Raw genomic sequence first — 57346 nt, 5'->3', positions numbered from 1 at the left:
GCCTAGAGCGCAAATCCCCAACTACCAGCCTACAGCCAGCCTTACCCAACACTGCCACCACGAAATTAGCATCATACTACGTTTGTTTGATATACTGACGAAAAAGGAGAGGTTATTACATATGACAGTTATTTATTATGGTTACCCTAAATGCGGTACGTGCCGCAAAGCCAAGAAGTGGCTGGAGAACGAAGGGATTTCATTTGAAGAGTATAATATCGCGGAGCAGCCTCCAAATGAAGAGACGCTGCGGACAATGATTGCAAACTCGGGCCTCGAAATGAAAAAATTCTTCAACACCAGCGGAATGAAATACAGAGAGCTTCAGTTAAAGGACAGACTGCCTTCGATGTCAGACGATGAAAAGATTGCTTTGCTTGCTTCAGACGGCATGCTCATCAAGCGACCGCTCGTTACAGACGGAGATCATGTCACAGTCGGCTTTAATGAAAATACTTTTACAGAAACATGGTCAAAGTAAAACGGGAATCTTGTCTTTCATTCGGAACTATGGCAAACTAACTATAGATAAACTATTATAATCGTTGGAGGTTAAGACATGAGCACACCAAAAGAATTACGTTATTCAGAAGAGCACGAGTGGGTAAAAGAAGAAGACGGTAAATACCGTATCGGGATCACACATTTCGCACAGTCTGAGCTGGGAGATATCGTTTTCGTTGAACTGCCTTCAGTCGGCGATGAAGTGAAGTCAGACGAGCCTTTCGGAAGCGTTGAATCAGTAAAAACTGTTTCTGAATTGTACGCTCCTTTAACAGGTAAAGTTGTAGAAGTGAACGAAGATCTTGAAGACAGCCCTGAACTTGTAAACGAATCTCCATATGAAGGTGCTTGGATGATCGTTGTTGAGATTGCAGATAAAGCTGAACTTGATGAGTTAATGACAGCTGAGCAGTACGATGAAATGACAGCTGGCGAATAAGAAAACGAAAAGCGCCGGGAAGTTCCGGTGCTTTTTTTACACTATGAGGAGGAAACTGGATGCATCCGAAAGTACTCATTGTGGAAGGCAGTTCCGATCGCAGAAGGCTTATGCCGATGCTGGCGGAACCGGTAGAAATCATTTGTACGAACGGCACGATCAGTTCCTATCATATAGAAGAACTTCTGGAGCCATATGAAGAGCAGGATCTTTTCATTTTTGTGGATGCGGACGCCTCGGGTGATTCCATCCGCAAATTGTTCGTGCAACTTTATCCGGAAGCAAGGCACTTATTTACAGACCGGCTGTATCGGGAAGTAGCGACAACACCGCTCAAAGTCTTGGCGGGCATTTTAGTTGCAGCGAATTTCAAGGTACATCCCGTCTACTTGGCAGGAGGAGCAAATGGATAAATGGACAATTGACGATTGGGAACGCGAACGGGCGGCAGAGCAATTGGCCGCTTTTTATCTGTTCACTCCGATGTGCGGAACGTGTGCAGTGGCCTCAAAAATGCTGACAGTAATCGAAGCGATGCGTCCTGAGTTAACGATAGGTAAAGCGGATTTGAATTTTACGGAGCAACTGGCTTATGATTACGAGATTGAAAGCGTACCATGCCTGCTCATCCACCGGCAGGGGAAACCTATTGAAAAGATCTATGCATTCCAATCCGTACCTAACTTATTGGAAAAGTTGACTTGACATTCATCTCGAATATATGGTATAAGTAATACAATCAATTGAATAACGATACTCTTATAAAGAGCGGTGGAGGGAAGTGCCCTATGAAGCCCGGCAACCGTCACAATTGTGAAATGGTGCCAATTCACTCAAAGCGGAATGCTTTGACAGATGAGAGAACGGTAACGTACATAATTTTTCATACGTTCAGCCTTTCTGCTCGTCTGCAGAAGGGTTTTTTATATTCAAAAGCGGAATGCGCCGTTTAGCCTCGACAGGCACTGGAGGGCTTGCCGACAAAGGTGCGGTTTTTGCACCTTTTCGGAAAGACCGAAGTGACCCGAGAGGCTGGCGCATGCAGCTGGATGTTAATCTAAAGCGGAAGATGCCGTTTAGCTCCGACAGGCGTTGAAGGGCTTTCCATAAAGGCGCTCTTTGCCTTTCTGGAAAGATCGAAACGACCCGAGGAGCTGGCATCTGCAGCTGGATGTAATTAAAAGCGGAATGCGCCGTTTAGCTCCGAAAGGCACACATGTATAAAGCACACAAAAGAAAAAACATAATCACGGATTTACTAAAGGCGGTGCAGAAAATGATTCAACTGACAAACGTACATAAGAGATTCCAATTGAACCAAGCGGAAATTGTAGCGGTAGATGACGTGACGCTGGCTATCAAAGAAGGAGAAATTTTTGGCGTCATCGGTTACAGTGGGGCGGGGAAAAGTACATTGATCCGGCTGTTGAACGGTTTGGAACAGCCGACTTCAGGGAGTATTGTAATCAATGATCTGGAAATGACTACACTTAAAGGTGCAGGTCTTCGGAACGCGCGGCAGAAGATCAGTATGATTTTCCAGCATTTCAATTTGCTTTGGTCGCGTACAGTCGAAGACAATATTTCATTTCCGTTGGAGATTGCAGGTGTGAAGAAAGCTGAACGCGACGCGAAAGTGAAAGAACTGATTGATCTGGTTGGATTATCAGGACGGGAGAAAGCTTATCCTTCCCAGTTATCAGGCGGGCAGAAACAGCGTGTCGGCATTGCCAGAGCGCTTGCTAATGACCCTGAAGTTCTGCTGTGTGATGAAGCGACTTCAGCATTGGATCCCGAAACAACAAATGCCATCTTAGATTTGCTGACAGAAATTAATGAACGTCTCGGTTTGACGATTGTGCTCATTACCCATGAAATGCACGTCATCCGGAAGATTTGTCATCGCGTGGCGGTCATGGAAGCGGGAAAAGTGGTGGAAGTCGGCAATGTGCTCGACGTCTTCCAATCACCACAGGCCGAGATTACGAAACGTTTCATTTCTCAAGTTTCAGATAATGCAGATGCAGACGAAGCAATTAAGCATCTGCAGGAAGATACGAACGGCAAGCTCGTAAAGCTGACGTTCATAGGAGAACGGACTGAACAGCCGGTTTTGGCAGAATTAATCCGCAAGTTTGAGATCGACGTAAATATCGTGCAGGGGAACATCTCCGCTTTGCGTGACGGTGCGTACGGAACATTGATGTTACAGCTGATCGGCAATCCGGCAATCATTGATGAAGCAATTTCTTACCTGCACGCCAATGAAGTAAAGACGGAGGTGCTGACAAATGATTGAACAGTGGTTTCCTAACGTGAATTGGGACAAAATGTGGGAGGCAACAGGCGAAACACTGTACATGACAGCATTCTCGACTGTTCTGACATTTATTTTCGGCATCGCTTTGGGTCTTTTGTTATTCCTGACCAGCCGCGGACAATTATGGTCCAACAGATTTACAAATGTGATTACCGCAGCATTCGTCAATATTTTCCGTTCAATCCCATTCATCATTTTGATCATCTTGCTATTCCCGGTGACAAAGCTGTTAATTGGGACACTTCGCGGTCCGAATGCCGCATTGCCTGCATTGATCATCGGTGCCGCACCGTTTTATGCACGTATGGTATTGATCGCTTTGCAAGAAATTGACAGAGGCGTCATAGAGGCAGCCCGTTCAATGGGTGCAAAAACTTCGACAATCATTTTCAAAGTACTGCTGCCTGAATCAATGCCTGCATTGGTGTCGGGTATTACGGTAACATCCATTGCGCTCGTCGGCTATACGGCGATGGCAGGGGCAATTGGAGCGGGAGGTCTTGGTACCCTCGCCTATCTGGAAGGGTTTCAGCGTTCGCGCGGAGATGTCACAATGATGGCTACCATTCTGGTTCTTGTGATCGTATTTATTATTCAGTTCATTGGAGATTTAATCGTTAAACGTTTGGATAAGCGATAAAGGGATTTTCAGGGAGACCTGTTAACCATATAAAAAAAACATTTTGGTAAAGGGGAAATGTGAAAATGAAGAAGTTTTTATTCGGTCTATTCGCAGCTGTGCTTGTATTGGCTTTAGCAGCTTGTGGAACAAAAGACGATGGCAAGAATAGCGGGGATGCAGTAGATGTTGATGCAGATAAGCCGGCAGAGGAAAAAACGACGTTAACGGTAGGTGCATCTAATACACCTCACGCGGAGATTTTGGAAGAAGCAAAACCATTATTAGCTGAAAAAGGATACGATCTAGTAATCGAAAGCTATACAGATTATGTACTTCCTAATAAAGATTTGGATGAAGGTGAGTTGGATGCAAACTACTTCCAACACATTCCGTACCTAGAAAGTCAGATTGCGGATTTTGGCTATGACTTTGTAAATGCAGGATCTATTCACATTGAACCAATCGGTGTGTATTCGAAAAAATATAAGACGCTTGAAGAACTTCCTGAAGGTGCAACAATCCTGATCAGTAACTCGGTAGCGGATCACGGACGCGTGCTTGCGATGTTAGAAGAAAAAGGATTAATCAAGTTGAAAGACGGCGTGGAGAAAGTAAAAGCAGAGCTGGATGATATCGTAGAAAATCCGAAAAACTTGGAATTCGATCCGAATTATGAGCCGGCTCTTATGCCTCAGCTTTATAACAACGACGAAGGTGATGCATTGTTGATCAACTCGAACTTTGCAATCGATGCAGGATTGAATCCGATGGAAGATTCAATCGCATTGGAAGATAAAGAATCACCATACGTAAATATCGTCGCTACGAAAAAAGGCGATGAAGACAGCGATGCAATCAAAGCATTGGTAGAAGTTCTGACATCCCAAGAAATTCAAGATTTCATTGTAGAACAATGGGGCGGCGCGGTCGTTCCTGTAAAATAATGTAGAGTAGGCCGGCAGTGCATTTAGCTGCCGGCTTTTTTACGTCTATAACATTTTGACAATTACAAATTTAGTTCAAATCTATATTCTTACGGTGGTTTGTGGTAAAGTTATTTTGTTTCAGTCATACAGATGTCTATTTGAGGAGGACGTATTGTGAAGTTTAAATTAGGGCTCATTTGGCGAATTTTAATTGCCATTGTGCTGGCGATCGGGCTGGGTATGCTGCTGCCTGCTGTACATGAGGGGTTTGCGCATTGGTTCGTTCGGCTGGCGGCCACATTTAATATGCTGTTTGGAGGGTTTTTAAACTTTATTGTTCCGCTGATCATTATCGCGTTCATTGCGCCAAGTATTGCAAAGCTTGGAAAAGGGTCAGGCAAACTTCTTGGTCTGTCTGCTGCATTTGCATATGGATCTACTATTATTGCGGGACTGCTCGCATATTTTGCGGCGACGACGATTTTACCGAGCTTCATCCACCAATCAACGGATACTTCTATTGCAGAAGGTGCGCGTAAAGCGGGTACAGCGTTCTTTAAGATGGAAATGGATCCGGTCATGGGCATCATGACAGCGCTACTGCTGGCATTCGTTCTGGGAATCGGCATGGCTTCCATTAAAGGCAGAACAATGATGAGCTTCTTTGATGAGTTTAATTTAATTATCGAGAAAGTTATTTCTGTTGTCATTATCCCTTTGCTGCCGTTTCATATTTTTGGTATCTTCCTGAACATGACGTACACAGGTGAAGTGGCCAATGTGCTCTCCGTGTTCGTAGTCGTATTTATTATGATTATCGCATTGCATCTGATTATGCTGACAATCCAGTATACGACAGCAGGTGCACTGAATGGACGTAATCCTTTCAGTCTAATGAAAACTATGCTGCCTGCTTATTTAACGGCAATAGGCACACAGTCTTCCGCTGCTTCGATACCTGTTACGCTGCGGCAGGCCAAGAAAACCGGTGCTTCCGAACGAGTTACGAATTTTGCTATTCCTTTATTCGCGACAATCCATCTATCCGGAAGTACGATTACTATCGTTTCCTGCTCAATCGGCGTCATGCTGATGAACGGATTCGACATTAGTTTCGGCAGTTATCTGCAGTTTATATTCATGCTGGGGGTTACAATGATCGCGGCTCCGGGCGTTCCTGGAGGAGCTGTTGTGGCGGCGACAGGATTGCTTACATCCATGCTGGGCTTTAACGAAGCGATGGTTGCGCTGATGATTGCTCTGTATTTAGCACAGGATAGTTTCGGTACAGCTACCAACGTAACAGGAGACGGTGCACTTGCAATGATCGTGGACCGTTTCACAAAAAAAGTATAAAAGTGGATAAAAAGCCGGCGATTTTTGTCGGCTTTTTTTGTTTAATTCTTATGTACTATTCTTTTGCTGATTCTCATTAGACGGTATTCAATTGAAAAATAGACAGTAGGGAAAACCCTTATCAACAGCGCGGGATCAAGGAACTCTGTCACAATATATAATGGTTCTCAAAGATTTGCAACCGGTTCGAATATGGGGTAAGATTAGAATGATACTAAATAGAGAATGGCTAACCATTCAACGCGACTATACTGGAGGTATTGGAATGGCAACTTTGGAAATTAAAGATCTTCATGTCGAAATTGAAGGCAAGGAAATCTTAAAAGGTGTTACATTAACAATAAATACAAATGAGATTCATGCAATCATGGGTCCCAATGGTACGGGGAAATCCACACTTGCTTCTGCAATCATGGGTCATCCGAAATATGAAGTAACATCCGGATCTGTCACGATTGATGGACAAGATGTTTTAGAAATGGAAGTAGACGAGCGTGCATTGGCTGGTCTGTTCCTTGCAATGCAGTACCCAAGTGAAATCACTGGCGTAACAAACGCAGATTTCCTTCGTTCAGGTATCAATGCACGCCGTGAAGAAGGCGATGAAATCGGTCTGATGAAATTCATCCGTGAACTCGACAGCAAAATGGAGTTCTTGGAAATGGATGAAGATATGGCAACTCGTTATTTAAACGAAGGCTTCTCAGGCGGAGAGAAAAAGCGTAATGAAATCCTTCAGCTTATGATGTTAAAACCAAAATTCGCGATTCTGGACGAGATTGACTCTGGTCTGGATATCGACGCATTAAAAGTTGTTTCTAATGGAATTAACGAAATGCGCGGTGAAGGATTTGGCTGCTTGATCATCACACACTATCAGCGTTTGCTTAACTACATTACACCTGACCACGTACACGTGATGATGCAGGGTAAAGTAGTGAAATCTGGCGGTCCTGAACTGGCAGCTAAACTTGAAAGCCAAGGATATGACTGGATTAAAGAAGAGTTGGGCATTGAAGACGAAACAGTTCATTCAGAAGCATAAGAAAGGGGACGACTAAAAATGACGGTTGAAACAAAATTGGCATTGACCGAACAGGACGTCCGCTCTTATTCCGCAAACGTGGAGGAAGCTGCTTGGATGGCAGATTTTCGTGCAAATGCTCTTGCGAAAGCAGAAGTTCTTGCAATGCCGAAACCAGATAAAACAAAGATTACTAATTGGAATTTCACAGAATTCCCTTCACATACAGTAGAAAGCTCAATTTTTGCGACGCTTGAAGAATTACCGACAGAAGCAAAAGCATTGATTGACCACGAACAGCAAGAAAATATTTACGTGCAGCACAATAATACTCCTTCTTTCACTTCATTATCAGATGATTTGAAGTCACAGGGTGTAATCTTAACGGACATCTTCACTGCTTCACGTGAGCACAGTGACCTGGTGCAGAAGTATTTAATGACGGACGGCGTCAAAGTCGATGAACATAAATTGACTGCTTTGCATGCAGCATTGATCAACGGCGGAGCATTTGTATATGTACCGAAAAATGTAGTGATTGAAGAGCCGCTTCAAGTGCTGTTCATACACGATAATGAAAAAGCTTCATTATTCAACCACGTTTTATTGGTAGCGGAGGCAAACAGCTCTGTGACATATGTAGAGAACTATCTTTCTACAATGGAGCACGGTGAAGGTCAGGCGAACATTGTATCGGAAGTATTTGCTCAGGATAATGCGAAAGTAGTTTATGGTGCAGTGGACGTGTTAGCAGAGGGTTTGACAACATACGTGAACCGCCGTGGCGTTACTGGACCGCATGCACGGATTGAGTGGGCGCTCGGTTTGATGAACGACAGCAACACCATTTCTGAAAATATCACGCACTTAGTCGGAAACGGCTCATCAAGTGATATGAAATCAGTAGTTGTCGGACGTGGAAACCAGAAGCAGAATTTCACATCTGAAATTGTGCACTGGGGACTTGATACAGACGGTTTCATTCTGAAGCACGGTGTGATGAAAGAATCTTCATCTGCAATCTTTAACGGAATCGGCCGTATTGCGAAAGGGGCAACCCGCTCCAACGCAGTCCAAGAGTCAAGAATCCTCATGCTGAGTGAAAGAGGACGCGGAGATGCGAATCCGATTTTGCTTATTGATGAAGATGATGTGACAGCAGGCCACGCAGCATCAGTTGGCCGTGTAGATCCGCTGCAAATGTTCTATCTAATGAGCCGCGGTATTTCAAAAGAACAAGCAGAACGCCTCATCATACATGGCTTTTTAGCGCCGGTGGTCAGCAAATTGCCGATTGAAGGAGTTAGAAAACAATTGACGGAGGTAATCGAAAGGAAAGTGCGCTAATGCTCAATAAAGAGATCCGCAATCATTTCCCGATACTTGATCAAGAAATCAATGGACATCCTCTTGTGTACCTGGACAGCGCAGCTACTTCACAGAAGCCTGTTCAAGTCATTGAGGCACTCGACAACTATTACCGCTGGAATAATTCCAATGTGCATCGCGGAGTGCACACGCTTGGAAATAAAGCAACAGACGGTTATGAAGGTGCTCGGGAAAAAGTCCGTAAATTTATAAATGCAAAGTCAACAGAAGAAATTATTTTCATGCGCGGTACGACGACTGCATTGAATACAGTAGCAGAAAGCTATGGGCATGCAAATGTTTCTGAAGGCGATGAAATTGTCATTACTCATATGGAACATCACTCCAATATCATTCCGTGGCAGCAGCTCGCTAAAGAAACCGGCGCAGTCCTGAAGTATATTGATCTGGAAGAGGACGGCACGCTGTCACTGGATAAAGTGCGAGAGACCATTACAGACCGTACGAAAATTGTGTCGATTATGTATGTCTCAAACGTCCTTGGAACGATGAACCCGATTGAAGAAATTACGGAAATTGCTCATCAGCATGGAGCAATCATGTGTGTGGATGCTGCGCAGGCTGCTCCTCATATGCGAATCGATGTGCAGAAGCTAAATTGTGATTTCCTTGCGTTTTCCGGACATAAAATGTGCGGACCTACAGGAATCGGTGTACTGTACGGCAAGAAAGAATTGCTCAATAACATGGAACCGATTGAATTCGGCGGAGAGATGATCGATTTCGTCGGTCTTTACGAATCAACTTGGAAAGAGCTCCCTTGGAAATTTGAAGGAGGCACGCCTATTATTGCAGGTGCCATCGGTTTAGGCGCAGCCATCGATTATTTAGAAGAAATCGGTCTGGATGCAATCGAACGTCATGAACACGATCTGGCGGGCTATGCAATGGATAAGATGTCTGAAATTAACGGGCTGACGATCTATGGTCCAAGAGATCCCGAAAAACGTGCAGGTTTAGTGACATTTAATTTGGATGATGTACATCCGCACGATGTTGCCACTGTGCTGGACATGAACGGAATTGCTGTCCGTGCCGGCCATCACTGTGCACAGCCATTAATGAAATGGCTTGCGTGTTCAGCGACAGCCCGTGCCAGTTTCTATCTCTATAACACAACAGAAGACGTAGACCGTCTTGTGGAAGGACTTCGCTCAGCAAAGGAGTATTTCAAAGATGTCAACTAATAAACTGGATCAGCTATACCGGTCTGTAATCATGGATCATTATAAAAATCCGAAAAACAAAGGCGTTCTGGAAGGCGGAAATGTCACGATCGATATGAACAATCCGACTTGCGGTGACGTGATTCATCTGACTATGAATGTGGAAGATGATATCGTCAAAGAAGCGAAGTTTGAAGGGGAAGGCTGCTCCATTTCAATGGCGTCAGCTTCCATGATGACTCAGATGATCAAAGGCAAAACGACAGAACAGGCAACGAAACTCGCTCATGCATTTTCAGACATGATGTTAGGCAAAGACTTGGATGATTCTATTGAATTAGATGATTTAGAAGCTCTTTCGGGTGTCGCGCAATTCCCTGCCCGTATTAAGTGTGCAACATTGAGCTGGAAAGCGATGGAAAAGGGAGTCTCCGGCGAGCCGCAGTGACCTTGGCCAAAGTATGAGCAATTATGGGACGGAGGAATAAAAAATGGCGAAACAAATGCCGGAAATCGGCGATTACAAATATGGTTTCCATGACAAAGACGTTTCTGTATTCCGTTCAGAACGCGGTCTGACACGTGAGATAGTAGAAGAGATTTCTAATATGAAGGAAGAACCGCAGTGGATGCTGGATTACCGTTTAAAATCTTTGGAGATTTTCTACAGCAAACCAATGCCGCAGTGGGGCGGAGACTTGAATTCACTGAATTTCGATGAAATCACGTACTACGTAAAACCTTCTGAAGCAACAGAAACTTCTTGGGATGAAGTGCCTGAAGAAATCAAGCGTACGTTTGATAAACTGGGCATTCCGGAAGCAGAACAAAAGTACTTGGCAGGTGTATCTGCACAGTATGAATCAGAAGTGGTTTACCACAATATGAAACAAGAACTTACGGATCTGGGAATTGTCTTTAAAGACACGGATTCTGCACTTCTTGAAAACGAAGAGTTGTTCAAGAAATATTGGGGTACGGTTATTCCGAACTCTGACAATAAATTCTCAGCGCTAAACTCTGCAGTATGGTCGGGTGGATCGTTTATCTATGTGCCGCCCGGCGTGAAAGTAGAAACCCCGCTACAGGCGTATTTCCGTATCAACTCGGAAAACATGGGACAGTTTGAACGTACACTGATCATCGTGGACGAAGGCGCAAGCGTTCATTACGTAGAAGGCTGTACAGCACCTGTCTATACAACAAACTCCCTGCACAGTGCGGTAGTTGAAATCATCATCAAAAAAGATGCATATTGCCGTTACACGACTATCCAGAACTGGGCGAACAACGTCTACAATCTGGTAACAAAGCGTGCGGTGTGTGAAGAAAACGCCACAATGGAATGGATTGACGGCAACATCGGCTCTAAATTGACGATGAAGTATCCGGCTGTTATCTTAAAAGGCGAAGGCGCACGCGGTATGACATTATCGATCGCTCTTGCAGGTAAAGGTCAGCATCAGGATGCCGGTGCGAAAATGATGCACTTGGCTCCAAATACTTCTTCAACAATTGTATCTAAGTCGATTTCTCAGCACGGCGGGAAAGTAACATACCGCGGTATTGTCCACTTCGGACGTAAAGCGGACGGTGCCCGTGCAAATATTGAATGTGATACATTGATCATGGATAAGCAATCCACTTCCGATACAATTCCATACAATGAAATCCTGAACGACAATATTTCATTGGAACACGAAGCAAAAGTATCGAAAGTTTCCGAAGAGCAGCTCTTCTACTTGATGAGCCGCGGTATTCCTGAACTGGAAGCAACGGAAATGATCGTCATGGGCTTCATCGAGCCATTCACAAAAGAACTGCCGATGGAATATGCGGTAGAGATGAACAGATTGATCAAGTTCGAGATGGAAGGTTCCATCGGTTAATATAAAAAATACCCTGCAGCATCCTTAATTGGACGCTGCAGGGATTTTTTGTTTACGGAAATTTCATTGTTCGTTTTTATTTATTGCCACAACCGCAATGGTGCATCGAGAAATACAGATTAATTTTCCTTCTTCGTCGGTAATCTGGATATCCCAAACCATAGATGTACGGCCGCGGTGCAATGGCGTAGCGGTGGCAGTTACCACGCCGTCTTTTTTACCCCGTATATGATTTGCGTTGATTTCCAAACCTACCGGGTAATGTGTTTGAGGATTCAGGTTCAAGGCCGCAGCAAAACTTGCGGCAGTTTCTGCAAGAGCGACAGAAGCCCCTCCATGGAGCAAACCCATTGGCTGATGAGTTTTAGGCCCGACCGGCATCTCGCAAACTACTTTGTCAGGCGTCGCCTCTTTAAATGTGATGTCCAATGCACCAATAAGAGTTTTCTCTAAATTAATTCCATCCACTAAATTAAGTTCATTCATCCGTATCTCTCCCATCTGTATGCTGGGCAACACCCGCATAAAGTTTTTACAGGAATCATAAACTTTGTTATAATCCATGTATATACATATAATAATATATGGTGTGTATAATATGTCAAGAATAACAGAAAATTTAAATAAGTGGATTTTTATAAAGGAGCGGACTTAATGAAACGAGAATTAGACCAGAAACAAGCTGATCATATCATCCAAGTCTGCGCATGCGCCAATCTGCGAACTGTATCTGGATCACTGACACAGCTGTACAATAGACTGCTGAAACCCACGGGATTGAAAATTACTCAATACTATATGCTGGGCAATATTTATACTTCACCTGATATTTCAATCAGCAGGCTTGGAGAGATCATGCTGCTGGATCAGACAACGGTTACGCGTAACCTGAATATTTTAAAGGATTCCGGGCTGGTTGAGATTCATAGGGCTGAGCATGATTCGCGGACGAAGGTAGTATCCATAACAGAATTAGGCTATGAAAAATTAAATAATGCTACGCCTGTCTGGTATGAGGTTCAAGAGCGGATTGAAAGTTCTATTGGCAAAGATGAATATATAGATTTATTAAACAAACTGGGTGAACTGCATGAGGTCATTGATAACTATGACAGCTAGAAGCGGCACAAGATGAATTCTCCTCTTGCTGTTAATCACTCAGTGAAGTCTGACAGGTAAAAGATATAGTGATAAATTGATTGACAAGTCGAATAAATCCAGTAGAATACATGTATATACATGTAATGTAAGTTTGCTTAAACTTCTCTATTTGCTTTTGAGGTTATTTTTTTGTAAATAGATTGAAAGCGCTTACGGAAAAGGGGAGAGTTTATGATGAATTTAGTAGATTTGAAAAAGAGTATGAGTCTTCCGGTGATTGCTTCACCCATGTTCATTATCAGTAATCCGAAGACGGTGATTGAGCAGTGTAAAGCAGGAATTATCGGAGCCATGCCATCTTTGAATGCAAGACCAATTGCACAATTTGAAGAGTGGCTTATCGAAATCACAGAGGAACTGGCAGATTATAATGCGAAAAATCCTGATAAACCGGCAGCGCCATTTGCAATTAACCAAATCGTCCACCGTTCCAATGAAAGACTGCAGGAAGATATGGAGCTTTGTGTGAAATACAAAGTTCCGATCATTATTACCTCACTTGGTGCAAGAGAAGATGTTTATGAAGCAGCGCACAGTTATGGCGGGATCGTGCTTCATGATGTCATCAATAATTTTTTCGCGAAGAAAGCAATTGAAAAAGGAGCAGACGGCCTGATTGCGGTAGCGGCGGGAGCAGGGGGGCACGCAGGTCCGAAAAGTCCATTTGCTCTCATTCAGGAAATCCGTGAATGGTTTGACGGGCCGCTTGCGCTTGGCGGATCTATTGCAACAGGAGGAAGCGTGCTGGCTGCTGAAGCGATGGGCGCAGATTTTGCATACATCGGCTCTCCATTTATTGCGACGGAAGAGGCGAGAGCTGTAGAGGAATATAAACAGGCAATTGTAGACGGAAATTCTGATGATATTGTATACAGTAACTATTTCACCGGAGTACACGGGAATTATTTAGCTCCGTCGATTCGTGCTTCAGGCTTAGATCCTGATAACTTGCCTGAAAGTGATCCGACGAAAATGAACTTTGGCGGGGACGCCGGTCAAAAAGCGTGGAAGGATATTTGGGGATGCGGACAGGGCATTGGCGTAATTGACAAGGTGCAGCCGACAAAGGACTATGTAGCACAGTTAGCAGAGCAGTATAACCAGGCAAAAGACAAACTGGTTGGTGATAGAGTAAACGCAGCAAGCAGATAATGGAGGAGGATATTTATGCAGCACATGTTATTCAGTGATCCAATTACATTAAATGCAGTACGCTATAAAGACAGGGAAGCACTTTCTTATAACGGCTTGCGATTTACTTATCAGGATTTTAACAACAGAATTAATCAACTGGCCCATGCGCTGCAAAGTACCGGGGTGAATAAAGGCGACAAAGTGGCAATCATGCTGATGAATTGCCATCAATTATTCGAACTTATTTTTGCTTGTGCAAAGATCGGCGCTGTTGCTGTACCGGTCAACTCACGGTTTGTCAGTCGTGAAATTCAACATGTTGTGGATGATTCAGAAGCTCTTTTGCTGGTTGTGGACTCTCGCTTTTTGGATGAAGTCTTGCCTTCCAGTGAGCAGTATAAAACTGTTAAACACTTTATTACGGTTGGATCGAGCGACAAGGTGCAATATCCTGAGTATGAGGAATTGATTGCAAATTTCTCTAAAGAAGAACCAGTTCCTTCGTCGCCTCTTACTGAATTAGATACATTAACAATTATGTATACAGGCGGGACGACAGGTTTTCCGAAAGGAGCGGTTCGTTCTCATCGCAGTATGTATTTAGTTACGTTATTATTCAGTATCGAATTTCAGATTGGAAGGCTTGGAAGAGGATTGGCTGCCGGTCCTTTATATGGTGCTGCCGCGTTAAGTATTTCTCTGCCGAATTTATATGTAGGAAACAGTCTTCATATTTTGGAGAAATTTCATCCTGTAGAGGTGTTACAAGCGATTGATGAAGAAAAGACGACAACAACATTTTTAGCACCGCCTATGCTGGAAGCCATCTTTTCATTACCTGAGGAAATATTGCGGCAGTATGATGTCTCTTCGTTAAAGTCTATCATTTCCGTAGGGGCACCTTTGCATACGAGTACAAAAGAAAAAGTCTTTGCGTATTTCCCGACAGCTGACCTGAATGAGTTCTATGGAGCTACAGAATTGGGCGGCGCGGCAAATTTGTTTCCTGAAATGCAGAAAGACAAGGACCGTTCTGTTGGCGTACCAATGCTGGGAATGGATATCGAATTGCGCAATGATAAGAGAGAACCTGTGAAGGAGAATGAAGCGGGAGAGTTCTTCGTTAAAGGGATTACACTGTGCGATGAATATTATAAAAGACCTGAGGCCAATAAAGAGTCTTTTGATGGTGAGTGGCTAAGCTTAGGTGATATAGGAGTGCAGGACGAGGATGGCTACTATTATATCGTTGATCGGAAGCAAGATATGATCTTATCCGGTGCCATTAATGTTTACCCAGCAGAAATTGAAGGTGTTCTGCATGAACATCCTGCCATAGCAGATGCAGCTGTAATCGGCATACCTGATGAGAAGTGGGGAGAAGTATCTTTGGCTGCAGTAGTATTACGTCCAGGGGAAAAAGTGTCAAAAGAAGATCTGATTGAATTCTGTCAGGGCAAATTGGCAAAGTATAAGATTCCGCAGCATATTGATTTTGTAGAAGAACTGCCGCGTAGTCTTCAAGGAAAACTGCTGAAATTCAAAATACGTAAAAATTACGAGTGAAAATAACATCAAAAAAACGAAGTGCGAATTGCACTTCGATTTTTTTGTTACTCTTCAGAATCCTGAACGGACGCTGCTGATTCAGTTTGAGGTGTTGTATGATCAGATTTAGAACGGATCACTTCATTCGTCAGCTGTTCAATGCTCGGACGGATATTGCTTTTGCCCGAGAAGTTCTCCAGCATTTCCTTCATATCAATTCCCGAGGAAGCTTTCAAGGTTTCTTGGAGTGTTGACATCAGGTCGGTAGCATAGGAAGTGACTTTATTGGCACCGCCGCCTTCACCGCCGCCAGTATCGACTACAGTAATCTTATCGATATTGCCAAGCGGGCTGGCGATTTCTTTCGCATATTCAGGAAGCATGTTCACAATCATATCCAGCATAGCTGCCTGGCCGTAGTGTTCGAAAGCTTCTGCGATTTTGCGTTTTGCTTCGGCTTCTGCAAGACCTTTTAGACGAATAATATCGGCTTCAGATTCACCTTGCGCACGCTGTGACTGTGCTTTGGCTGTACCGTCGAGACGGACTTTCTCAGCATCTGCCTGTGCACGGGCTTCAATACGGTACTTTTCTGCATCTGCTTCTGCCAGCTGTCTTGATTTCTCAGCTTCAGCGTTTTGTTCAATTGCGTAGCGGTCCGCATCCGCTTTTTTCTTCACTTCAGAATCATATTGTTTCTCTCGGCGCAGAATTTCTTTTTCTTCCAATTCGATTTGTTTTTGACGCTCGATAATCCGGACCTGCATTTCCTGTTCCGTTACTTCTTGTTTGGAACGTGCAGTCTGTAATTCATACGCCTGGTCGGCGCGTGCTCTCGCTACATCCTGTTCGCGTCGGTATTCCGCTACTTTCAGCTGATTTTCCTTTTCCGCTTCGGCAATTTCAGTTGCCCGTTCCAGCTCTGCCTTCTGTGCTTCTTTTGATGCTTCGGCATTTTTTATACGTGTTTCTTTTTCTGCTTCAGCCATCGCTATGTCTGCATCGCGTCTGACCTGTGCAATCCGCGGCTTTCCTAATGAATCAAGATAGCCATTTTTATCTCGCACGTCTTTTATCGTGAATGAAACGATGATCAGTCCCATTTTTGCGAGATCCTGTGAAGCGACCCGCTGAACTTCCTGCGAAAATTTATCACGGTTTTTATAGATTTCTTCTACTGTCATGGAGCCCAGGATAGACCGCAAATGTCCTTCGAGTACTTCCTTCGCTTCGTTTTCACGGTCAGCTTTTGATTTCCCTAAGAATTGTTCGGCAGCCGTTGCGATTTCAGAAATGGAGCCGCCGATTTTGATGATGGCCGTGCCGTCTGCCATGACCGGAACTCCCTGCTCTGTATACACTTCAGGAGTGGAAACTTCCAGTTTGCTTGATAATAAACTAAGCGGTTCTGCCTGCTGGAAAACAGGGAATACAAATGTACCGCCGCCCCGGATAATTTTAATCCGATTTCCAGACTCATCCGTATGTACATTTTTCGAACCCAGATAACTGCCGGTTACGATCAATGCTTCATCGGGCCCCACCGTTTTGTATTTCATTACATAAACACCAATAACAGAAATTAATACAATTGCAACAATTCCTAACACAATCCATAAACTCATGTTGTTTCCCCCTTATTTATTATTTGAAGCGGAACGGTTCATACTCTTTAACAAAGAATGTGCCGTTTTTTACTTCGATCAGCAATACTTCTTTTCCATACTCGATTGCTTCATTCTCATATCCAGCCGCTCGTTTTGCCAGATTACCATTGACAGTTTCGAGCAAGATTTCACCAAAACCGTCCACAGGAATAGGTACGATAACTTTTCCAACCAGACCTGTCAGTGATTCATCTGTATAGGCAAGCGAAACTTCTGCAGACCTGAGCGGAACTAACACAAAGAAATAAAGTAAGAAGTCCAAAGCAACAGCAATTCCTGCTGCGATAGCTAATATACCCCAGCTGTTTAAAGATGAGAGCAATTCTAAAACATATGCGGCAGCTGAAGTAAAGGTGATGAACGCGAGAATGACAGCAGGGTCAAGGAATGGACTCATTTCGCCGATACCTTCAGCCAGGTCACTGAGCAGTACATACAGCACACTTGCGATCCCTGCAATAATTAATACAGTCAAATAGATATTTTGTACAGCAAATCCAAACAGCTCCATGTTCAATCCCTCTCTTCTACGTTATCCCGTTACTAATTATACGGATATACAAATGAAAGGTTTCATTAATTATCAAAACAGTAAAATATTTTACAAAGAAGAATTCTTCGGGGTGTATTCATTAATAGAGCCAATTAGTTGAAGATATACCTAATAGGGTATATAGTCTAATTAACAACTTATGAAAAGAGGCCTTTTTTTTATGACTGTAAATTTGATCCGGCGAGTGTTCACGCTGCTTTAGAGGCATGAAAAATATCAAACAACTTTTCACGTGCAGAACGTGCAGAATCGAAACGGCGGAAGAGATGGAAAAGAAGCTATTTCCGCAGTTTTGCATTGGTCATGCCGCATTTGCTGTGATGGGTCTGGTACTCGTCATCTTGGAATGGACTCATTAATTTAGGAGGCTGTAAGAATGGGATGGATTTTCATTGCACTCATCGCCGCATTTCTCGTCTGGCGGATGAAACCGACAAAAGGCGTACAAACCATGTCGGCTGATGAGCTAAAAGATCGGTTAAAAGATCAAACAATCCAGTTTATTGATGTGCGGACGCCGGCTGAATTTAAGGGACGCCATATTAAGGGGTTCCAAAATATTCCTTTGAATCTTCTTCCCGGCAAACTTGCTGAGTTGAATAAAGAACAGGAAGTAATTGTCATCTGTCAGAGCGGCATGCGCAGCTCTCAGGCAGCAGGAAAGCTGAAGAAGGCGGGATTCACCAGCGTGACGAACGTCCGAGGCGGGATGAGCGCGTGGCAGAGGTAAGTTAAGGAAGTGTGTTTCGGGTATGTTTGCCCGAGACGCTTTTTTTATAGTGTAAACTGCGTGGGATAGGGTACTGGAAAGGTAACAGTTGTTACTTTTCAACAGCTAATATGATACCGGTAACGATTATTCCGAAAAATATATAAGGTATGATACACTACTAGAAAGGTAAAAGGAGGCGACTTTCCATGATTCATATTGGGCTGACAGGATGGGGAGACCACCCGAGCCTGTATAATGAAAAGACTGCGGCGAATAAAAAACTGGTGGATTACAGCAGGCATTTTCCGATTGTCGAGCTGGATTCCACATTTTATGCCATCCAGTCTGAGAAAATGATGAAGAAGTGGACAGAAGAGACACCGGCTGATTTTCAATTCATTGTGAAAGCTTACCAAGGCATCACAGGACATCAGCGGGGCAAGCTGCCGTATGAGTCTGAAGAAGAAATGTTTTCGCTGTTTAAACTGTCGATGACGTCTTTTGCAGAAGCGGGAAAGTTGGCGATGGTGCTGGTGCAGTTTCCGCCTTGGTTTGACTGCCAGAAAGAAAATGTGGATCGGATCCGCTATGTCCATGAACAGCTGCAGCCCTTACCGATTGCGGTAGAGTTCCGTCATCAGTCATGGTATACGCCTGCATACCGGCAGAAGACATTGGACTTTTTACAGAGTCTGAATATTATCCATGTGGTATGTGATGAACCGCAAGTCGGTGACGGCAGTGTGCCGCTCGTGCCGGTTGCGACAGACTCCAAAGTACTGCTTCGTCTTCATGGCCGCAATGACAGCGGATGGGTCAACACACAAAGGGACAGCAAGGCCTGGCGCAAGGTTCGTTATTTATATGATTATAGTGAAAAAGAGCTGCAGGGGATGAGCGAAATCGTCAGCAGTCTAGAACAGCAGGCGGAAGAAGTATTTGTCATTTTCAATAATAATTCCGGACAGCATGCAGCAAAGAACGCCAAGCAATTTGCGGAACTTTTCAACATAGAATGCGGACAGCCGCTCACCAAGCAGATGGACTTGTTTGAGGAGGATCTATAATTAATGGAATATGTATTACTCGCAATTATTGGATTGGCGTCAGGTGTAATCGGTTCGATCGCGGGGCTCGGCGGAGGCACCATTTTAGTGCCTGTTACCTTGTTTATCGGGCTAAATCTAGGCATGATCCCCGATATCACACCGCAGAGCGTAGTCGGTCTGTCAGTCATCATGATGATTGCAAATGGACTTGGCTCGACAGTTTCTTATATGAAAGTAAAAACGATTGATTACCGCAGTGCGTTTCTATTTTTCGGTGCAAGTATTCCAGGTATCATATTCGGCGCCTATATTAATAAAGGACTTGATATTAAATCCTTTAATCTCTATTTTGGAATTCTGCTGATCGTACTTTCCATTTTATTATTGACGAGAAAGTATCTGAAACCGATCCAATGGTTTGTGGAACACGGCAAAAAGATTAACTTCACTGATCCGCAGGGAGAAACGCATATATACGGCTACCCGATCTGGTTTGCGATTCTGCTGTCTCTGTTCATTGGCTTTACGTCAGGATTATTCGGTATCGGAGGCGGCACAATGGTCGTGCCTGCGATGATTCTGCTGTTCCTGTTTCCGCCGCACGTGGCGGTGGCTACCTCTATGCTGATGGTTTTCCTGTCGTCTCTCGTCAACTCGGTATCACATATTTCACTCGGGCACGTCCCATGGCTTTACACCATTCCAGTAGTTCCCGGCGCCTACTTCGGCGGAATGCTAGGGGCGTATTTGAACGGCAAAATGAAATCAGATACATTGGTTTTGGTCATACGCATCATTTTACTCGTCTTTGGATTACGTTCCATTTATGAGGGGATCTGGGGTTGACATACATGGAAGAATCAGTTGCTACCATTCATATTTACCACACTAACGACATACATAGCCATTTTGAAAACTGGCCGCAGATTAAACGTTTTTTGCAGCAGCGGAAAGAGCAGGCTGCACATGCAGGAGAAGCCTGTTTCATCTTTGATGTCGGCGACCATGTGGACCGCTCGCACCCTTTCACGGAAGGAACCGAAGGCAAGGGCAATGTGGAACTATTGAATGAAGCAGGATATGACGCGGTAACTATCGGCAACAACGAAGGGATTACGATGTCGAAGGAAGCGCTGAATACATTGTACGAAGATGCTTTATTCGAAGTTCTGGTGTGTAATTTAAGAGAACTGAACGGTAAACTGCCATATTGGGCCAAGTCCTCTAAAGTTCTGGAAACATCAGACGGCGTGAGAATCGGAATTGTCGGAGCGACTGCGCCTTACTTTGCTTTTTATCGCCAGCTTGGCTGGGAAGTTATAGAGCCGCGTGAACAGTTGCAGCAGATTGCCCGTCAGCTGAAGAAAGAGTCGGATGTAGTGGTCTGCCTGTCTCATTTAGGCATCAATGAAGATCGATTGCTTGCGGAAGAATGTCCGGAATTTGATATCGTTTTAGGCGCCCACACTCACCATCTGCTGCCAAATGGAGAATGGTCGGATGACACACTGATCGGAGCGGCGGAGAAGTTCGGGCATTATGTGGGCCATATCCTTGTAAATGTGGACCGCATAACAAATCAAGTAGTTTCTATGGAAGCAGAAGTCTTTCCGACAAATACCATGGAACAGACAGCAGAAGATGTAGAGCAAGTAAATGCCTACCTGGCTGCAGGAGAGGATGCGCTGCACGTTCCGGTATTTTATAATCCGTCTCCCTTAACACAAAAACTGACAGGCGACAGTCCGCTTTCCTCGTTTTTCGGCCGTGCGTTAGTCGCTTATACAGGAGCAGATTGTGCTCTTTTCAACGCAGGGATATTTATGGGGAGTCTGAATGAAGGATGGGTGACGAAGGGCGATCTGCATCGTTTACTGCCGCATCCGATCAATCCTTGCATCGTAACGCTTGACGGCGCTGAGCTGCTGGAAGTTTATGAACAGTCACTGGATCCGAAGTGGACGGAAATGAAGATTAAAGGGTTAGGATTTCGCGGAACATTCATGGGGGCAGTGCTTCATGAGCATCTGTTCCTCAACTCTGAAGAGCAGCTGTTTGCCGGCAATCGGGCGGTGGAAGCAGGAAAAAGCTACAGCCTCGCGACGCTTGATATGTTCACATTCGGCTTTTTCTTTCCTTCATTAAAAGAAGCGCCAAAGCAATATATCATGCCTGAAATGCTCCGCGATGTCCTCGGCTGGTATGGAAGAAAATATTTTAATGACTGATAGTTATGCACGCCTCCTGACTCGCATAAAGTGAAGCAGGAGGCGTCTTTATGCGGTTTTATACAAATCAAAAAAAACCAAGAAAAACGCGGCAGGCGACAAATTGGCTGCGGTTTATCATTCCAACCATCATCGTGGCAGTCGCCTTATTTTTTTATACAGTCAATAAACAATTGACCCCGATTTATACTAATTATGCAGAAATCCAAACGCAAAAAATTGCCAGCCATGTCATCAGCCAAGCAATTCAAGCGCGTTCTTCAAGTGTGTATGATATCAATGAAATCATTGAAAATGTGCCGGATGAAACCAGAGACACAGTGACAACGAAGTTCAATGCGGAAATTATTCAGCAAGTCATGGCGGAAATGCATCAGTTGGTAGAAGATCACTTGGAACGTGCAGAAGGCGGAGATTTAGATATGCTGCCTCCGCTTGGCGACTTGGAATATAATCCTGAAATGATGCAAAAAGAGCAGGGCATCGTGTTCTTTGTGCCGCTCGGTCAAGCGACTAATATTCCGTTGATCGGTAATCTCGGTCCGAAAATCCCCATTCGTTTTCACGTTGTGGGAGAGGTGCATGCGACAGTGGAAAACAATATAGTGGAATTCGGCATCAATAATGCTTATGTGGAATTAAACTTGGTGCTCCAAGTGAATGTACAGATCATCGTTCCGCTCGCGACGAGCAAAAGTGTTGTGGAACAGAAAATGCCTGTGGCCATCGGTTTAATCAGAGGCAAGGTACCGCAAATTTATTCGAAGGGGGATCAGATGCCGGCACAGGTTGAAGTGCCTTTGGAGGATTACGAATAAATGGGTATTGTGAACACTGTCGATTCTTGCTACACTGAGAATAGAAGAATATCGAGACTTACGTAGAGGCTGCATTGTTTATAAGTATCTTGCGAGAGAGTGACATCCATGACCGCAAGTGAAAGGAGACAGTGCCGAAGTTTGGGAAGGGTCAACTTCTCAGATTGGGGTCATTTCAAAAAGGAATGACACTGTCATACAGCGAAATGTATGGAGAGCTACAATAGCCAGATGATCCGCATCGACACTCAGTATATAATGAATGATCCGCAGATTAATTTAGCCGACTCCTACACGTTTGTATAACTTGGCGGAGCCGGTTTTTTGCTCTTTAATCCTTTTGTATGGTCGATATGATCTGGCAATTAGAAGAGGAGGAATTGATATGATTGGAACGTGGGTATCCATTTTGCCTCCTGTTATCGCTATCGTCATGGTATTGATTACGAGGAGGGTATTATTGTCGCTGGGGGCGGGAATTGTTTCAGCGGCCTTGCTCATCGCGTCGTTTTCTCCCGTGGAGACATTGAAAAATGTCTGGACGGCAATGACGATTTCATTTTGGGATGGCGGACTAAATACGTATAACATATTTATTATGCTATTTTTATTATTGCTTGGTGTCATCACAGCGTTTGTCAGCCTTTCCGGCGGCAGCGCAGCATTTGCAAGGTGGGCGGTGACACGCATCCGAACGAAACGCGGAGCGAAATTGCTGACGATGATTCTCGGAATCGCTATTTTCGTGGATGACTATTTTAATGCACTGGCAGTTGGTCAGATTGCGAGACCGATTACGGATCAGCATAAAATATCACGTGCGAAACTCGCTTATTTTATTGATTCGACATCTGCTCCGATTTGTGTAGTCTCGCCGATTTCCAGCTGGGGCGCATTCCTGATCGGGCAATTGGCACTTATACTGGGGACAACAGCTGCAGTCAGCTATTCACCTCTGACCGCCTTCATTATGATGGCGCCGATGAATTTTTATGTGATTGCGACGCTCTCCATGGTTTTATTCTTCGCCTGGACGAACTATGACTTTTTTGAAATGAAAAAGCATGAGGATCGTGCTTCCAACGAAGGTTTGCTTTACGATCCAGATAAAGAGATTCCCGGTCAGCTTAAGGAAGAGTTTCCCGAGCATACACATGGAAAAGTACGTGATCTGGTAGCCCCGATCGTGACGCTGATTGTGGTCACACTCGGTATGATGATCTACACGGGCTATAAAGAAGCGGGCATTTTCGATATATGGGCAATCTTCGAGAATACAGATGTTCCGAAATCATTAGTGGTTGGTGGTATCACGGCAACAGTTCTGGCGATGGTCTTATATATGGTGCAAATGAAAGTGAATAATACGGCAAGTTATTCTTGGATGGGCCGTGCGTTCATCAGCGGGCTGAAAGCAATGATGCCTGCGATTCTGATCTTGATTTTCGCTTGGGGTTTAACAGAATTGATCGCTACACTTGATACAGGTCTGTTTCTGTCTACTATGGTGGAGCAATTGAATATTCCGGTAGCCTTCTTGCCTGTATTGATATTTATTCTGGCAGGGTTAATGGCATTTTCTACAGGAACTTCATGGGGATCATTCGGAATTCTATTACCGATTGCAGGAACCATCATGGTCAATGCAGCACCTGAATTGCTATTGCCTGCATTAGCGGCAGTGCTTGCAGGAGCAGTGTTTGGTGATCACTGTTCACCGATTTCAGATACGACCATTCTGTCGTCTACAGGGGCAGGATGTAATCATATGGACCACGTAGCTACCCAGTTGCCTTATGCACTAGTGGCGGCAGGTGTCTCTGCTTTAGGATATTTCGTCCTTGGATTGACAGGTTCAGTTTGGATTGGTTTAGCAGCAGTTGTTATTATTTTAATAGTATTATTTACGTATTGGACGGCCAAAGGCAGACAGCGGCAGGCACACACAGCGTAAACTCACATTAGACTAAGAGTGCCGATACTATGGTTCTCTTAGTCTAAAAAAATGTTTTGACATGTTGAAAAGTACTGTTTATACTAAATATACAGAACTTGAATTGTCAGAAAAAAGTGAATGGTGCTAAGTTTTGTGAAATAATATTTTTGAAGGGAGAGAGCAGTATGGAAAATCGTTCGCAGTGGGGAACGAGAGCTGGTTTTATTTTGGCGGCGGTCGGTTCTGCGGTCGGGCTTGGAAACATTTGGCGCTTTCCGTATGTCGCATATGAGAATGGCGGCGGAGCATTCTTTATTCCGTATCTATTCGCATTGCTGACAGCAGGTATTCCGATTTTGATCATGGAATTCACAATCGGACATAAGTACCGTGGATCCGCACCGCTTTCCTTTTTCCGTTTAGGCGGTAAAAAGACGGAATTTCTGGGCTGGTGGGGAATATTTGTTTCATTTGTTATTTCCACCTACTACGCGGTCATCATTGCATGGGCAATGAAGTATACAATTTACTCTTTTAATTTGCAGTGGGGGAAAGATCCTGAAGGTTTCTTCTTTGGAGATGTCCTGAAATTAGCGGATAATCCGGGGGATGTCGGAGGGCTGGTAGGGGGAGTTGCATTACCGCTTCTGCTTGTCTGGGCAATTTGTTTCGTTATTTTGCTGGGCGGTGTCAAGAAAGGGATCGAGCTGGCGAATCGGATATTTATTCCTGTCCTTTTTATACTTTTCATATTCGTCGTCATCCGTGCGATCACACTTGACGGAGCAATGGTTGGATTGGATGCATTCTTTAAACCGGACTTGGAGCAGCTGACGAATCCTCGTGTGTGGGTAGCTGCATACGGGCACATCTTCTTCAGTTTATCCATTGCCTTTGCGATCATGATTACGTACGCCAGTTATTTGCCGAAGAAATCGGATATCACAAATAACGCGTTTATTACTGGCTTTGCCAACTCATCTGTTGAGCTGCTTGCGGGTATTGGAGTATTTGCGGTGCTTGGGTTCATGGCGACTCAGCAGGGCGTGGATGTCGGAGACGTTGCGGCGGCGGGAGTAGGTCTGGCATTCGTTGTGTTCCCGGAAATTATCAATCAGATGCCGGGTCTCAATGGGATATTCGGCGCATTCTTCTTCCTGTCGCTGCTCCTTGCAGGTATTACCTCACTCATATCGATCTGTGAGACGTATATTGCGGGATTATCGGATAAATTCAATATTTCAAGACGCCGTTCTGTTACGATCGGTGTTGGACTTTCTGCAGCAATTTCTATGCTGTACGCGACAAATGGCGGTCTGTATTTCCTTGATGCAGCAGATTACTTTATCAACCAATTCGGTATTGCTGTAATCGGTCTGGTGGAAGTAATCCTTCTGGCATGGGTATTCAGAAAGCTTGGCGTATTCGAACAACATGCCAATGCAGTTTCAGATATCCGTCTTGGCTGGTGGTGGAAAGTGTCATTGACAGTCATTACACCGCTTTTACTGGGGACCATGATGTTCTTCTTGATCAAAGATAATATCGCTGAAAACTATGAAGGGTACCCGACTTCTTTCTTATGGACGATTGGCTGGCCGGTTGCCATTGGCGCGTTTGTCATGTCCATCGTATTCACTGCATTCAAGTGGAAAGACAATACACGGGTATCATCAGATTATGACGAAGATAAAGGAGGGCTTTAAATGGATAACGGAATGAGCGGCTCCGCTATACTCATGATGCTGGTTGGTGTCACGATCATCTGGGGTGGTCTGTTTTTAAGCATCTTCTATGCGACTGTCTTGTCAAAGTTTAGAAAGAAATACAAAACTGAACAATGACCGCAGGGCGTCTGCAGCGTATTTCGCTGCAGACGTTTTTTTAATAAATCACCATATTATTGTTCGTTGCAGCGGCGAACTTAATTGAAGGTTTTCAGAATTTATGTTACATTGGCTTGAGTAGAATCTATCAACAGAATGGAGTAGGTAGCATTGTCGTGTAGACCTGAAACCGGAAGAAAGACAGAGCATATTAAGAAGCCCGATTGGCTGAAGATTAAGCTGAACACCAATGAGAACTATACAGGTTTAAAGAAATTGATGCGTGAGAAAAATTTACATACAGTGTGTGAAGAGGCGCGCTGCCCGAATATCCATGAATGCTGGGGGGAACGCCGTACTGCAACCTTTATGATTTTAGGTGCTGTATGTACAAGAGCCTGCCGCTTCTGTGCCGTCAAAACGGGCTTGCCGAATGAACTGGACACTGCAGAACCGGAACGCGTAGCAGAATCCGTTGAACTAATGAACTTAAAGCACGTTGTAGTGACAGCGGTTGCAAGGGATGATCTGAAAGACGGAGGCTCGGGTATTTTTGCGGAAACAATCCGTGCAATACGCCGCAGCAATCCTTTTACTACCATTGAAGTACTGCCGTCCGACATGGGCGGGGACCGTGATAATCTGCAGCGTCTAATGGATGCAAAGCCCGATATTCTAAATCATAATATCGAGACAGTCCGCCGATTGACTCCAAGAATCCGTGCACGTGCAACATACGACCGTTCATTGGAATTATTATCCCGTGCAAAAGAGATGTACCCGGAGATTCCGACTAAATCTTCCTTAATGGTGGGCCTTGGGGAAACTGTGGAGGAAATCATCGAAACGATGGATGACCTTCGTGCACATGACGTCGATATCATGACAATCGGCCAATACTTGCAGCCAACAAAAAAACACGCAAAAGTGGTAAAATATTATTCGCCGGATGAATTCGGTGAGTTACGTAAGATTGCAATGGAAAAAGGGTTCTCGCATTGTGAGGCCGGGCCTCTGGTTCGCTCCAGCTATCATGCTGATGAGCAGGTCAATGCTGCGGCAAAAGAAAAGCAGCGCAAAGGCGACGAGCGACTTGAGCTGGAACAGCAAGCGAGCAGCTAATATGGAAGTGAAGCTTACTATGGTTATTTTAGAGAATATGCAATATGAAATAGCGGAAGAGTTTCGTGAAGGGTTTGATGAGGAAGCACTGAATGAACGGTTTAGTGAAGTACTCTTGAAGTATGATTATATTCTGGGTGATTGGGGTTATGGACAGCTGCGGTTAAAGGGATTTTTCGAAGACCGCAATGCCAAGTCTACCTACGAAACGAAAATCAGCACCGTACAGGATTATATTTATGAATACTGTAACTTCGGATGTGCCTATTTCATTTTGAAGAAAATCGGTAAAGTTAAACCTGAGACGCAAGAAAAAACGGAAAAAGAACAAGATTAAAATGAAAGCTTCGGGCTGAAAATGCCTGGAGCTTTTATTTGTTCAGGCAAAAATATGATAAGATAGAGGAAGTTAAACAATAGGGAGGAAGAGGCGTTATGTATTTCGTCGATCAGAAACAAATTAGTAAAACACTTGCATATATGGAGCAGCTGCTTCGTATTTTTGAAAAAGAAAGCGGCTGGCAGCAAAATGAATTAAACAAGCTTGCCCTTGAACGTATTGCACACGGTTTAATCGAAGGGATTATTGATGTCGGAAATTCAATGATTGATGGTTTCATCATGAGAGACCCCGGCAGTTATGAGGATATAATTGATATTCTGGAAGATGAAAAAGTAATTACACCCGAGCAGGCGGGTCCATTGCGTGCGTTTATTTCACTTCGTCCGATGATCGTCCGCCAGTTTACTGAAGTGAAAACATTTGAAGTGGAACAAGCAATCCGCGAGACGTCAGAAGAGTTAAGGCAGTTTCCGAAACAAGTCCGTGATTACCTGGAAAATGAATTAGGACCTGTTTCTGCGTTTCTGCCGACGGAGTAATGGGTATGGCAAACTATAAGGCGTATTGTCTGGATTTAGACGGCACTATGTATCGCGGAAGAGAACCTATTACAGAGGCAGTGGATTTCGTCAACGGATGTCAGGCCTCAAATGCAGAGACATATTTCATAACGAATAATGCAGCGCTGACACGTGCTGCACAGCTGAAAAAACTGGCAGGTTTCGGTGTACGGACGGATGTCGATCATATTATGAATTCTGCCATAGCACTCGCAAGGTACTGTAAACAAAACTATGCAGGCGCGAGTGTAATGATGATTGGGGAAGAAGGTCTGGAAGAGGCCTTAGACGCAGAGGGAATTACGATTACCAATCAAAATCCCGATGTTGTGATGATGGGGCTGGATCGTCAAATTACGTACAGCAAGCTGTCGGAAGCCTGCCTTGCGATTCGCAACGGCGCAAAGTTTCTCGGGACCAATGAAGATAAGAGATTCCCTACAGAACGCGGACTGGTGCCGGGCAACGGCTCCTTCCTTCAACTGATGGAAGCCGCAACGGGAACAAAGCCGGTTGTGGTCGGGAAGCCGGCTCCTCATATGCTGGAGTTCATTCAGCAGCATGGCAATTATGCGAAAAAGGAAATGGTACTGATCGGCGATAATTACGATACTGATATATTGGCAGGCATCCGCTACGGCATTGATACTGCTTATGTCGCTACCGGTGTGACTCCTGCTGAAGAAGTACTGATCAAAGAGGTTTTGCCGACTTATGTGCTTCCTTCATTGGCTGATTGGCCAAAAAAATAAGCATAGCGTCTAAGGCTATGCTGCTTTTTATAATTAAAAAAGTGGATTCTCTTCGATGAATTGATAGATTGCTGCTGTCAGTTCATCAGGCGTCTCCGCTTCAACTAGTTCACCGTTGACGATCGCATATAGTGTATCCGCGCATTTAGTGCAGTAGCTCAAACATCCGTACTCAAGTACATCAATGTTCGGGTCTCTTTCCAATGTCTCAAATACTGGATAGGAACCATTCGCCAAATTACTGATACAGAATTCCACGATGGGATTCATCTTTCTCACCTCGCCTATTAGGAATGGTACTCTTTTTTTAGTTTACCGTCAATGAACATGGCATATTGTGAAAAGAATCACATACTGCTATAATAGCAAATGAGGTTTGAGCGGAAATATAGACATAGAAGGAGAACATTATGAGGAAATTACTATTACTAGGTGCCGGCTATGGCAATATGCGCATATTGCTTCGTCTGCTGAATAAAGACTTGCCGGACGATATGGAAATCACACTTGTGGACCGGACACCGTTTCATAGTCTGAAAACAGAATTTTACGCACTGGCTGCCGGGACGGTTCCTGATTCAGATATTCGAGTGGCGATTCCGAATCATGAGCAGTTACAAGTGATTGAAGGCGAGATTCAGGAAATAAAGCCGGAGCAGAATGAAGTCGTTCTGAAAGACGGACAGGTATTGACATACGATGATCTGGTCATAGGTCTGGGAAATGTGGACAATTATCATGATGTACCCGGTGCTGCAGAACATACACTAAGCATTCAGACAATCGGCAAGTCCAGAACTACCTACCAGACTCTTCTCGGACTGAGCGGAGGGGCAACAGTAGGGATAGTAGGGGCCGGTTTAAGTGGTATTGAGCTGGCGAGTGAGCTGCGTGAAAGCCGGCCGGATCTGAATATTAAACTGTTTGACCGCAGTCCGCGGATTTTGCGTGACTTCCCGGAGCGTTTAAGTAATTACGTGAAAGGCTGGTTTGACGAGAATAATGTAGAAGTGGTTGCCAATTCAAACATAACAAAAGTCGGTGAGAGCACTCTTCATAATCACGAAGAAACAATTGAAGTAGATGCTGTCGTATGGACGGCGGGGATCAAGCCGAGTCAGGTTATTGAGGAAATGGACATACAAAAAGATCGTTCAGGACGAGTCGTGCTGAATCAATACCACCAAATTCCAAATTACCCGAATGTCTATGCAGTAGGGGATATTGCGGCGCTTACGCATGCGCCAAGTGCGCAGCTGGCAGAAGTCCAGGCTGAGCAAATCATTCAAGTGCTGCGTCTGATCTGGAAAGACGAGCCCTTGATGGAGAAAATGCCTGAACTGAAACTAAAAGGATTCATGGGTTCATTAGGAAAGAAACAAGGGTTTGCGTATCTGGCGGACCGCACAGTAACCGGGCGAATTGCAAGGCTGATGAAATCGGGTTTACTGTGGATGTACAAATGGCATAATGGGTAAAAATGGAAACCACCGCGATCATCTGCGGTGGTTTTTCTTTAGCTGCCTTTTACAGTTAGCAAAAAAGCAGCCATCCAAATGCTGTATGACTGCGGAATAAAAGATGTTTTACGATGAAACAGGCAAAGATGTTCTCAATTATTACTTTTCATTATCAACCTATCCTGCATGGTAACCATGTGTTTCCATCGCGTTGAAAACTGGTTTTAACTGGATGTGACCTTCACCGATCATCTCGTTTTCAATCATGACAAGCGGATAAAAGTACTCATCTTCACGGATTTTTTCAATGATTTCAATTTGGCGGGAATCTGTGGTCTCCTGCTCGATATCGATATAAGTAATCGAAAAAGGCTGGCCGGGATACTTTCTGGAAACCGCCGCTTCAAGCCACTCGTACGTATCTTTTGAAGAAGGTGCATTGACACAGCTCGCACAAATAATTTCTGTTCCATAGACCTCAATTGTTACTGGTTTTTGTGACATATTGATCAAACCTCCGAATCATTATTGGATTTTTTCTGCTAGGCAGTTTATAATAAGTATAAGGAAAGGAGAGTGTGATTACAATGACAACAGATACTCAATTATACGAACCGGTAAAAGAAGTTTTAGATAAATTACGTCCATTCTTATTGCGAGACGGAGGAGACTGCGAACTGGTCGATATTGACGAGGGAATCGTCAAGCTTCGTTTGTTGGGAGCCTGCGGTACTTGCCCAAGTTCTACCATCACGTTAAAAGCTGGTATTGAACGCGCGTTATTGGAAGAAGTACCGGGTGTAGTGGAAGTTGAACAAGTCTTTTAATTTTCATAATAAAAGAAGCGGTGCAAAGAGAATGTTTCTTTGCACCGCTCTTATTCATTTTCAAGCTGATGTTCTGCTTCTGCCTCCCGTATTTCCTGCCAGCGATCTTTTGCGAGCTGGATGATATTAGGCTCGGTAGATCTTTTTTGAGCTTCGATGACTCGCGAAAAATTACGGATGGCTTCTTCCCGGTCATTAATGCGCCAAGAAAGCTCTGCGATCATATACTGAACACGTGTTTCAGACATCTGCGTTCCCACGTAGTCACCTTCAGAAAAAGCCTGTATATATAGATTCCTGGATGTTTCCAGATAGCGCATTTCTTCCGCCTCTTCTTCTGCTTCTCTATAAATCCAGGCAATCCTCAACATCATTCCCGCCATGGTCAAGTGTTTCTCTTTTTTGAAGCTGGCGCTCAAATAAGCCAGTTTATAAGCTTCGATTGCTTCATCCTTTGTTCGTTGGCCGCCGAATGAACGGCTGTGCCATCTGGATGTAATGTTCTGTGCAATCAAATCCTTTGTTCCGGGGGCAAAATAAGGAGAGAAATCCTCCGTGAAAGCAAAACCGCAATTCGGACAAACCGATGCATTATAGAAAAGGGGATTTATATCCTTGTTGACATATATAGGTCTAAAATCAGTATCGTGCTTGGATACCCTTACTTGACGCGAACGGATTCTTGTAGTTGGAAAATGCTCTTTGCATAGCATGCACTGCATTTTCTTTTCATAAAAAGGGCTAATTTCCATGATACTCATTCCTTTCATTTATAAGTCTTATTATACAGCAAAATAGACCTAACGGGCGGAGTATTTGTTTGCATTCCAATGAAAAACATTGATATGATAGAACAAAACGTGGAAAGTGAGTGAATTAGATGACCAATCCAGTAGAAATTACAGAAGCAGCAACATTTCACGTAAAAAAAATGATGGAACATAACGAAGAAGAAGGATCTTATCTGCGCATTTCTGTCAATGGCGGCGGATGCAGCGGATTAACATACGGGCTCGGTTTTGCTCAAGAGCAAGAAGATGATGATATAACTTATACACAGCACGGAATCCCTGTCTTGGTAAAAAAAGAAGACGCGGCAATTCTGGAAGGCACAAAAGTAGATTACAAAGAATCCCTCATGGGCGGCGGTTTCACCATCGACAATCCGAATGCCATTGCGAACTGCGGCTGCGGTACTTCATTCCGCACGGCACAGAAAGCTGGAGCGCCTGCAGATTGCGAGTAATGTGACGTTCAGACTGAAACAAATCTTCGAATTACGCCATGTTTTTGGTAGTCATAATTGATTATTTGCACAATTAGAATACGGTTGAAAAGCTTGTCGAAAAGGGCTACTATTAGTAGGTAAAGCTAGTTCAAATCAAATCTAAATGCCGGCACATTGTGTAAAACTATGTATTGATCGATTTTACACGTACTCGGCATTTAATAAACTTAAAGGTGGTTTCGATTTACGTGAAAAGACCGACAATCTTAGTATTGGGTGCAGGTTACGGTGGTTTGATGACCGTTGTGAATTTGCAAAAATCATTAGGTACGGATGAGGCGGATATTATTCTCATCAATAAAAATGACTATCATTACGAGTCCACATGGCTGCATGAAGCAGCGGCCGGCACATTAAGCCCTGAAGATGTGCGCTATGATATTTCAAGCGTAATCAACAGCAATAAAACGAAATTCATTAAAGCGGAAGTTACAGGAATCGACGTAGCCAATAAAAACGTTACGACTAATATCGGATCGCATACATATGACTACCTGGTGATAGCGCTTGGTTTTGAAGGTGAAACATTCGGTATTCCCGGGTTGGATAAATATGCACTTTCCATCGCAAACGTCAAAGCGGCACGTCAGATCCGCGACCATATGGAATATCAGTTTGCTACTTGGTCTCTTGAAGAAGAAAAGGATGACAGCCGTCTGACGATCGTAGTCGGCGGAGCAGGTTTCACAGGCATTGAATATCTGGGGGAACTGGGCAACCGCGTTCCGGAACTTTGTAAAGAATATGATGTGCCAGCTGAAAAAGTACGCATTCTGTGCGTAGAGGCGGCACCCATGGTATTGCCAGGATTTGATCCTGAATTAGTTGAATATGCAGTTCGTCAACTAGGCGCAAAAGGCATTGAATTCTCCATTGGAACTCCAGTCGTAGAAGCAACACCTGAAGGCGTCAAGATCAAAAAAGGCGAAGATGAATTCGAATTCATTAAAGCAGGCACGGTTGTGTGGGCTGCCGGTGTTCGAGGCAACCGCTTGATTGAAGAGTCCGGCATTGAAAATATGCGTGCACGTGTAAAAGTGGATAAAGACTTGCGTGCTCCCGGTTTTGAAGATGTGTTCGTGATCGGTGACTGTGCGCTCATGATCAATGAAGCAATCAACCGCCCATATCCTCCAACTGCACAAATTGCGATGCAGCAAGGTGATATGTGTGCAAATAATATCATTGCACTGATTCAAAATAAACAAACAGCTGAATTTGTACCGGATCTAAAAGGAAGCGTCTGCTCCCTGGGCGATTCTGATGCCATCGGTGTTGTTTTCGATAAGAAAATGACAGGTGCAAAAGCGTCCTTCATGAAAAAAATGATCGACAACCGCGCGCTCTACATGGTAGGCGGAGTAGGCCTGACAATTAAAAAAGGGAAATTCGACTTCCTGTAAGCAACAGAAAAAGCACGCACATTTGTGTGTGCTTTTTTGTATGCAACCTGCTAAATGCGATGTTAAAGTAAAAAGCGGGCTTATGCTTCATGCCAAGCACTGCTCACTACTTGTACTATGAAGTCAAATTTCCAAACTCCAGCCACAACCTGCAGGGCCTTAATTTTTTAATAATCTATGACAACTGTTCACACCATATACTGTTCTCTGTCTCATCCTATTGAAAGCGGCCGCTTCATCCTGTAAAATGTTGAAGTGATGAACTGGAGGTTAGCGACAATGCAGACGATATCTATAGCACAGGTGATGCTATCGATCTTGATATTTATTGTTATGTTCTTCGGCATCGGCTTTTTGCTGAATATGCTGTTGCGTATGACGTGGCTCATGGCCATCATTTATCCGATTGTAGTCATTTTCATTATTGATGATGTACCGATGTATCAATACATTACCAAGCCGGGATATGCTTTCGGCGAGCTGGGCTCGAATATTATGTCTCTTCATGCAGTGGACATTGTCATTCTGGCCAGCGGAATGGTTGGAGCGATTATTGCAGGCTTCGTTATGAAAATCTTGCGTAAACAAGGATATCAAATGTTTTAAAACATCGGTTGCACAAATTAGAAAAAACACCCGCGGATTCATTTGATCCGCGGGTGTTTTCATGTTTATAAAATGACTGTATACGTGATAATGGAAATCGCAATGCCGGTCAGGGCGCCAAAAAATACTTCATTCGGCTTATGGCCCAGTAATGTTTTTAATTCCTGCATTTTTGTTTCGTTATCCTTCTTTGGCCAATCTTTCAGATCATCGACAAATATTTGGAAATCAGCACGCATTTGATTTATGATGATTGCTTGCTGGCCCGCCTGATAGCGGATTCCTGTCGCATCAAACATGACGATAACTGCAAAAATTGCGGATACAGCAAATAATGGTGATTGCAGTCCTGCTTCAAAAGCAATGGCAGTTGTCAATGCAGTAACAGCTGCTGAGTGAGAGCTGGGCATGCCGCCTGTTGAAGTCATTAAACCAAAGTCCAGTTTACGCGTTAATAAGAAATGAATAGGGATTTTTACAAATTGAGCAAATAAAATGGCAAACAGCGCTGCGAGGAGCGGTATGTTTTCAAAAATAGCCAAATGAGTCCACACCCTTCGTTCCGTTTATTGAGAACAAGTATACCATAATCGTAACATAACGAAATGAATATCCCCAATCCTTGCCATTGGAACCAATAAACTCAGTAGTCTATACTGGTAGAGTGAAACTTATGAAAAAGGGAGGACAACAACTGTGATTACAATTGAAACTGCAACAAGCTTTGATCAACAAGAGGTGGACGTACTCATTATCGGGGTACCCGATCATCCGGAGAATATAGAAGGCTGGGACGCATTCGTGAAAGCGTTTCATCCGTCGGTGCCTGAATGGATCAAATCACATGATATACAGCAGAATTTCAAAAAGTTGACGAAGATGCCCGCACTTTCTGAGCAGATGTATAAAAGAGTCTACTTTATCGGAGCAGGCAAGCAGAAGGAACTTACTGAACAGCAGGTGCGCGAATTATTTGCGGCAGCAGGAAAGCAGCTTCATCAGGACCGTGTGAAAACTGCTGCAATCTGGACAGCCCCTTTTGTCAATGAAGAGCTGGACTGCGAAGATATTGCCTTTTTGGCTTCAGAAGGAATCAGTATGGGTGCATATGAATATGAAGGCTTTAAAACTACTTCCAATGAAGCTGATGCGCCTTTAGGTTCTATCACATTCATTTCGAATGCTGACGACAAAAGCGTCAAAGCTGCAGCAGAAGTCGGCATGGTCAATGCACACGCAGTCAATGAAGCGCGGACGCTTGTAAATATCCCGCCTAACATTCTGACACCGTCCAAAATGGCTGATTACGCGCGTGAATTGGCTGAAAGCTATGACCTGGAGATTGACGTGCTGGGCAAAGCAGAAATGGAAGAGCTGGGCATGGGTGCGATTCTTGCAGTCAATCAGGGTTCTGTGGAAGAACCGCAGCTGATTGTACTGAAATACCAGGCAACCGAGGAGTGGACTGACGTCGTCGGTCTGGTCGGCAAGGGCATCACGTATGACAGCGGTGGCTACTCTCTGAAGCCGCGTGAAGGCATGGTGGGTATGAAAGGTGACATGGGCGGTGCAGCGGCTGTATTGGGTGCTATGTGCATTATAGGAGAATCCCGCCCGAAGAAGAATGTCATTGCAGTGATTGCTTCGACTGATAATATGGTATCAGGCGCTGCGTTTAAGCCGGATGATGTCATCACTTCATTGAGCGGCAAGACCATCGAAGTCCTGAACACGGATGCGGAAGGCCGTTTGGTGCTGGCAGACGCTGTGACTTATGCCAAGCAGGCAGGAGCGGAATATCTGATAGACGTCGCGACGCTGACCGGCGGTGTCATTGTGGCGCTCGGAAATGACAAGACCGGTACACTGACGAACAATGAGGAATTTTATGAGCAGTTTGAAGAAGCGGCGGAAGAAACGGGAGAATTCATCTGGCGTCTGCCTCTGACGGAAAGTGATAAGAAGCGAATCCGCAAAAGCGATGTAGCAGACTTGAATAATTCACCGGGACGTGACGGCCATATGATTTTCGGCGGCGGATTTGTAGGAGAGTTTGCAGAAGATACACCATGGATCCATCTGGACATAGCAGGTACTTCCGATGCGGCAAGTCCGCATGTTCTCGGTCCAAAAGGAGCTACAGGGGTCATGGTGCGGACACTGGCTGCTTTCATTGAGCGTCTGGGAGCAGAAAAAGAGGAATAATCGCAGTAGGCGTTTTCCCCAGTCCCTTTTTTATGCTGGGCATAGGATAAAGGGAAAGGGGGAGCAAATATATGTCAAGAAACAATTACCGGGGCGGTCACGGTGGAGGATACGGCGGCGGAGGGAACTTCGGTTTTGGCTTCGGCGGCCCGTTCCTTGGAGGGCTCGTCGGCGGATTTTTAGGAAATGCATTCTTCCCGAGTTACGGTTATGGCGGAGGAGGATACGGTGGGGGATACGGCGGTGGATATTATCAGCAGCCATACCCGTACTATCCGCCATACTATAACCCTTATTATCCTTATTATTATTATTAATAGAAAAACACGCAGAGGATTTACTCCTCATGCGTGTTTTTTGCTAATTCTGCACGTTGCTTGTCAATTGCTATTTTCAGATCATCACCAACCGTTAATTCAGTCGGTTTCACACCGGACATATAAGCCGCGCGACTCATCAAGTGGCCGCCTATCGGGGAAGTGATGAACAGAAAGGCGATTCCGAGAACAAGCGATATACTGAAGTGTCCTTCATTCCACCAGAAGTGGAAGAAGACACCGAGCAATAGACTCATAACTCCGAGTGTAGCACTCTTGGAAGCTGCGTGTGCGCGCATGTAAACGTCTGGGAGCCGTAAGATACCGACAACCGTGATGATCGTAAAAATGATCCCCACGACGACGAGAGCGATGATAATACTATCAGCTATCAGATCCACGATCGATAATCTCTCCTCTCTCAATAAATTTCGAGAAGGACACGGTGCCGATGAATGACATAATCGCAATCAGTAAGATTACATCGATAAAGAAAGGTGTATCAAACAGAATGGACAGCAGTGCAATCGCAGAAATCAGCATAACACCGATAGCGTCGAGTGCAATAAGTCTGTCCGGCACAGAAGGTCCTTTCCATACACGGTACAGCAAGCCGAGCATCGACAGGATGATCAGTACTAAACAAACAGAATAAAATATGTTCATCCCCGGCGCACCTCCATGATCGCTTTCTCGAATGTGTTTTTAATAGAGTCAATTGCTTCATCGACATCGTTTACGTCAATCGCATGAATATACAGTGTCCGCTGATCATCTGAAACGTGAAGGACAATCGTTCCCGGTGTCAAAGTAATTAAACTGGACAGCAGTGTAATTTCCCAGTCATGCTCCAATTCAGTCGGCATAGCGAAAATCATTGGCTGAACTGTTGACAGATCGGGTTTTATAACGAGCATCAGCACAGAAATATTCGACAGGATCAGTTCTTTCAAAAAGATCAGTGTCAGTTTGATTGCTGACCAGATACGCCAGATATAGAGGCGGTCCCTGAAGTAACGGCGCGTCATGATGATCATGAGAAGCCCGATGATATATCCAATAACAAACGTAGAAGGTGTCAATGAACTATTCATGAACATCCAAACGACTGCAATGAAGAAATTTAAAAGTATCTGAAAAGCCATTGACCTCTACTCCTTTAACACCGCATTAATATAGATGGAAGGGTCGCGCAATACATCGGCTGCATCCGACATATAAGGCATGAGCCATTCCGCTCCCACTCCGTAAGCAACTGTAACAACTGTCAGCAGCACAGCCGGCACCATCATATGACGGTACTTGGCTGCATCAATGGAAGGCAGCACATTAGCTTTCTCGGGAGCACCCCAGAAAGCGTAAATGAAAATCCGCATGACAGACAGCAGCACAATCAAACTGGAAGCCAGAATGACAATGCTTCCAAAAGCGTTCTCTGCCTGGAAACCGCCCTGGACTATCAAAAGCTTGCCGATAAATCCGCTCAGAGGCGGAATCCCTGCCAGACCGAATGCTGCAACTAAATAGGTCCATCCGAGCGCTGGGTAGGTCTTAATCAAGCCGCCCATTTTGCGTAAATTTGAAGTGCCTGTGACATAGATGATGATTCCAATCAGGACAAACAGCGCACCCTTGATCAGCATGTCGTGTATCAAATAATAAACAGCGCCTTCTAATCCGGGCGTATTCATCTGTGATACACCGAATAAAATCACACCGACTGCAATGATGATATTGTAAATGATAATCTGCTTCAGATCAAAGTAGGCAAGTGCCCCGATGCAGCCTGCGACGATCGTCAATAATGACAGGATCATCAGGAATTCATGCGTAAAGCCGATATCGTGAACGAAGAACAGCGTATATGTACGTGTGATGGCATAAACACCGACTTTTGTCAGCAGTGCCCCGAACAGCGCAAGAACTGGAATCGGCGGCGCTGCATAAGATCCCGGCAGCCAGAAGTACAATGGAAAGATGGCTCCTTTGATTCCGAATACAATCAGGAAAAGAATTGCGATAACGGAAATGATGCCGGGCTGATTAATTTCTGCAATTTTTACCGAAATATCCGCCATATTCAATGTACCGATGATGGAGTACAGATAAGCGACCGTAATGACAAACAGTGCAGAAGATATTACGTTCACCAAAATATACTTGATGGATTCACGCAGCTGTCTCTTTTCCCCGCCCAAGACGATGAGCAGATACGAAGCGATCAGCAAAACTTCGAAAAATACGAACATGTTGAATATATCGCCTGTTGTAAATGCGCCGTTAATCCCGGTAATCATGAATAGAATTGCCGGATAGTAGAAAAAACGTTCACGCTCGCTTCCAATGGATTGGAAGCTGTACAGGACGACAAAGAACGTAATTAAAATCGTAGTTGTGACGAGCAGTGCGGAAAGCATGTCTGACACCATGGTGATACCAAACGGTGCAGGCCAGTTTCCGAGGGTCACCGTTTGAATCCCGTCGGCTTTCACCGTGGCAATCAGCCAGAATGAAGCCAGCAGACTAAGAACCAATCCGATCAATGTCAAAACTCTCTGGATGACTACCTGCTCTTTAAAAAACAATAAAATCATCGCGAAAAAGAAAGGAATAATGATCGGAAATAGAAGAAGATTAATCATGTTCATCATTTCCTCTCAATTCATTCATATTATCGGTCTTGTGAACCGCATACATCCTGTACGCCATGACGAGAATTACTGCAGTCACACCGAAACTGATGACAATCGCTGTTAAAATCAGCGCCTGCGGCAGGGGATCTGCGAAATCAGTTACCCCATCTATCAGGACAGGAGGTTTGGAACCGCTGAGACCGCCCATCGTTAAGATCAGTAAATGTGCACCGTGACTCAGCAGGCCGGTACCTAAGATGACTTTCAGAAGACTTCTGGAAAGTATCAAATAGACGGCTGCGGTAAATAACACACCTATAAGTATAGAAAGCATCAGTTCCATCAGCTATCGCCTCCAATCGATTGAATAATCGTGATGGCGGAACCGACGACTACCAAGTAGACACCGCTGTCGAACAGCATGGCCGTATGAAGAGACGTCTTTCCAAACAGCGGCAAATAAAAGTCGTCAAATGCATGCGTAAAAAATGGAACATTGAAGACAATTGAACCGGCTGCAGTAGCCAATGCCAGAACTAAACCGATTGCCGTAACTATCGTGAAATTAAACGGCAGGATCTGCTGGATGGTCTTCAAGTCGAATGCCAGCAGCAAAAGTATGATCGCGCCGGTAGTCAGCAAACCGCCGACGAATCCTCCGCCCGGTGCATAATGTCCCGCGAAGAATATATGAATCGAGAACAGGAAGATGATGAAAAACACTACCTTGGCTGTAGTTTGCAAAATCACGTCATTCGTTTTCATCGGTCGACTCCTTTCTCGATACACGCAGGCGGATCATACCGAGCACCGCAATACCTGCAATCGCCAGAACGGCAATTTCAAATAATGTATCAAATCCACGGTAATCCACGAGAATGACATTGACAATATTACCGCCGCCCGCTTCAGTTGCCACCGTATCTTTATAGTACTGCGAAATAGAAGGGATCAGTTTCTGTGAGTGGCTGGACAGGGCTACAAGCGTTACCATGACACCGACACTCAGCGAAATGATTAAATTCACCAATTTGTTTTTTGTTGTTTCGCCATGATTATTCAGTGCCGGCAAGTGTTTGAATGCCAGCAGGAATAATGCGACGGAAACGGTCTCAATTACTAGTTGTGTTAAAGCCAGATCAGGTGCTTTAAAGATGACGAAGAACAGTGCGACGGAATAACCGACACCGCCGAGTGCGATTATCGCAGCCAGACGGGACTTCGCAAACACCACGAATCCAACAGATAACAAAAGAATTAAGCCGTTCAATACAGCGTATACAGTAATTTCCGCAAAGCTGTTCATGTCTACAACAAATGCATCTTTTATAAATAGCAGTGCAATAACTGTTACTGACAGGAACGCAAACATATACAGCAGATATGTACGGATGATGCCTGTCATGAATAGGCGTGACAGACGGTTCATTCCTTTTTCACTGCCGCGCATCAATGCGTCATACCCTTCATTGAGTGACAGTTTTGCCGGCTGAATTTTATACAGCGGCTGCCATTTTGGAATCGTCAGGTACAGCAGGGTACCGAGGATCACGATGGCCACTGTCAGCCAAAGCTCTGCAGAATTAAAGCCGTGCCAGGCTGTAACGTTGATGTCCACTGCTGAAGGACTGTCGTATAAAGTCGGCTGGACCGCCATGACAGCCGGTTTGATCAGCCACTTGCCAACCAAGTTGGGAATGAAGAAAATAATGATCACCAGGCCAGCTAAAATAACAGGCGCAGCGAGCATGCCGGCCGGCGCTTCATGCGGTTTCTTCGGCAGCTGGTCTGTTTTAATCTGTCCTGTAAATGTCTTCAGTACAAAGTACAGGCTGTAAGTAAAGGTGAATACGCTTGCAATCCAGGCAATGACAGGGAACAGAATGCCCCATGTATCAAAGTTGAACAGTTCAAAATGCCGGACTGCGAGCATGGATTGTAAAAACATTTCTTTACTCAGGAAACCGTTAAACGGCGGCAAACCGGCCATCGAAAGCGAGCCGATCAGTGCTACCGTAAAGCTTACAGGCATCAGACTCATCAAGCCGCCTAGCTTGCGGATATCCCGGGTGCCTGTTTCATGATCGATGATACCCGCAATCATAAAGAGACCGCCTTTAAACGTGGCATGGTTGATCAGGTGGAAGATTGCCGCATACGTTGCGAATGTAAAGATGTCCTGCGTCGTATGGTAAGTAATCGCACCGGCTCCGAGAAGGGACATGATCAATCCTAGCTGACTGACTGTGGAAAACGCTAAAATGGCTTTCAAGTCTGTCTGTTTTACAGCAAAAAATGAACCCCAGAAAAGTGTCAGTAAACCGATGCCGGTAACGAGCCAGATCCATGCGGATGAAGCGCCGAAAATCGGTGTAAAACGTGCTACTAAGTAAATCCCTGCTTTCACCATTGTGGCGGAGTGCAAATATGCGCTGACTGGAGTAGGCGCTTCCATTGCATCAGGCAGCCAGATGTAAAACGGGAATTGAGCCGATTTAGTAAACGCGCCGAGCAGGATTAATACCAGAGCTAATGTGAAATAAGGCTGACTTACTAACTCCGGAGCCTGCACAATTAATTCGCGTATGGAGAACGTATCTCCCATTATGCTGAGCAGGATAAAGCCTCCGAGCATCATCAATCCGCCGAACACGGTAATCATCATCGACTTCAGTGCGCCAAAACGCGATTGATCGCGGGTGTACCAAAAACCGATCAATAGAAACGAAGATATGGATGTTAGCTCCCAAAACAAATAAAGCGTCATCGTATTGTCCGACTGCACGACTCCCAGCATAGCAGTCATAAAGATCAGTAAATAGACGTAAAAGCTGCCTAAGTCTTCTTTATGACTGTCCATGTAAAAAACAGAGTAAAGTACGACTAACGAACCGATGCCGGTAATTAATAGCGTAAATAATAAACTAAGTCCATCTATGTATGAAGTAAACGTTATCCCAAGCGATGGAATCCATTTTAATTCAGAAATAGCATGACCGCCATCCATCGTCAGTGGAATGAAACTCAGGTAGTAGGCGAACAGTACAAGCGGAACCAGGATCACGAACCAGCCTGTATGAATCCCTTTTACATATTTATAAGCAAAAGGAATAAGTAATGCGAAGATCACAGGTAAAAAAATCAATAACACGAATTCCAAGTGAATCCTCCTTCCGTCCATATTCAGTATTCATCGTATTTATAAAAGTCCGACAGCCTATGTGTGGACGTAATTGTTAGTATAGCGCAAAACATTTCAAATTGCATAGACAACAATTGACCATTTATTGCTTTATTCGACTTCCTTCTTATATTATTAGGAGGGTGAAAAAATATTTTTGGGGTGTCTTATGAAAAATCCATATTTGTTCGGTTATTTACCTTTCGTTACCGTTGTACTCTTCAGCTTAACGTTCGGAGTCTACAGCGTTGGCGAATCCATTATCTTTTTTAAAGAAATCGGTCTGTATCAGGGGATGCGCGAGTTTCTTTCAGATTTCCAGCTGCGGATATTTTTGCTGACGATGTACACGTTGTTGTTTTTCATGTTGTTTGCTGCGTTAAAGCTGATTGCGACGACCATTCATGAAACGGCCTTATTATTTTTCTTAAGAGAAGAGGCAGATGCTTCTTACAGTGCTTCCAGATCTGGCGCCGTTATTTATTTTGCTGGAGCATTGATTTCAGTCTTTGGAATTCAGTCATGGAAAGCGCTTGTCCTGATTTTTATCATTACCACATTTGTCTATTTTATATATGTGGTATATAAACTAAGCCCCTTTATGACATTAACGAATACGGTCGGACTGATTTTCTTTCAGATCGTCGTTTGGAGTGTGTTGCTCACTGTCTTAATTTTTATTATCATCAGGCTATATAATGGCTTGCTAGCGAGTATCCCTTTATCTAATCCAATCAAATAAAAACCCTGTTGATCCAGTTGTTGCCTGGATCAACAGGGTTTTATTCCTGCAGTGTAGCGGAGAATGCACGCAGATGAATCTTTTGATCACGCAGACCGGGTATAGATGTCGGCTTATCATAACCGATCCAAACTGCTGAAGTATACCGGTCATTCATACCGAGCACCCATAAGTCTTTAAATGCATCAGTTGTTCCGGTCTTTGCGCCGGTATATCCGGTAGAATACGAAATCCCCCGGCCTGTGCCGTGCAGCACGACATCTTCCATAAGTGAGCGTATACTTTTTACAGTAGAGGGAGACCAAATAGGTTTTTGCGTTTCTTTCCATTTATATAGTGTATTCCCTTGAATGTCCTTTACGGCACGAATCGCATGGGGAGTTTGATAGCTCCCGTCGACAAAGCTTGTAGTGGCACTGGCCAATTCCAGCGGCGTCACTCCTTTAGAAAATCCGCCAAGTGCAGCAGGATAGCTGCGGTCTGCTTTGGATACATACTGAAAATCAAAAGATTCCAGATAAGAGAAAGCATTGTCAATACCGACACGCTGCATCAGACGGACGGCTGTCGTATTATAACTATTGCGAAACGCTTCGCGCACGGAGGTCGTTCCGAATGAATAGCCGCCGAAGTTGCCAGGACAATAACTATATATGCAAATATTGCTGCTGTTGACAGGTGTATCCGCATGATACGGTCCGCTTTCGAAAAATGGTGCGTAAACGAGCAGGGGCTTAATAGCCGAACCGGGCTGCCGCACTGCTTGATAAGAACGGTTGAAATCGGTTTTTCTATAACCTGAGCCCGCATAAAGACTGACGATTTCCCGTGTTTCATTGTCAATTACCGCAGCTCCGGCCTGCACACCGCCTGTTCCGATTAAGGCTGAGAGCCGGTTTTCGTCATGTTGCTGCTTTGAAGGGTTTAACGCCGTTTCAATGACCAGGCCCTGCCGTATCACTTCGCCTGCACGCCTGTTGATTTCATTCTGCCAGCGTTCCTGTTCTTCCGGTGTCTTGGCTTTCTTGAGAGAATCATTCAAGCCTTCAGAACGTGCAATCAGCTGTTTTAATTCTTCCAGGACGTATGAGCTGTACATCGGAAAATCCTGTTCTTTTTTCTTCACATTCAGCGTAATCGGCAATTGTATATATTCAGCTGACTGCTCAGGCGTAATCACTTGCTCATTTACCAGGACAGCAAGCAGACGTTCCTGACGTTTTTTCGTCCGGTCAAAATGTTTTAACGGATCGTAATAAGAAGGGTTGTTTGGTATAGCTGCCAAAAAAGCGATTTCCGCCTCATTCAGTTTATCCAGAGGCCGGCTGAAGTAATAGGTAGCCGCACCGCCAATCCCATACACCCGATTGCCGAAGTACATTTCATTCAGATACATCTCTAAGATATCATCTTTAGAGGACTGCTTTTCCAATTCAGCAGCAAGGAATAGCTCCTTGAATTTCCGTTCATATGTTTTTTCAGTCGACAGATAGCGCATGCGGACAACTTGCTGGGTGATCGTGGAAGCCCCTTGGCGGACGTCGTCTGTAGCAGTATTAATGGTGAAAGCCCGAATAATTGCCGCTACGTCATAGCCACGGTGTTCATAAAATGTCCGGTCTTCACTCTTCAGGAAAACCTGCCGTGTGAAATAAGTCATGTCTTTCAAATTAACAGGACGCCGCCACTCGACATATTCTTCAGCAAACATGGCGCCGTTTCGATCTTTCATTTGCACCGGCACCTCAATCACCGGCGCCTTCAGCTGAACAGCTTCGCGGATAGAATTGTGCAAAACCTCTGTCTGTACAGTTTCTGCCTGAATTTGATTTTGAATAAACAACAGCAGTGGAATGCAGGCTAATGTAATGATTAAGCCGAATAACTGTCTCAAACCTCCACCAGCCCTTCCTGATAAAATCCGAATAGTACTTTAGAAAAATATAACATATATTACACAGGAGTGAATGAGTACAGAATAGTGCGAACTTAAAAGTCAACAGAAAAAAGCCCCGTATATCCTGTGCGGTATACGGGGCGGAATCTATACTTTTCCGTTGGCCTCATTTTGCCGGTCTTCCAGGTAATGCTCAAAATCCTGTGTCGGTTTTCTGATGGCCATAGTCAAAAATCCATAACCAATGATGAACAGTACGCCGGTCACGATAAAGACTGCCGGGATGCCGATATAACCGCTGACGATTCCACCGAACATCGGGCCGATAATATTACCGAGGAAACGGAAGCTGGTGTTATATCCCATGACTTCTCCCTGTACTTCAATAGGTGCTTCACGCCGGACGAGCGCTGTTGTAATTGGTATCATACCGCCGGTCGAGATTCCGAATAAGAAACGCAGCAAGACCAGCTGCCAGAGGGAAGTGACGAAAGCCTGAGGAATAATGAAGACAAATGACAGGATCAGTAAAATGCCGAGTATCTTCTCGTAACCGAGATCATCCCCGAGTTTCCCCCAGACTCTTGCGAACAATAAGTTGCCGAGCCCCGTCGCACTGAATGTTAAACCTGCGAGAAACGCTACATTCGTCGCGGCATGGGTCAGATCAGCCACATAAAGTGAAAGCAGTGGCTGGATACTGAAGTTACCCACTTGAATCAAAGTGGTCACGACCATTATGTTGAACATTAAACGATGTTTGAACAGACCGCCTAAAATAACTTTGCGCGAGTACACAACAACTCTGCGTGCTTTCACACGGTGTTCTTCCTTAATTCCGACTAATACGAGAAGTGTCGCGATCACAACAGAAACAGATGTGATAATGAACGTATAACTGAATCCGAAACTGTCGGCCATGATACCGCCTAAAATCGGACCGAACAGCATACCCGCCACGCCGCCCATCTGCAGCGTACCGAGCATTTTACCTGCTTGTTCACGCGGCGTCTGAGAAGAAATGAATGCCAGCGAAGTCGGTAAAAAGCCGGTAACCAGTCCATTCAATAAGCGTAATACAAAAAATACCTCAACCGAATTTACAAACCCCATTAAAAACACGGAAATGGCAATACCAAATCCGTTAATCAATAAAATCGGCTTAAATCCGTAACGATCGGCAAAACGTCCCCAAACAGGCGACATGAGCAAGGCAGTAATGAACGTACCGCCAAAAATCAACCCCGCCCATCTTTGAACATATTCCTCCGAATAATTACCAAATGTATCTATATATAACGAAAGAAAAGGCATAATCATCGTCATCGTGCCCGAAACCAAAAAGTTGGTTACCCAGATGATAATAAAATTCTTCTTATGTCTACTCAAAAGCTGGACCACCTTTATAAAATTGTATAATAAACAGTATAAAACAATTCGGCAACCGAAGGAAACATAGTGCTTGTATGTACAAAAGCGGAGAGCGCCGTTTAGCCTCGACAGGCGTTGGAAGACTTGCCGCAAAGGCGTTTTTTTTGCCTTTTCGGCAAGTCTGAAACGACCCGAGAGGCTGGCGCTCGCAGCTGGATGCCACCAAAAGCGGAGACGGCTGTTCTGCTCCGACAGGCACTGGAGGTCTTAAAAGAAAGGCGCTCTTTGCCTTTCCTTTAAGACTGAAGTGACCCGAGGAGCTAGCCGTCGCAGCTGGATGTCACCAAAAGAGGAGAGCGCCATTTAGCCTCGACAGGCGTTGGAAGGCTTACCGCAAAGGCGTTTTTTGCCTTTTCGGCAAGTCTGAAACGACCCGAGAGGCTGGCGCTCGCAGCTGGATGCCACCAAAAGCGGAGACGGCTGTGCAGAGGCGGCAGGCATAAGGCGAAGCTGCGAAGCGGCGTCCTTTGCCGCACAGCAGCTTTGACTTATGTCCCGAGCCTCTAGCCGTCGCAGCTGGATGCCAACAAAAGGGGAGACGGCTGTCCAGCTCCGACAGGCACTGGCCGACTAAATTCGCCGCGTCCTGCGGCAACGTCGGCACTAGTACATCCTGTACGTCGGAGTCTTAAAAGAAAAGCGCTCTTTGCCTTTCCTTTAAGACTGAAGTGACCCGAGGAGCTAGCCGTCGCAGTTCCAAAAAAACTCTGTCAACTAACTGTCACAAGTACAATTATCGAAATCCATGAACATTTATGATAAACTGTTTTCATGAACAAACCACTACAAAATGTAGACATGCACGTAAATCAGAGGAGGAATTCCATGTACCCGCAATTATCAACAGAAGTAGCAGAAAACGAAGCACTAGTTGTGATGAACACCACAATGGGACCTATTAAAATAAAGCTTTTCAAAGAGCAGGTGCCGAAGACGGTTGAAAACTTCCTGACGCACGCGGAAAACGGCTACTACGACGGAATCATTTTCCACCGTGTAATCCCTGACTTCATGATTCAGGGCGGAGACCCGACAGGAACAGGAATGGGCGGCGAAAGTATCTACGGTGATTCATTTGAAGATGAATTTACAATGGATCTGTTCAACCTTCGCGGAGCACTTTCTATGGCGAACGCAGGCCCGAACACTAACGGCAGCCAATTTTTCATCGTACAGGCATCAGCTTTAGCGGGTGCATCTCCTGATCAATTGAAAAAAGGCGGCTGGCCTGAGGAAATCGCAGAAGCTTATGCAGAAAACGGCGGCACACCGCATCTGGATCAAAAACATTCAGTATTTGGCCAAGTAATTGAAGGAATGGATGTAGTGGACAAAATCGCAGGTGCAAAACGCGATCGCCAGGACAAGCCGAAGGAAGAAATCAAAATCGAGTCGATTGAGATCGTACAAAAATAAACAACAGCCAGCAAGCAATAGGGGGAAACCAGAATGAATTTCGTTTTGTTAATGCCTTTCCTATACTTTCCTGAAGATAAAGCAGAATACATTCCGGCTGCCATCTCATTCGTCATTTTCATGATCTTGATGCTGTTTGCATTTCGCTGGATCATCAAAAAATCAAAGCGGCAGGAAGAAGAAACGAAAGAGCTCGAGCAACGCATTCTTAAAGAACGGCAACAAAATAAAAACCAAGAACATCCCGTCGATTGAACGGGATGTTTTTTCATTTAACGCAAAAGATTCATTAAACACAGATATTTGTCGAAAATGTGGCGGATTCTCTTTTTTCTTGCCAAATGCTATGCTATGATAAAAGAAAACAAAAATAAGGTGACAAATCGTGCAAACCGTGGAAATGAATAAAAGGGCAGCCATGTTGTTAAAACAATGGGATCCATTTGGGGCAGGGGCAGAGGCGTATGAATTGGAAATCACAGATGTCCTTTCCTCATTGCAGCATATTGACCATCCGACAGACTTAGCCAAATGTATCCGTGAAGTCTACGAGCACTCTTATGAAATTTGGATTCCTTTAGAAAATTGCATGGACATATCTTATAAATTATTGGCGGTTAAGTATAAAGCCAAGTGTATTGTCTAATTTCAAATCTACCAAAACCGCCCTTTTCCAGAGTGGCGGTTTTTTGTTCAACTGCCGGAAATATGGTATACTATGAAGCGGCCGCAATGGCAGACTAGATACTATAGAGTGGGAGCTGTTTTGCATGTCTCATAATTTTGCAGTAGGAGATGAGCTTACCGGTAAAGTTACCGGCATACAGCCATACGGCGCGTTCGTCGCATTGGATGCTTCAACGCAAGGGTTGGTGCATATCTCTGAAATTACGTACGGATTTGTCAAAGATATTCATGAATACTTGGAAGTGGGACAGGAAGTTCATGTCAAAGTGCTCGATGTTGATGAAAAGGCGAGTAAAATCAGCTTATCAATCCGTGCTTTACAAGAGCCGCCCAGCTCCTACCAAAACCATCACCGCTCTCGCCAATCCTTGCAGGAACGTGTGGATCAGCAAGATGCAGATGGGTTTAATTCACTCAAAGACAAGTTAAAAGATTGGATCGAGCAATCGGGCCATTAAAAACTCGCGGATGCATTCAGTTGCTTCCGCGTTTTTTTATACATTACTTAAAGAGGTGTACTTTGACTTCAATCCCATTATCTTTCATAATTAGATATGTAAACGCTATCATAAACTATGTTGATAATAAAAGGAGGATTTGATTAATATGATTCCATACAAGCATGAACCTTTTACCGATTTTACAGTCATGGAAAACCGCAGAGCCTACGAAGACGGACTTCGGACAGTAGAAAATTATTTGGGGCAAGACTATCCCCTGATTATTGACGGGAAGCGGATTATGACGGATGAAAAAAAAGTATCAAACAATCCTTCTGATAAAAAAGTGATTATCGGCAATGTGTCGCAGACTACCCGGGAGTGGGCTGAGCAGGCTATGACAGCTGCAAATGAAGCATTTGAAACATGGCGTAAAGTGAAGCCGGAATATCGTGCTGATGTGCTGTTTAAGGCGGCTGCGATTGTCAGAAGGCGGAAGTTCGAGTTTTCTGCCCTATTGACGAAAGAAGCAGGAAAGCCATGGAATGAAGCTGATGCAGATGTAGCGGAAGGGATTGATTTCCTGGAATATTACGGCCGTCAAATGCTGAAGCTGAAAGACGGCATACCTGTGGAAAGCAGACCGGGTGAATATAACCGTTTCGATTATATTCCCCTCGGCGTCGGTGTCGTCCTGTCTCCTTGGAATTTTGCGTTCGCTATTATGGCAGGGACCACCGCCGCAGCGCTCGTTACTGGCAATACCGTTTTATTGAAACCTGCTTCAACTGCCGCTGTCACTGCTTATAAGTTTCTGGAAGTGCTGGAACAGGCGGGTATGCCTAAGGGAGCCGTCAATTATATTCCGGGTTCCGGTTCGGAAATTGGAGATTATCTGGTCGATCATCCTTCAACCCGGTTTGTTTCATTCACTGGTTCCAGAGAAGTAGGAACACGGATTTTCGAACGTGCAGCAAAAGTACAGGAAAGTCAGAAGTGGCTAAAGCGTGTGATAGCGGAAATGGGCGGCAAAGATACAATTGTAGTAGACAATGAAGCAGATTTGGAACTGGCTGCGCAGTCCATAGTCAATTCGGCATTCGGGTTCAGCGGACAGAAATGCTCAGCTTGTTCACGGGCCATTATTCATGAAGAGGTATATGACGAAGTAGTTGAACGTGTTGAGAAGCTGGCCAAGTCATTTCTTTGGGGTGATCCGACAGACGGGGAGAACTTGGCGGGTCCGGTTATTGATCAGGCGGCATACGATAAAATCATGGAATATATTGAAATTGGCAAGGCGGAAGGACGTCTGATTGCCGGCGGGACAGGAGATAACGCGAAAGGTTATTTTATCGCGCCGACGGTTTTTGCGGATGTAGACCCGCATGCACGGATTTCACAGGAAGAAATTTTCGGGCCGGTCGTTGCGCTGTCGAAAGCTTCTTCATTTACGGAAGCGATTCAATTTGCAAACGATACCGATTATGGATTAACCGGTGCAGTCATCACGACGAACCGCAGCCATATCGAACAAGCGCGTGAAGATTTCCATGTCGGCAATCTATATTTCAACCGTGGATGCACAGGCGCAATTGTCGGGTATCAGCCGTTTGGCGGTTTTAATATGTCCGGCACCGATTCAAAAGCAGGCGGGCCGGATTATCTGCAGCTTCACATGCAGGGAAAGACTACCTCGGAAATGTTGTGAGCAGAATGAAAGGGGTGAAGGGATATGACAAAATCAGAAAGAATCATCGAGCAGACGGAAAATTTCGGCGCGCCGAATTATACACCACTGCCGATCGTCATTTCTGAAGCAGAAGGAGTATGGGTGAAAGATCCGGAAGGCAATAAGTATCTGGATATGCTCGCGGCTTATTCGGCTGTCAATCAAGGGCACCGCCATCCCACGATAATTCAAGCGCTGAAAGATCAGGCGGACCGTGTCACACTGACTTCACGTGCGTTCCATAACGATCAGCTGGGGCCGTGGTACGAAAAAGTATCCGTTCTGACCGGTAAAAATATGGTGCTTCCAATGAATACGGGAGCAGAAGCAGTGGAAACTGCAATAAAGGCGGCGAGGCGCTGGGCGTATGAAGTGAAAGGCACGCCAAAAGATCAGGCTGAAATCATCGCATGTATCGGAAATTTCCACGGACGTACGCTGGGGGCTGTTTCATTGTCGTCTGAAGCAGAATATAAAAGAGGATTCGGTCCTCTGCTGCCCGGCATCAAACTAGTGCCGTACGGAGATATAGAAGCATTGAAGAATGCGATTACGCCGAATACGGCAGGATTTATCATCGAACCGATTCAAGGCGAGGCAGGCATTCGGATTCCGACGCAAGGATTTTTGAAAGAGGCAGCAGAGCTTTGTAAAAAAGAACAAGTTCTCTTTATAGCGGACGAAATCCAGACGGGACTTTGCCGTACAGGGAAAATGTTTGCATGTGACTGGGAAGAAGTCGTGCCGGACATATATATTCTGGGCAAAGCATTGGGCGGGGGAGTATTTCCGATATCTTGCGCAGTTGCAAATGACGATGTGCTGAGCGTTTTTAATCCTGGATCTCACGGCTCGACATTCGGAGGTAACCCGATGGCATGTGCTGTCTCGATTGCATCGATCAATGTACTGGAGAAAGAAAATTTAGCAGAGAAGTCCGCTGAACTTGGTAAATATTTTATGGACGAATTGCAAAAAATTATACACCCTTCTATAAACGAAGTTCGCGGCAGAGGACTTTTCATTGGAATGGAACTGAATGAAGCAGCTCGTCCCTACTGTGAAAAACTGAAGGAATCGGGCTTGCTGTGCAAGGAAACGCATGAGACGGTGATTCGCTTTGCTCCGCCGCTTACCATTACCAAAGAGGAGCTCGACTGGGCGCTGGAGAAAATCCGCAACGTGTTTCAGACTGAATAAAAGTCAATTTCAGCAATGAATTCGAAAAAGGTTTAGAATTCAGGGTGGAATTCTCAAAACGCACGTGCTATAATATGGCCGTGAAAGACAATACCAAACAAAGAGGCGAACCATACAATGACTGAAAACCTGAATCTATTTACGTCTACGCAAGTTGTCATCAAAGAAGCACTTGAAAAGTTAGGCTATGATGAAGGAATGTATGAACTACTGAAAGAACCACTGCGTATGGTGGAAGTACGAATTCCTATCCGCATGGATGATGGAAAAACAAAAGTATTTACGGGTTACCGTGGCCAGCACAATGATGCGGTCGGACCTACAAAAGGCGGAGTTCGTTTCCACCCGGGAGTTACTGCCGATGAAGTGAAGGCGCTTTCTATGTGGATGACGCTGAAAGCAGGAATCGTCGACTTGCCGTATGGCGGCGGTAAAGGCGGAATCATCTGTGACCCGCGTGAAATGTCGATGGGCGAGTTAGAACGTTTAAGCCGGGGATATGTTAGAGCGCTCAGTCAAGTGATGGGGCCTGCAAAAGACATTCCAGCACCGGACGTCTTTACGAATTCACAGATTATGGCATGGATGATGGATGAGTACAGTGCGATTGATGAATTTAACTCACCGGGATTCATTACAGGTAAGCCGGTAGTATTAGGCGGATCACATGGCCGTGACCGTGCGACTGCTGAAGGTGTAACAATTATTATTAACGAAGCGGCAAAACGCCGCAATATCGATATGAAAGGCGCCCGTGTCATCGTTCAGGGATTTGGTAACGCAGGTAGTTTCCTTTCTAAATTCCTTCATGACGCAGGAGCGAAAGTAATTGGTATTTCTGATGCTTACGGTGCTTTGCACGATCCGGATGGTTTAGACATCGATTACTTATTGGATCGTCGCGACAGCTTCGGTACTGTCACTACATTATTCGACAACACGCTGACAAATGCGGAGTTGCTGGAGATGGATTGTGATATCTTAGTGCCGGCTGCCATCGAGAACCAGATTACTGAAAAAAATGCACATAACATCAAGGCGGATATCGTAGTGGAGGCAGCAAATGGCCCGACTACATCTGAAGCTACGAAAATTCTTACAGACCGTGGAATTTTATTGGTACCTGACGTATTGGCTAGTGCCGGCGGTGTAACCGTTTCATACTTTGAATGGGTACAGAATAATATGGGCTATTACTGGACTGAAGAAGAAGTGCGCGATCGCATGACGGAAAAAATGGTCACAGCATTCGAAAATGTATATAATGTTGCGACTACTCGCAATATGGATATGCGTTTGGCTGCTTATATGATCGGTGTAAGAAGAACTGCTGAAGCCAGCCGTTTCCGTGGCTGGGTTTAAGTAAATCAAAATAAGGCATCTCCTCTATGATGAGGAGATGCCTTTTATCGTTATTCAGCTGAAGGAACCGGCGCCTGTTCCTCTTCATCCCGATGCCAATAATTGAACAGTACACCAAGTGTCAATAAGCCGGACAATCCAATAATTACATATAAAAAACGGGCAAGCGGCTGGTAAGCGCCTTCTGTTAATTGGGCGATCACGTCAAAACGGAAAATACCGACGACGCCCCAATTTAAAGCACCAATAATCGTAACGGCTAATGCTAGTTTTTGAAGTGTTTCCATACGATCTCCTCCTAAAATCAAGTATATCCCAATTCCAGAACACTATACTTGCATCGCAAATACATCTTTTTCATAATAGAGACAACACGAAGGAGGAATTTGAATGGATAACTTTGTATTTCAGAATCCGACAAAGCTCATATTTGGCGAAGGTCAGCTGCAACGCCTTCCTAAAGAACTTAATGCTTACGGTAAAAGAGTGTTGCTTGTATACGGTGGAGGCAGCATCAAGCGCAACGGTTTATACGATGAGCTCATAAAGATATTTGCCGATAATGATTTTAAAGTCACAGAAATGGCTGGAGTAGAACCTAACCCTCGTCTGTCAACCGCAAAACGCGGAGCAGATTTGTGTAAAGAGCATAATATTGATGTGATTGTCGCTGCTGGCGGCGGTTCAGTTATTGACTGTACAAAATTAATTGCTTCTGCTGCTAAGTATGACGGAAACCCTTGGGATTTCGTAATGGGGAAAGAAAGACCGAAAGAAGCACTTCCTTTTGGAACAATCTTAACACTGACTGCAACCAGTTCAGAAATGAATGCTGGTTCTGTTATTACAAATGAAGAAACTCAGGAAAAGTATGGCTGGGGCGGACCGCAGAACTATCCGAAATTCTCCATATTGGACCCTGCTTATACACTTACGGTGCCGATAGATCAGACAGTCAACGGAATTGTAGACACGATGTCACATATTTTTGAACAATACTTCCATACGGCAGATCAAGCGCCGTTTCAGGATGCAATGTGCGAAGCAGCTTTGCGTCAAGTCATGGAAATTGGCGGGAAGTTGGTGAAGGACCCTGATAATCTCGAATTAAGAGAAGCCATGATGATGGCAGGAGTCTGGGGACTGAATGGATTCCTATCGATGGGAACAAGAGGAGACTGGGGCACGCATGATATTGAACATGCAATTTCTGCGGTTTATGATATCCCTCATGCCGGCGGTTTAGCGATCCTATTCCCCCATTGGATGAAGCAGACATATACCCGCAACCCGAAACGTTATGTCCAGCTGGCTGTGAATGTATTCGATGTAGATCCCGCCGGTAAAACAGATGAGGAAATTGCAAAAGAAGGCGTTGATCGTTTGAGCGCTTTTTGGAAGCAGATCGGGGCGCCGTCATCGCTTGCCGATTATGAGATTGATGATTCGAAGCTGGAATTGATAGCGGATAAAGCGGCTGTCAATGGCCCGTTAGGCGGCTATGCAAAGCTGTCACGTGATGAAGTACTGGAATTATTGAAAACTTGTTTATAATAGAAAAAGCAACAAGTCTGCGGGCTTGTTGCTTTTTCTATGGGTAAATGACAAGTTCCACCGACTCTACAAACGACAGAGTTGTCAGTTCTACATAGAGGGAGGAAGTAGACTTCTTCGGAAGGGCAGAGAGTTTAAACTGTAATTCATGCCGATATTGGTGCTGCTCAGTCTGAAACTGTCTAATTCTCATATGGTCGATTTCCATACTTTCTTTTCTGAGATATTCTACGAGTTCTTCAATCTTGGATTTATCTGATATGATAACGATGCAGGACGCTTCCTTCATTCGTAAACGTCTTGGTCCAAACCGGCTTAAAAATGGCGCAATCATTTCTATGACCAGCATGACACTGATTACTGCAAAGAAAGCTTCTATATAGAATCCTGCACCAACAGCAATTCCGATACCTGCTGAGCCCCATATCATCGCGGCTGTTGTGAGACCGGTGATGTTGTCGTTGTCTCTTCTGAGTATAGCACCGGCCCCCAGAAATCCGATCCCGCTGACGATTTGTGCTGACAGACGCAGCGGATCCATTGTAATATTGATATCATCTCTTGCCGGTACCAAATAAGCCGCTTCCATCGAGATGATAGTTAACAGGCAGCTGAACGTAGCGATTACAGCACTTGTTTTCAATCCGATCGGTTTCTTTTTTATTTCCCGCTCGACGCCGATGATTAAACTTAGTAAAAGCGCAATTCCAATCTTCATAACTGCTTCTAAATTAAATGATTCAGTTAGCAAGCCCGTCATGTTTCATCCTCCTTTATTGACGATTTAATCGAAAATGCTTTGGGTGGATATTTTTGAGTGCTCATCTTTACTTCCTATTGTATAGGGTAGAGTGATAGAAAGAGAAGTGAAATGTTGTGAATAAACCAGTGATTCATCCGTATATACCCATTGCAATTGGCGTTCTGACTGTAGGCTTATCTGCGATCTTCGTCAAATTGACAACTGCTGATGCCGGAGTTACTGCATTTTATCGTATGTTTTTTTCGGTAGTTATTATGCTTCCCTTATTTTTATTATCTTATAGAAGTGAACTTCGGGACCTTAAAAGCAGAGACTGGCTGTTCTCCGGGTTAGCAGGCCTCTTTTTAGCTATTCACTTTGTGCTTTGGTTTGAATCGCTGAATTACACTTCCGTTGCCAGTTCGACGGTGCTGGTTACTCTGCAGCCGATCTTCGCATTAGCGGGCACAGCATTGTTCTTTAAAGAAATTATTACAGGAAAAATGCTGACAGCAGTTTTAATTGCGCTCACAGGAAGTGTTATTATCAGCTGGGGGGATTTCCAAGTCAGCAGTACAGCTCTTTTTGGGGATGTATTGGCGCTGTTAGCCTGCGGTTTTATTACAGCTTATTTATTAGTAGGGCAGGATGTGCGTAAAAGAGTATCGCTCATTACCTATACATTCCTCGTATATTCCGCAAGCTCTATTATACTATTCGCATACGTTCTATATGAACGGCAGCCGTTGATCAGTTATCCTGCTTCTGACTGGATGTGGTTTCTAGCATTAGCACTGTTACCAAACCTTTTGGGTCATTCGCTTTTTAATTGGGCAATAAAATGGGTCAGTACGAATGTAATCTCTATCACTATTTTATTTGAACCGGTAATTGCCTCCGCGGCCGCTTACTTTGTCCTGCGTGAAAATATCACAACTACTCAATTAGCAGGGGGAATCATTGTTCTGGCAGGGATTCTGCTGTTTATAATAGACTTCAAAGAAATAAATAAAAAACTTTTTACGAAAAAGGCTTGATTTCTATATTGAATCTATTGTATATTAGTTCTTGTCGCTTGGGACGCACATTAAATCAACGAAAAAACTTTTAAAAAAACTTGTTGACTTAAAGTGCCGCTGAGTGTAATATAGAGAAGTCGCTTTTGCAGGACAAACCAAA

The 57346-nt window shown here is 44.6% G+C and carries 64 protein-coding genes and 2 riboswitches; of the genes, 46 read left to right on the top strand and 18 right to left on the bottom strand.

What is annotated here, in order from left to right:
- Positions 1-121 precede the first annotated feature (121 nt).
- From NCCP2331_RS13845 to sufB, 13 genes are all read left to right on the top strand, one after another.
- Positions 122-481 (top strand): arsenate reductase family protein, encoded by a 360-nt coding sequence (locus tag NCCP2331_RS13845; RefSeq protein WP_251671428.1) that lies wholly within the window; start codon positions 122-124, stop codon positions 479-481.
- Positions 482-559: 78 nt separating this feature from the next.
- Complete coding sequence (gcvH, locus tag NCCP2331_RS13840) at positions 560-943, top strand: glycine cleavage system protein GcvH (protein ID WP_153721166.1); 384 nt, start codon at positions 560-562, stop codon at positions 941-943.
- Positions 944-1002: 59 nt separating this feature from the next.
- Positions 1003-1356, top strand: coding sequence for a toprim domain-containing protein (locus NCCP2331_RS13835; protein ID WP_153721167.1), 354 nt, complete (start codon positions 1003-1005; stop codon positions 1354-1356).
- A complete protein-coding gene (locus NCCP2331_RS13830) occupies positions 1349-1648 on the top strand; it encodes a thioredoxin family protein (protein ID WP_251671427.1) in 300 nt (99 codons plus the stop codon). The genes NCCP2331_RS13835 and NCCP2331_RS13830 overlap by 8 nt, the downstream gene beginning before the upstream one ends.
- A 51-nt stretch (positions 1649-1699) precedes the next feature.
- A riboswitch (SAM riboswitch) is annotated at positions 1700-1805 on the top strand.
- Between the two features lie 414 nt (positions 1806-2219).
- On the top strand, positions 2220-3242 hold the full coding sequence (locus NCCP2331_RS13825; protein WP_251671426.1) for a methionine ABC transporter ATP-binding protein: 1023 nt from the start codon (positions 2220-2222) through the stop codon (positions 3240-3242).
- Positions 3235-3903, top strand: a complete 669-nt coding sequence (locus NCCP2331_RS13820) for a methionine ABC transporter permease (protein ID WP_251671425.1) — start codon at positions 3235-3237, stop codon at positions 3901-3903. The genes NCCP2331_RS13825 and NCCP2331_RS13820 overlap by 8 nt, the downstream gene beginning before the upstream one ends.
- 65 nt (positions 3904-3968) lie before the next feature.
- The gene (locus tag NCCP2331_RS13815; protein WP_153721170.1) at positions 3969-4829 is read left to right on the top strand and encodes a MetQ/NlpA family ABC transporter substrate-binding protein; all 861 of its coding nucleotides are present in this window, start codon (positions 3969-3971) and stop codon (positions 4827-4829) included.
- Positions 4830-4985: 156 nt separating this feature from the next.
- On the top strand, positions 4986-6167 hold the full coding sequence (locus NCCP2331_RS13810; protein ID WP_251671423.1) for a dicarboxylate/amino acid:cation symporter: 1182 nt from the start codon (positions 4986-4988) through the stop codon (positions 6165-6167).
- 265 nt (positions 6168-6432) lie between these two features.
- Positions 6433-7212 carry a Fe-S cluster assembly ATPase SufC gene (gene sufC, locus NCCP2331_RS13805; protein WP_251671421.1) on the top strand — a complete coding sequence of 260 codons (780 nt, stop codon included), beginning with the start codon at positions 6433-6435 and terminating at the stop codon, positions 7210-7212.
- An 18-nt stretch (positions 7213-7230) separates the two neighbouring features.
- Positions 7231-8538: a Fe-S cluster assembly protein SufD gene (gene sufD / locus NCCP2331_RS13800; protein ID WP_251671419.1), complete on the top strand. Its 1308-nt coding sequence runs from the start codon at positions 7231-7233 to the stop codon at positions 8536-8538.
- Entirely contained in the window at positions 8538-9767 is a 1230-nt protein-coding gene (locus NCCP2331_RS13795; protein ID WP_153721174.1) for a cysteine desulfurase, read from the top strand. The genes sufD and NCCP2331_RS13795 overlap by 1 nt, the downstream gene beginning before the upstream one ends.
- Positions 9757-10194 (top strand): Fe-S cluster assembly sulfur transfer protein SufU, encoded by a 438-nt coding sequence (gene sufU / locus NCCP2331_RS13790; protein WP_153721175.1) that lies wholly within the window; start codon positions 9757-9759, stop codon positions 10192-10194. Before NCCP2331_RS13795 ends, sufU begins: the two co-directional genes overlap by 11 nt.
- A 43-nt stretch (positions 10195-10237) precedes the next feature.
- On the top strand, positions 10238-11635 hold the full coding sequence (gene sufB / locus NCCP2331_RS13785) for a Fe-S cluster assembly protein SufB (RefSeq protein ID WP_153721176.1): 1398 nt from the start codon (positions 10238-10240) through the stop codon (positions 11633-11635).
- 63 nt (positions 11636-11698) lie between these two features.
- Here sufB and NCCP2331_RS13780 read toward each other — a convergent pair whose 3' ends face one another.
- On the bottom strand, positions 11699-12121 hold the full coding sequence (locus NCCP2331_RS13780; RefSeq protein WP_251671417.1) for a hotdog fold thioesterase: 423 nt from the start codon (positions 12119-12121) through the stop codon (positions 11699-11701).
- A gap of 168 nt (positions 12122-12289) precedes the next feature.
- Here NCCP2331_RS13780 and NCCP2331_RS13775 point away from each other — a divergent pair, with 168 nt between their 5' ends.
- From NCCP2331_RS13775 to NCCP2331_RS13765, 3 genes are all read left to right on the top strand, one after another.
- Positions 12290-12754 carry a MarR family winged helix-turn-helix transcriptional regulator gene (locus tag NCCP2331_RS13775; protein WP_251671415.1) on the top strand — a complete coding sequence of 155 codons (465 nt, stop codon included), beginning with the start codon at positions 12290-12292 and terminating at the stop codon, positions 12752-12754.
- Positions 12755-12967: 213 nt separating this feature from the next.
- Positions 12968-13948, top strand: coding sequence for an NAD(P)H-dependent flavin oxidoreductase (locus NCCP2331_RS13770; RefSeq protein ID WP_251671413.1), 981 nt, complete (start codon positions 12968-12970; stop codon positions 13946-13948).
- Between the two features lie 15 nt (positions 13949-13963).
- The gene (locus NCCP2331_RS13765; RefSeq protein WP_251671411.1) at positions 13964-15496 is read left to right on the top strand and encodes an AMP-binding protein; all 1533 of its coding nucleotides are present in this window, start codon (positions 13964-13966) and stop codon (positions 15494-15496) included.
- A gap of 47 nt (positions 15497-15543) precedes the next feature.
- Here the strand turns inward: NCCP2331_RS13765 and NCCP2331_RS13760 are convergent, their stop codons facing one another.
- Positions 15544-17103 (bottom strand): flotillin lipid rafts scaffold protein FloT, encoded by a 1560-nt coding sequence (locus NCCP2331_RS13760; protein WP_251671409.1) that lies wholly within the window; start codon positions 17101-17103, stop codon positions 15544-15546.
- A 19-nt stretch (positions 17104-17122) separates the two neighbouring features.
- Complete coding sequence (locus tag NCCP2331_RS13755; RefSeq protein WP_153721182.1) at positions 17123-17656, bottom strand: NfeD family membrane protein; 534 nt, start codon at positions 17654-17656, stop codon at positions 17123-17125.
- Between the two features lie 248 nt (positions 17657-17904).
- Here NCCP2331_RS13755 and NCCP2331_RS13750 point away from each other — a divergent pair, with 248 nt between their 5' ends.
- From NCCP2331_RS13750 to NCCP2331_RS13690, 13 genes are all read left to right on the top strand, one after another.
- A complete protein-coding gene (locus NCCP2331_RS13750; protein ID WP_153721193.1) occupies positions 17905-18057 on the top strand; it encodes a hypothetical protein in 153 nt (50 codons plus the stop codon).
- A 17-nt stretch (positions 18058-18074) separates the two neighbouring features.
- Entirely contained in the window at positions 18075-18428 is a 354-nt protein-coding gene (locus NCCP2331_RS13745; protein WP_251671407.1) for a rhodanese-like domain-containing protein, read from the top strand.
- Positions 18429-18616: 188 nt separating this feature from the next.
- Complete coding sequence (locus NCCP2331_RS13740; protein ID WP_251671405.1) at positions 18617-19477, top strand: DUF72 domain-containing protein; 861 nt, start codon at positions 18617-18619, stop codon at positions 19475-19477.
- A 3-nt stretch (positions 19478-19480) separates the two neighbouring features.
- Positions 19481-20305, top strand: coding sequence for a sulfite exporter TauE/SafE family protein (locus NCCP2331_RS13735; RefSeq protein ID WP_251671403.1), 825 nt, complete (start codon positions 19481-19483; stop codon positions 20303-20305).
- A gap of 5 nt (positions 20306-20310) precedes the next feature.
- Complete coding sequence (locus NCCP2331_RS13730) at positions 20311-21687, top strand: bifunctional metallophosphatase/5'-nucleotidase (protein ID WP_251671401.1); 1377 nt, start codon at positions 20311-20313, stop codon at positions 21685-21687.
- Positions 21688-21737: 50 nt separating this feature from the next.
- Positions 21738-22505: a sporulation protein YunB gene (gene yunB, locus NCCP2331_RS13725; protein ID WP_251671399.1), complete on the top strand. Its 768-nt coding sequence runs from the start codon at positions 21738-21740 to the stop codon at positions 22503-22505.
- Between the two features lie 55 nt (positions 22506-22560).
- Positions 22561-22734: riboswitch (Lysine riboswitch) on the top strand.
- Positions 22735-22890: 156 nt separating this feature from the next.
- Positions 22891-24459, top strand: a complete 1569-nt coding sequence (locus NCCP2331_RS13720) for a Na+/H+ antiporter NhaC family protein (RefSeq protein WP_251671397.1) — start codon at positions 22891-22893, stop codon at positions 24457-24459.
- 167 nt (positions 24460-24626) lie between these two features.
- Positions 24627-26147 (top strand): sodium-dependent transporter, encoded by a 1521-nt coding sequence (locus NCCP2331_RS13715; RefSeq protein WP_251671395.1) that lies wholly within the window; start codon positions 24627-24629, stop codon positions 26145-26147.
- Positions 26148-26285, top strand: coding sequence for a MetS family NSS transporter small subunit (locus tag NCCP2331_RS13710; protein ID WP_228551017.1), 138 nt, complete (start codon positions 26148-26150; stop codon positions 26283-26285). It abuts the gene before it with no gap.
- A 153-nt stretch (positions 26286-26438) separates the two neighbouring features.
- Positions 26439-27389, top strand: a complete 951-nt coding sequence (lipA, locus tag NCCP2331_RS13705) for a lipoyl synthase (protein WP_251671394.1) — start codon at positions 26439-26441, stop codon at positions 27387-27389.
- 19 nt (positions 27390-27408) lie between these two features.
- Entirely contained in the window at positions 27409-27726 is a 318-nt protein-coding gene (locus tag NCCP2331_RS13700) for a YutD family protein (protein ID WP_153721257.1), read from the top strand.
- Positions 27727-27824: 98 nt separating this feature from the next.
- Positions 27825-28271 carry a DUF86 domain-containing protein gene (locus tag NCCP2331_RS13695; RefSeq protein ID WP_251671393.1) on the top strand — a complete coding sequence of 149 codons (447 nt, stop codon included), beginning with the start codon at positions 27825-27827 and terminating at the stop codon, positions 28269-28271.
- Between the two features lie 5 nt (positions 28272-28276).
- Positions 28277-29044, top strand: coding sequence for a TIGR01457 family HAD-type hydrolase (locus tag NCCP2331_RS13690; protein ID WP_309296375.1), 768 nt, complete (start codon positions 28277-28279; stop codon positions 29042-29044).
- Positions 29045-29077: 33 nt separating this feature from the next.
- Here NCCP2331_RS13690 and NCCP2331_RS13685 read toward each other — a convergent pair whose 3' ends face one another.
- Positions 29078-29314: a YuzB family protein gene (locus NCCP2331_RS13685; protein ID WP_153721203.1), complete on the bottom strand. Its 237-nt coding sequence runs from the start codon at positions 29312-29314 to the stop codon at positions 29078-29080.
- A gap of 140 nt (positions 29315-29454) precedes the next feature.
- Here NCCP2331_RS13685 and NCCP2331_RS13680 point away from each other — a divergent pair, with 140 nt between their 5' ends.
- A complete protein-coding gene (locus tag NCCP2331_RS13680; protein ID WP_153721204.1) occupies positions 29455-30522 on the top strand; it encodes an NAD(P)/FAD-dependent oxidoreductase in 1068 nt (355 codons plus the stop codon).
- A 159-nt stretch (positions 30523-30681) separates the two neighbouring features.
- Here the strand turns inward: NCCP2331_RS13680 and NCCP2331_RS13675 are convergent, their stop codons facing one another.
- Entirely contained in the window at positions 30682-31008 is a 327-nt protein-coding gene (locus NCCP2331_RS13675) for a YuzD family protein (RefSeq protein ID WP_251671391.1), read from the bottom strand.
- Positions 31009-31091: 83 nt separating this feature from the next.
- Between NCCP2331_RS13675 and NCCP2331_RS13670 the strand changes: the two genes are divergently transcribed.
- The gene (locus tag NCCP2331_RS13670) at positions 31092-31331 is read left to right on the top strand and encodes a NifU family protein (RefSeq protein ID WP_009498020.1); all 240 of its coding nucleotides are present in this window, start codon (positions 31092-31094) and stop codon (positions 31329-31331) included.
- Between the two features lie 50 nt (positions 31332-31381).
- Here NCCP2331_RS13670 and NCCP2331_RS13665 read toward each other — a convergent pair whose 3' ends face one another.
- A complete protein-coding gene (locus NCCP2331_RS13665) occupies positions 31382-32083 on the bottom strand; it encodes a DUF2225 domain-containing protein (protein ID WP_251671390.1) in 702 nt (233 codons plus the stop codon).
- Between the two features lie 128 nt (positions 32084-32211).
- Between NCCP2331_RS13665 and NCCP2331_RS13660 the strand changes: the two genes are divergently transcribed.
- The 3 genes from NCCP2331_RS13660 (at position 32212) to NCCP2331_RS13650 (ending at position 34628) form a co-directional block, all read left to right on the top strand.
- Entirely contained in the window at positions 32212-32577 is a 366-nt protein-coding gene (locus tag NCCP2331_RS13660; RefSeq protein ID WP_251671389.1) for a HesB/IscA family protein, read from the top strand.
- A gap of 230 nt (positions 32578-32807) precedes the next feature.
- Positions 32808-34022 carry an NAD(P)/FAD-dependent oxidoreductase gene (locus NCCP2331_RS13655; RefSeq protein ID WP_251671387.1) on the top strand — a complete coding sequence of 405 codons (1215 nt, stop codon included), beginning with the start codon at positions 32808-32810 and terminating at the stop codon, positions 34020-34022.
- 279 nt (positions 34023-34301) lie between these two features.
- Positions 34302-34628 carry a YuiB family protein gene (locus NCCP2331_RS13650; protein WP_153721209.1) on the top strand — a complete coding sequence of 109 codons (327 nt, stop codon included), beginning with the start codon at positions 34302-34304 and terminating at the stop codon, positions 34626-34628.
- Between the two features lie 65 nt (positions 34629-34693).
- Here NCCP2331_RS13650 and NCCP2331_RS13645 read toward each other — a convergent pair whose 3' ends face one another.
- A complete protein-coding gene (locus NCCP2331_RS13645; RefSeq protein ID WP_153721210.1) occupies positions 34694-35170 on the bottom strand; it encodes a divergent PAP2 family protein in 477 nt (158 codons plus the stop codon).
- A gap of 154 nt (positions 35171-35324) precedes the next feature.
- Between NCCP2331_RS13645 and NCCP2331_RS13640 the strand changes: the two genes are divergently transcribed.
- Positions 35325-36833: a leucyl aminopeptidase gene (locus NCCP2331_RS13640; protein WP_251671385.1), complete on the top strand. Its 1509-nt coding sequence runs from the start codon at positions 35325-35327 to the stop codon at positions 36831-36833.
- A gap of 71 nt (positions 36834-36904) precedes the next feature.
- Positions 36905-37150: a hypothetical protein gene (locus NCCP2331_RS13635; protein WP_251671429.1), complete on the top strand. Its 246-nt coding sequence runs from the start codon at positions 36905-36907 to the stop codon at positions 37148-37150.
- A 20-nt stretch (positions 37151-37170) separates the two neighbouring features.
- Here the strand turns inward: NCCP2331_RS13635 and mnhG are convergent, their stop codons facing one another.
- From mnhG to NCCP2331_RS13600, 7 genes are read right to left on the bottom strand one after another with little or no spacing between them, the layout of a single operon-like run.
- Positions 37171-37551: a monovalent cation/H(+) antiporter subunit G gene (gene mnhG / locus NCCP2331_RS13630; protein ID WP_251671383.1), complete on the bottom strand. Its 381-nt coding sequence runs from the start codon at positions 37549-37551 to the stop codon at positions 37171-37173.
- Positions 37535-37816, bottom strand: a complete 282-nt coding sequence (locus NCCP2331_RS13625; protein WP_251671381.1) for a Na(+)/H(+) antiporter subunit F1 — start codon at positions 37814-37816, stop codon at positions 37535-37537. The genes mnhG and NCCP2331_RS13625 overlap by 17 nt, the downstream gene beginning before the upstream one ends.
- Positions 37813-38295 (bottom strand): Na+/H+ antiporter subunit E, encoded by a 483-nt coding sequence (locus NCCP2331_RS13620; RefSeq protein ID WP_251671380.1) that lies wholly within the window; start codon positions 38293-38295, stop codon positions 37813-37815. Before NCCP2331_RS13620 ends, NCCP2331_RS13625 begins: the two co-directional genes overlap by 4 nt.
- A 6-nt stretch (positions 38296-38301) precedes the next feature.
- On the bottom strand, positions 38302-39792 hold the full coding sequence (locus NCCP2331_RS13615; RefSeq protein WP_285835520.1) for a Na+/H+ antiporter subunit D: 1491 nt from the start codon (positions 39790-39792) through the stop codon (positions 38302-38304).
- Positions 39785-40126, bottom strand: coding sequence for a Na(+)/H(+) antiporter subunit C (locus tag NCCP2331_RS13610; protein ID WP_153721216.1), 342 nt, complete (start codon positions 40124-40126; stop codon positions 39785-39787). Before NCCP2331_RS13610 ends, NCCP2331_RS13615 begins: the two co-directional genes overlap by 8 nt.
- Positions 40126-40548 (bottom strand): Na(+)/H(+) antiporter subunit B, encoded by a 423-nt coding sequence (locus NCCP2331_RS13605; RefSeq protein WP_153721217.1) that lies wholly within the window; start codon positions 40546-40548, stop codon positions 40126-40128. The genes NCCP2331_RS13610 and NCCP2331_RS13605 overlap by 1 nt, the downstream gene beginning before the upstream one ends.
- Complete coding sequence (locus tag NCCP2331_RS13600) at positions 40535-42943, bottom strand: Na+/H+ antiporter subunit A (protein ID WP_251671376.1); 2409 nt, start codon at positions 42941-42943, stop codon at positions 40535-40537. Before NCCP2331_RS13600 ends, NCCP2331_RS13605 begins: the two co-directional genes overlap by 14 nt.
- A 190-nt stretch (positions 42944-43133) precedes the next feature.
- On the opposite strand from NCCP2331_RS13600, the gene NCCP2331_RS13595 reads away from it, so the two are divergent.
- Positions 43134-43706 (top strand): YufK family protein, encoded by a 573-nt coding sequence (locus NCCP2331_RS13595; protein ID WP_153721219.1) that lies wholly within the window; start codon positions 43134-43136, stop codon positions 43704-43706.
- 40 nt (positions 43707-43746) lie between these two features.
- On the opposite strand, the gene NCCP2331_RS13590 is transcribed toward NCCP2331_RS13595, so the two are convergent.
- Entirely contained in the window at positions 43747-45600 is a 1854-nt protein-coding gene (locus tag NCCP2331_RS13590; protein ID WP_251671374.1) for a transglycosylase domain-containing protein, read from the bottom strand.
- Between the two features lie 150 nt (positions 45601-45750).
- Positions 45751-46992: an MFS transporter gene (locus NCCP2331_RS13585; protein WP_251671372.1), complete on the bottom strand. Its 1242-nt coding sequence runs from the start codon at positions 46990-46992 to the stop codon at positions 45751-45753.
- A gap of 867 nt (positions 46993-47859) precedes the next feature.
- Here NCCP2331_RS13585 and NCCP2331_RS13580 point away from each other — a divergent pair.
- From NCCP2331_RS13580 to NCCP2331_RS13550, 7 genes are all read left to right on the top strand, one after another.
- Complete coding sequence (locus tag NCCP2331_RS13580) at positions 47860-48450, top strand: peptidylprolyl isomerase (RefSeq protein WP_153721222.1); 591 nt, start codon at positions 47860-47862, stop codon at positions 48448-48450.
- 33 nt (positions 48451-48483) lie between these two features.
- Entirely contained in the window at positions 48484-48705 is a 222-nt protein-coding gene (locus NCCP2331_RS13575) for a hypothetical protein (RefSeq protein WP_153721223.1), read from the top strand.
- Between the two features lie 130 nt (positions 48706-48835).
- Complete coding sequence (locus NCCP2331_RS13570) at positions 48836-49096, top strand: DUF1871 family protein (RefSeq protein WP_251671370.1); 261 nt, start codon at positions 48836-48838, stop codon at positions 49094-49096.
- A gap of 124 nt (positions 49097-49220) precedes the next feature.
- Positions 49221-49595: a S1 domain-containing post-transcriptional regulator GSP13 gene (gene yugI / locus NCCP2331_RS13565; protein ID WP_153721224.1), complete on the top strand. Its 375-nt coding sequence runs from the start codon at positions 49221-49223 to the stop codon at positions 49593-49595.
- A 148-nt stretch (positions 49596-49743) separates the two neighbouring features.
- Positions 49744-51288, top strand: coding sequence for an L-glutamate gamma-semialdehyde dehydrogenase (gene pruA, locus NCCP2331_RS13560; protein WP_251671368.1), 1545 nt, complete (start codon positions 49744-49746; stop codon positions 51286-51288).
- 24 nt (positions 51289-51312) lie between these two features.
- Positions 51313-52509, top strand: coding sequence for an ornithine--oxo-acid transaminase (locus NCCP2331_RS13555; protein ID WP_251671366.1), 1197 nt, complete (start codon positions 51313-51315; stop codon positions 52507-52509).
- Positions 52510-52626: 117 nt separating this feature from the next.
- The gene (locus tag NCCP2331_RS13550; RefSeq protein ID WP_153721227.1) at positions 52627-53871 is read left to right on the top strand and encodes a Glu/Leu/Phe/Val family dehydrogenase; all 1245 of its coding nucleotides are present in this window, start codon (positions 52627-52629) and stop codon (positions 53869-53871) included.
- A gap of 50 nt (positions 53872-53921) precedes the next feature.
- On the opposite strand, the gene NCCP2331_RS13545 is transcribed toward NCCP2331_RS13550, so the two are convergent.
- Positions 53922-54158: a DUF378 domain-containing protein gene (locus NCCP2331_RS13545; protein WP_153721228.1), complete on the bottom strand. Its 237-nt coding sequence runs from the start codon at positions 54156-54158 to the stop codon at positions 53922-53924.
- Between the two features lie 103 nt (positions 54159-54261).
- Between NCCP2331_RS13545 and NCCP2331_RS13540 the strand changes: the two genes are divergently transcribed.
- Positions 54262-55425 carry an iron-containing alcohol dehydrogenase gene (locus tag NCCP2331_RS13540; protein WP_251671364.1) on the top strand — a complete coding sequence of 388 codons (1164 nt, stop codon included), beginning with the start codon at positions 54262-54264 and terminating at the stop codon, positions 55423-55425.
- Positions 55426-55462: 37 nt separating this feature from the next.
- Here NCCP2331_RS13540 and NCCP2331_RS13535 read toward each other — a convergent pair whose 3' ends face one another.
- Positions 55463-56185 (bottom strand): MgtC/SapB family protein, encoded by a 723-nt coding sequence (locus tag NCCP2331_RS13535; protein ID WP_153721230.1) that lies wholly within the window; start codon positions 56183-56185, stop codon positions 55463-55465.
- 116 nt (positions 56186-56301) lie between these two features.
- Here NCCP2331_RS13535 and NCCP2331_RS13530 point away from each other — a divergent pair, with 116 nt between their 5' ends.
- Positions 56302-57204 carry a DMT family transporter gene (locus tag NCCP2331_RS13530; protein WP_251671362.1) on the top strand — a complete coding sequence of 301 codons (903 nt, stop codon included), beginning with the start codon at positions 56302-56304 and terminating at the stop codon, positions 57202-57204.
- The last annotated feature ends 142 nt before the right edge of the window (positions 57205-57346 follow it).

The sequence above is a fragment of the Sporosarcina sp. NCCP-2331 genome (assembly GCF_023707945.1).
Taxonomy (GTDB): Bacteria; Bacillota; Bacilli; order Bacillales_A; family Planococcaceae; genus Sporosarcina; species Sporosarcina cascadiensis.
The sequence above is the reverse complement of the archived record's forward strand: the minus strand, read 5'-3'. Positions and strand labels throughout refer to the sequence as shown.

Coding starts and splice junctions, on each gene's coding strand:
- NCCP2331_RS13700 (WP_153721257.1), top strand. CDS start 27,409: ATGGTTATTTTAGAGAATATGCAATATGAAATAGCGGAAGAGTTTCGT.
- NCCP2331_RS13775 (WP_251671415.1), top strand. CDS start 12,290: ATGAAACGAGAATTAGACCAGAAACAAGCTGATCATATCATCCAAGTC.
- NCCP2331_RS13795 (WP_153721174.1), top strand. CDS start 8,538: ATGCTCAATAAAGAGATCCGCAATCATTTCCCGATACTTGATCAAGAA.
- NCCP2331_RS13595 (WP_153721219.1), top strand. CDS start 43,134: ATGAAAAATCCATATTTGTTCGGTTATTTACCTTTCGTTACCGTTGTA.
- NCCP2331_RS13650 (WP_153721209.1), top strand. CDS start 34,302: ATGCAGACGATATCTATAGCACAGGTGATGCTATCGATCTTGATATTT.
- NCCP2331_RS13750 (WP_153721193.1), top strand. CDS start 17,905: ATGAAAAATATCAAACAACTTTTCACGTGCAGAACGTGCAGAATCGAA.
- gcvH (WP_153721166.1), top strand. CDS start 560: ATGAGCACACCAAAAGAATTACGTTATTCAGAAGAGCACGAGTGGGTA.
- NCCP2331_RS13540 (WP_251671364.1), top strand. CDS start 54,262: ATGGATAACTTTGTATTTCAGAATCCGACAAAGCTCATATTTGGCGAA.
- NCCP2331_RS13765 (WP_251671411.1), top strand. CDS start 13,964: ATGCAGCACATGTTATTCAGTGATCCAATTACATTAAATGCAGTACGC.
- NCCP2331_RS13610 (WP_153721216.1), bottom strand. CDS start 40,126: ATGGAACTGATGCTTTCTATACTTATAGGTGTGTTATTTACCGCAGCC.
- NCCP2331_RS13740 (WP_251671405.1), top strand. CDS start 18,617: ATGATTCATATTGGGCTGACAGGATGGGGAGACCACCCGAGCCTGTAT.
- NCCP2331_RS13780 (WP_251671417.1), bottom strand. CDS start 12,121: ATGAATGAACTTAATTTAGTGGATGGAATTAATTTAGAGAAAACTCTT.
- yunB (WP_251671399.1), top strand. CDS start 21,738: ATGCGGTTTTATACAAATCAAAAAAAACCAAGAAAAACGCGGCAGGCG.
- NCCP2331_RS13635 (WP_251671429.1), top strand. CDS start 36,905: ATGTCAAGAAACAATTACCGGGGCGGTCACGGTGGAGGATACGGCGGC.
- NCCP2331_RS13625 (WP_251671381.1), bottom strand. CDS start 37,816: ATGAACATATTTTATTCTGTTTGTTTAGTACTGATCATCCTGTCGATG.
- NCCP2331_RS13835 (WP_153721167.1), top strand. CDS start 1,003: ATGCATCCGAAAGTACTCATTGTGGAAGGCAGTTCCGATCGCAGAAGG.
- NCCP2331_RS13550 (WP_153721227.1), top strand. CDS start 52,627: ATGACTGAAAACCTGAATCTATTTACGTCTACGCAAGTTGTCATCAAA.
- yugI (WP_153721224.1), top strand. CDS start 49,221: ATGTCTCATAATTTTGCAGTAGGAGATGAGCTTACCGGTAAAGTTACC.
- NCCP2331_RS13695 (WP_251671393.1), top strand. CDS start 27,825: ATGTATTTCGTCGATCAGAAACAAATTAGTAAAACACTTGCATATATG.
- NCCP2331_RS13615 (WP_285835520.1), bottom strand. CDS start 39,792: ATGATTAATCTTCTTCTATTTCCGATCATTATTCCTTTCTTTTTCGCG.
- NCCP2331_RS13575 (WP_153721223.1), top strand. CDS start 48,484: ATGAATTTCGTTTTGTTAATGCCTTTCCTATACTTTCCTGAAGATAAA.
- NCCP2331_RS13660 (WP_251671389.1), top strand. CDS start 32,212: ATGACCAATCCAGTAGAAATTACAGAAGCAGCAACATTTCACGTAAAA.
- NCCP2331_RS13715 (WP_251671395.1), top strand. CDS start 24,627: ATGGAAAATCGTTCGCAGTGGGGAACGAGAGCTGGTTTTATTTTGGCG.
- sufU (WP_153721175.1), top strand. CDS start 9,757: ATGTCAACTAATAAACTGGATCAGCTATACCGGTCTGTAATCATGGAT.
- NCCP2331_RS13545 (WP_153721228.1), bottom strand. CDS start 54,158: ATGGAAACACTTCAAAAACTAGCATTAGCCGTTACGATTATTGGTGCT.
- NCCP2331_RS13605 (WP_153721217.1), bottom strand. CDS start 40,548: ATGAAAACGAATGACGTGATTTTGCAAACTACAGCCAAGGTAGTGTTT.
- NCCP2331_RS13770 (WP_251671413.1), top strand. CDS start 12,968: ATGATGAATTTAGTAGATTTGAAAAAGAGTATGAGTCTTCCGGTGATT.
- sufD (WP_251671419.1), top strand. CDS start 7,231: ATGACGGTTGAAACAAAATTGGCATTGACCGAACAGGACGTCCGCTCT.
- NCCP2331_RS13845 (WP_251671428.1), top strand. CDS start 122: ATGACAGTTATTTATTATGGTTACCCTAAATGCGGTACGTGCCGCAAA.
- NCCP2331_RS13710 (WP_228551017.1), top strand. CDS start 26,148: ATGGATAACGGAATGAGCGGCTCCGCTATACTCATGATGCTGGTTGGT.
- NCCP2331_RS13815 (WP_153721170.1), top strand. CDS start 3,969: ATGAAGAAGTTTTTATTCGGTCTATTCGCAGCTGTGCTTGTATTGGCT.
- sufB (WP_153721176.1), top strand. CDS start 10,238: ATGGCGAAACAAATGCCGGAAATCGGCGATTACAAATATGGTTTCCAT.
- NCCP2331_RS13825 (WP_251671426.1), top strand. CDS start 2,220: ATGATTCAACTGACAAACGTACATAAGAGATTCCAATTGAACCAAGCG.
- NCCP2331_RS13535 (WP_153721230.1), bottom strand. CDS start 56,185: ATGACGGGCTTGCTAACTGAATCATTTAATTTAGAAGCAGTTATGAAG.
- NCCP2331_RS13685 (WP_153721203.1), bottom strand. CDS start 29,314: ATGAATCCCATCGTGGAATTCTGTATCAGTAATTTGGCGAATGGTTCC.
- pruA (WP_251671368.1), top strand. CDS start 49,744: ATGATTCCATACAAGCATGAACCTTTTACCGATTTTACAGTCATGGAA.
- NCCP2331_RS13760 (WP_251671409.1), bottom strand. CDS start 17,103: ATGAGTTTATGGATTGTGTTAGGAATTGTTGCAATTGTATTAATTTCT.
- NCCP2331_RS13720 (WP_251671397.1), top strand. CDS start 22,891: ATGATTGGAACGTGGGTATCCATTTTGCCTCCTGTTATCGCTATCGTC.
- NCCP2331_RS13555 (WP_251671366.1), top strand. CDS start 51,313: ATGACAAAATCAGAAAGAATCATCGAGCAGACGGAAAATTTCGGCGCG.
- NCCP2331_RS13735 (WP_251671403.1), top strand. CDS start 19,481: ATGGAATATGTATTACTCGCAATTATTGGATTGGCGTCAGGTGTAATC.
- NCCP2331_RS13730 (WP_251671401.1), top strand. CDS start 20,311: ATGGAAGAATCAGTTGCTACCATTCATATTTACCACACTAACGACATA.
- NCCP2331_RS13680 (WP_153721204.1), top strand. CDS start 29,455: ATGAGGAAATTACTATTACTAGGTGCCGGCTATGGCAATATGCGCATA.
- NCCP2331_RS13830 (WP_251671427.1), top strand. CDS start 1,349: ATGGATAAATGGACAATTGACGATTGGGAACGCGAACGGGCGGCAGAG.
- NCCP2331_RS13670 (WP_009498020.1), top strand. CDS start 31,092: ATGACAACAGATACTCAATTATACGAACCGGTAAAAGAAGTTTTAGAT.
- NCCP2331_RS13690 (WP_309296375.1), top strand. CDS start 28,277: ATGGCAAACTATAAGGCGTATTGTCTGGATTTAGACGGCACTATGTAT.
- NCCP2331_RS13620 (WP_251671380.1), bottom strand. CDS start 38,295: ATGGCTTTTCAGATACTTTTAAATTTCTTCATTGCAGTCGTTTGGATG.
- NCCP2331_RS13580 (WP_153721222.1), top strand. CDS start 47,860: ATGTACCCGCAATTATCAACAGAAGTAGCAGAAAACGAAGCACTAGTT.
- NCCP2331_RS13745 (WP_251671407.1), top strand. CDS start 18,075: ATGGGATGGATTTTCATTGCACTCATCGCCGCATTTCTCGTCTGGCGG.
- NCCP2331_RS13675 (WP_251671391.1), bottom strand. CDS start 31,008: ATGTCACAAAAACCAGTAACAATTGAGGTCTATGGAACAGAAATTATT.
- NCCP2331_RS13820 (WP_251671425.1), top strand. CDS start 3,235: ATGATTGAACAGTGGTTTCCTAACGTGAATTGGGACAAAATGTGGGAG.
- NCCP2331_RS13755 (WP_153721182.1), bottom strand. CDS start 17,656: ATGGAGCTGTTTGGATTTGCTGTACAAAATATCTATTTGACTGTATTA.
- NCCP2331_RS13665 (WP_251671390.1), bottom strand. CDS start 32,083: ATGGAAATTAGCCCTTTTTATGAAAAGAAAATGCAGTGCATGCTATGC.
- sufC (WP_251671421.1), top strand. CDS start 6,433: ATGGCAACTTTGGAAATTAAAGATCTTCATGTCGAAATTGAAGGCAAG.